Origin of the sequence: Nostoc commune NIES-4072 (assembly GCF_003113895.1) — a bacterium.
Lineage (GTDB): Bacteria > Cyanobacteriota > Cyanobacteriia > Cyanobacteriales > Nostocaceae > Nostoc > Nostoc commune.
The window spans coordinates 3,129,765-3,187,435 of sequence record NZ_BDUD01000001.1 but is presented as its reverse complement, the minus strand read 5'-3'; the positions used below and the strand labels follow the sequence as shown (position 1 = coordinate 3,187,435).

Sequence of the window (57,671 nt, the reverse complement as noted above, 5' to 3'; positions counted from 1 at the left end):
GGGCTGCAAGCGGTTAAAAAATGTTCCAAGCTGATGATTTTGGGTAAACCAGGAGCAGGTAAAACCACATTTTTGAAGTATTTGGCGATTAAGTGTATAGAAGGTGAGTTTCAGGCTGGAAGTGTACCTATTTTTGTCACTCTCAAAAACTTTGCGGAAGCTGCAAACCAACCAGGATTATTGCAATACATCAATGAAGAGAATGGAGAGGAGATAAATCCTATCTCTTCTATCCAAGATGTACTAACAAATGGCAAGGTATTATTTTTACTTGATGGGTTGAATGAAGTTAAAGAAGAGGATAGTAACCGTGTATTACGAGAAATTCGTGAGTTTTGCGATCGTTTCTCAAAAAATCAGTTTGTCATGACCTGCCGGATTGCAGCACAGGAGTATACCTTTGAGAAGTTCACAGAGGTAGAAGTTGCTGATTTTGACGATGAACAAATTTTAGAGTTTACCAATAAATGGTTGAAGGATAAAACTGTAAAATCAGAAACTTTTATCGAACGTCTCAAAGAAAATAAACGTATCAAAGAACTTGCCGCTAGTCCACTAATGCTGACCTTACTTTGTTTAGCATTTGAACAGTCAGGGGATTTTCCTGCAAATCGTTCTGACTTATATAAAGAAGGAATAGATACGTTATTGAAAAAATGGGATGCCAAGGGGGGAATTGAACGCGATGGAATTTACAAAAAGCTATCAGTCCAACGCAAAGAAGATTTACTCAGCAAAATGGCGTTGACTACCTTTGAGAAAGGTCAATATTTCTTCAGGCAAAAAGCAGCAGAGCAATACATTACAGAATACATCTATAATTTACGTGATGCTAATACTGACAAAGCAGTATTGCAATTTGATAGTGAGCAAGTTTTACGTTCAATTGAGCATCATCATGGGCTAGTTGTCACAAGAGCGAAAAGGATTTACTCATTTTCTCATCTGACATTTCATGAATATTTCACAGCTAGAGAATTTGTGGTTGTGAGACAGTCATCAGAGGAAGCGCTGCAAGATCTTGTTAGCCATATTACTGAGAAACGCTGGCGAGAGGTCTTTTTGCTGGCGGTTGGGATGTCTCCAAGTGCAGATCGGTTATTGCTGTTGATGAAAGAGAAAATTGATTTTATAGTGGCTGATGATCAGAGGTTACAGGAGTTTCTTCTGTGGGTAAAAGAAAAATCTCTTTCCGTTAATTTTTCTCACAAACCAGCAGCACTTAGGGCTTTCTACCTCTCCCTGTCCCTCTCCCGAAATTTTTCCCTGTCCCTCTCCCGATATTTTTCCCTGTCCTTCTCCCGATACCTCTGCCTTGATCGAACCCTCTCCCGAACCCTCTACCGATACCTCTCTCTTTCCCTATCCCGATCTGTCTCTCTGTCCCGATCCCTCGACCTCTCCCTCGACGACCTGTCCCTTGACCTGTCCCTCGACTTGTCCCTCTCCCTGTCCCTCTCCCTGTCCCTCTCCCTCTGCCGATCCCCTGACCTATCTCGATCCCTTGACCTATCCCGATCCCTTGATCTATCCCGATCCCTAGACCTATCCCTCTCACTTCCCCTCGACCCAGAACTCAAGAATTTGCTGCAAAAACTTCGAGAGCAACTACCCAGCAAACAAGACTCGGAAGAATCTCAGAAATGGTGGTTAGCTAATGGGAAGGTTTGGTGTGACGAATTAAGAGAAGTAATAATTAAATATCGTAATATCGGTCATGATTGGCACTTCAGTAACGAGCAAAAGGAATTGCTTCAGCAGTATTATGATGCCAATAAATTATTGGGAGATTGCCTAAATAGTGATTGTGATGTTAGCCGTGAAGTGCGACAGCAAATAGAAGATACTTTGCTATTACCGATCGCAGATATTAAACAGCGCCAACAGTAATCTTAAATACCCCTATAGCAGATCGTTTATCTTTCAGCCCCACAGGTAAATCATTTTGGGGGTGATTTGCGATCGCATGGTTTTATTTAAGTGAGGCATTAGAAAATCTCAATCGTGAATTAGACGCGCTAGGTGCTTGTCGCAATGCCCGTGAACTATTTCAGGCGATGGGACTTGATGCTAAAGTGCAGGATTGCAACAATGCAATTGAGCGTCTTTCTCAACCAAAAACGCCTGTAGTCTCCCGTCGTGGGTTTTGGGTGTGGTTGCGTCGGTTCTGGCGTTGGGTTCGCTCTTGGTTCCGGCGGTCAAAAAGAGATACGCTATAGTCACTCACAAGATTTCATAGAATTAACTATGACACCTCCATTGCTACCAAACCTTCAAAGTCTACCCGCTACCTTTCCTTTAGAAGGTGCAATCAGTATCGAGTTGCAAGAGGGAATACCTGTATTTAAAGCTTCTAACATTGTCCGAAATCGTATTGCAGCTTTACTAGCCAAACAACAAATTTCTCCACTCCACCCACAAGAAGAACAAGAGCTAGATAGCTATGAAGAAATTGACGATTACCTAAGTTTTCTCAATCGTCTAGCTAGAAATATTTTACAAAATCCCAATAATCAGACTGTGTAAAAGTGGCTAGTCGTAAAATTCCCGATGCAATTCAGCAACAAGTACGTCAGCGAGCCTCTGAATTGTGTGAATATTGCCACGCTTCAGAAAAGTGGCAGTATGTATTATTCACAGTAGATCATGTTATTCCCTTAAGTCAAAACGGCAAAGATACTATAGATAATTTGGCTTTAGCTTGTTTCCATTGTAACCGCAGAAAATCAGCCAAAACCAAAGCCATAGATCCTGAATCTGGTTTAGAGTTTCCTTTATTTAATCCAAGAGAAAGTCTCTGGAGTGAACATTTTATTTGGTCTGCTGATAAACTTAAAATTAATGGGCTAACACAAACTGGCAAAGCAACAATAGCTGCACTAAATTTAAATCGAGAAAGAATTGTAAATATTCGTGCTGCTGACAAAGTAGTTAACCGTCATCCTCCACCAGAAGATCGCATTGAGGATATAAGTTAATCATCAACATGATTGGAAATATAGCGGTTCTCGCTTGGGTGCAGTACAGTTTTGACCTCTCTCCAAACCTCTCTCCTAAAAGGAGAGAGGCTTTGAATCTTACTCCCCTTCCCTCGTAGGGAAGGGGCTGGGGGTTAGGTCTGTATTGCACTCAACAGAGAAGCGCTATAGTGCGATCGCAAGTTCAACAACCCATCATATACTCGACATTTTCGGAATTATGAGGCTTACCGCTCATTTGAGCCGTTATTATCTCAAGAGCAATTTTGAGAATAGCTATAAAACTATGCGATCGCTCTTGTCGATTCCCATCACTGACCCAAAAGCGATCGCAAGTGTTTTCTATTTTAACTGGTATTGACTTCCCCACATTACGAATGAGGTTCTCCCAACAATACAATTGAACACTTCAATTCCCGAATTAACTGCGTTGTCACTTCGCTAACAGCTAATCCACCTGCTGTGCGATAACGAACAGAACGTAACACCGCTAAATCAAATGACTGAGCTTCCCGAATTATGGTTCTAGCAATATCATCACCTCTGATTGTTTGGATATTCGTATTCACCTGTAATTGACTTTTAGAAGTAATATCAGATAATTGAGATACAAAGTTTTCTACTCGATTAGGCGGTGTTTTGCGCTCGGATACGTGTAACAGCACTACTTCTGCCTGATTAACATCAGCTAAAATCTGGGCAAACCTTAAAGCACCGATAGTTTGCCGCGTTAAGTCTCCAACTGGTACAAGAATTCTTTGAATTGTCTTAGGACTACTTAACAGGCGTGTTACTGCTACTGGACAGTGAGAAGACCAGAAAACGCTATCAATTACACTACCAAATAAACGGGCACGCAAACCTGTTGTCTGCGACCAACCCATGACTACTAAACTAGCGTTTTGTTCTCGACTGGTGCGGCTAATTCCCAAAGCTGCATCATCATCAATCCGAATTGCTGGTAATACTTCCACCTCAAATTCTTGACTGATTTCTTTAGCTAAATTCAATCTTTCTCGGCTTTGAGCGAGTGCTGTTACTAATTGCGGATCATCCATCTGAATATGTGCTCTAGTAATAGCTAACGGCACAATCTTTCCAGATTCATGACTAGCCAGTAGTGCTGCCATTTCTATTAGATAACGCTGGGTTTGGGGGTTGTATATTGGCACTAATACAGTAAATGGATATTGGTTTTTCTCTACTTCCTGATCTTCATTACCTTGCCACCAAGTTGTTAAACTATCTGTTTCAAAATCTGACTGAGCAAGCTGTAATGAAGAAGCAAATCGTGATGTGATCACTGGCCCCAAAATTGCAGTCACCAGCATCAGGACAATCACACTATTTAAAACACCTTCACTGATTAAGCGTTCACCAGCAGGATTTACTGTTTGATATGCAACTAAGGCTGCTGCTAGTGTGGCTGCTACCTGTGGTAGTGACAATGACCACATCGTTAGCAATTCCGCCGTGTTGTAGCGATACAATAATTTGGCTAAGAATGCTGCTATAAATTTGCTGCCAATCAAAGCTACTACAATTACTAGAGTCAGCCAAATTGAACTGAGGGTTTTGATAAATGCAGGAATATTAATCAATAATCCCATGTCCACAAAGAAACAAGGGATAAATAAAACACTACCAATAAACTCGATTTTTTCTCTAACTGGGCTACGTCCTAGAACATCGTTGACAGCTAAACCTGCTAAAAAAGCACCAACAATTTTTTCAACTCCAATTACCTGCGCTCCAACAGATGCCAAAAATAATGCTAATAATATAAACAAAAACTGGTTACTTTGTTCATCCCCAGAGCGACGAAAAAACTCTTTTCCTGCCCAGTCAAAGCCAAACAGGACAACAGCAGTATAAATTGCTAATCCACCTAATAAAATTGCTAAACTCATGGCGGAGAATTCTCCTCCATGAATTCCAACACAAATCGCTAATACTAGCAAAGCACCTGTGTCAGTAAAAATTGTGGCACCAATCGTGACGGTTACAGCTTCATTTCCTACCACTCCCAAACGACTCACAATTGGATATGCTAAGAGGGTATGAGAGGCTAGTAAAGAACCAATTAGGACAGAGGAATTCCAACCAAAATTGAATAATCGCCCTGTAGCAATGCCAGCAATCATTGGAACTAAAAATGTTAAGGTGCCAAACCCCATTGAGCGATTTCTAGTCTTACGAAACTGCTCTAAGTCAATTTCTAAACCTGCCACGAACATCAAATAAAGTTTACCGATATCCGAGAGCAGATTGATAGTTTCAGAATCAGGGTTTAATAACTTTAATCCATTTTGCCCTAGTAATATACCTGCCACCAACAACCCCACTAACCCAGGTAGCCTTAATCGCTCAAATATAGGAGGTACAGTAAAGATTACTGTTAGGAGAATTGTAAATGCAACAATAGGACTTTCTGTTAGCGAGTTCAGTGCCATGTTTAATAATTAAACCTAAATATGAAATTTACTTACATAAGAAATTTTACTTAAAATTTCTGGTTACTTTAGTTCTATAGGAATCCGGTTTGATTTGGAGAAAATATCTGTAGGATGTGTTAGCACAGAGAGTACGGCATCAAACCCTTGATAATAGTGCGTTACGAACTCCGTTCTAACACACTCTACAATACCTAATTCCATTCAAAAATCAAATAGTAATCCTATATTAGTTACAAACAATTAAATCTTTAACAGCATAAATGTTGCGATGCCTACGGCGAGCGAAGCTATCGCAATTACGATACCACCTTAAGAAGGGGTTGTCTACATCTACAGGTTGAAATAAGAATGGGGTTTATAGTAACGAAAAGAATGGATGAATAAATAAATAGTAGAAAATGGCTCATACCACTTATCATTTAAATGATTAAATGTGCAAAGATGTGCTAACTGACTTCTGTGCGCCATATCTATAAAAATCTGGAAGACCGTTCTTATGGGTTCCTATCAATGATAATTTTAAGCATTGGGAACCCCTAAAAATCAAAGTTTATGAACGCAGCCGACGATAAAACGATTGTTCGCGAGTATTTCAATTCCACAGGGTTTGACCGTTGGAAGCGAATCTACGGCGATGGCGAAGTCAACAAAGTCCAACTAGACATTCGCAATGGACACCAGCAAACCGTGGATACAGTTCTCGGCTGGCTGAAGGCTGATAACAATTTACCAGAGCTATCAATCTGCGATGCTGGGTGTGGTGTCGGTAGTCTCAGCATCCCTCTAGCGGTAGATGGTGCTAAAGTCTATGCCGCCGATATTTCTGAAAAAATGGTGGAAGAAGGTAAGGATAGAGCCAAGCAAACTTTGGAAAATGCTGAAAATCCCACTTTTGCTGTGCAAGATTTGGAATCGTTAAGTGGTAGTTACCATACCGTTATTTGCTTAGATGTTCTCATCCACTACCCCCAAGAAAAAGCAGATGAGATGATTTCTCACCTCTGTTCTTTGGCACAGTCGCGGATAATTCTCAGTTTTGCGCCGAAGACTTGCGCCTTAAGTATACTCAAGAAAATTGGCAGTTTCTTTCCTGGGCCAAGTAAAGCAACTCGTGCATATTTGCATCGTGAGGCTGATGTAGTGAAAATTTTGGAAAGTAATGGCTTTTCATTGCAACGAAAAGCGATGACAAAGACTCGTTTCTATTTTTCCCGCCTACTTGAAGCTACACGCAACTAAGTTTAGAATCGCAGCAAGATAAATATTATACCTCTGCTGCGATTTTAAAATCTTAAGCTTAACACTGGTAAGTATTTTAGTTGGCGCTAAGTTCTACTTTTAATTTTGGCGATTGCTCTGATCGGGAGCATGAACAATTAATTATTATAGCGATCGCACACCCTTACTTAAGTAACAAAGGCAGAATTTATACTATATTTTTGACATTTAATCTGATCGCTTTCCTCCGTGACAAATAAACAGTGGGAGAACCGTAAGCGCCTAGATGGTATCGAGAAAGGACTCAATAAGATAGAAGAAGCGCTGACAAACCTATCGTCAGGAATAGATTGATATATTGGAACCTTTGCGAAAGTCAGGTTAAAATCGCTAGCAAAGTGTAAATCTAAAGCGGAACTATGAAAACTGCTGAAAAATTGGCCGCAGCTTGGCTACTGACAATGGGATTCATGTTTGTAACTCTATCAGCAGCAGAGGTATTTAATAAAACGACTACAGAAAAATCAATCACGCTACCTTTAACTTGGGATGGTTCGATTGAGTTCTCAGAAACAAATACCCCTGTAATTGATGATACTACGGTAGAACGTTTAATTTTTGGCATTCCTAGTCTAACACTAGGGGCATGGTTAGCATTGGGATTATACCGTCAAAGCCGACAGGAGAAAAAAGCTCTTAATCAACAAGTTAGCGATCGCCTGCAATCAATTTTTTATAAAATGCTACAAGAAAATCATGGGCGTATAACTGTATTAGGTTTTGCCATGCAGTCACAATTACCCGCAGCCCATGCTAGGCAATATTTAGATGAAAAAGCTAAAGACTTCAATGCAAACTTTAAGGTAAATGAAGAAGGCGCCGTATCATATCATTTTGATGTCTAATTGTCATTTGTCATTTGTCCTTTGTTATTAACTAATGACCAATGACCAATGACTAATAACTAATAATTAACTTACGGCTAGGTCTAATGACGCAGATTTTTTTAAGCGTAGCTGCCATTTTAGGCGGTTTGTCAGTTGCTGCTGGTGCTTTTGCTTCCCATGCCTTGCGGGAAAAAATTAGTGAAAGTTTCCATTGCGTTGCAGCAAAACCAAGATAGTGATAACTATGGTGACGGGTAAAGCAATTTTTAGCAATAAATTTTAATTCTTCGTGTTCGGTTGAAGTGGTTAATATTAAAGGTGAATACAGTTGTTCTAATACGTAACCATTCTTTTTAAGTAGCATCAAAAAGAATTTTTTTACATCGTGAGTTACTAAATCAATTTCTAAAGATTCCTGAACTTATGAAACTTCAATAGTTTCATTCCCAGTCTTTAATCCCACCACTTCCCTAACTGGTAAAATATGCACACCACGCAAGTCATAATCAGAATCAGGTGACGGGAAACCATATAAGTGGGAACCACTAATGATGGCGAATAAAAGCGGGTAAGGCTGTTGCCGAATAATTGTGTCAAGTGAAGTTGGAATATTCATATATATACAGTTTACTCGCTTACCTCCGTGCGCCTGTTTCTTTAGAACATCTTGTTTTTTAAGCCTTCGACAAAACTAAACGTAAACGTCACCCTTGAGATTGACGCTTACACTTAACAAATTTGGGCTTTATCTTCTTAAGTTGACACCAATGCAATGCTGTGGGCTTACATCGTTGTGCCCCTTGAGAAAAATCACACATCGCGCTAGTCTTCATTGACGTAACTGCACAATGTAACATTAAGCGATGACAAATCAACTTTCTGTGAAAATTCCCTCTTGCACTTGGAGCCGTCCTATCGGCTTAGGGTGGGATAAACCTTATACCGTTCGCTACGCAAGTAATATCGATGATGGGCCTTGGCATGGTATGCCTTTGGGCGGCTTTGGTGCAGGTTGCATCGGTCGTTCTTCACGGGGAGATTTTAATCTGTGGCACATCGATGGTGGTGAACATACCTTCAAAAACGTTCCCGCTTGTCAATTCAGCGTGTTTGAGTCTAATAGCACATCTTCCCAAGCCTACGCTTTATCTACGCAAGCGCCTGATGATGGTACTCTCAAAGCTTGGCAATGGTATCCGACAACTTCCACCACAGAGGGGACAGGTAATTATCACGCGCTATATCCACGTAGCTGGTTTATGTATGAAAATGTATTTCAAGCACAGTTGACTTGTGAACAATTTTCCCCAATTTGGGCAGGTAATTATCAAGAAACTAGCTACCCTGTGGCAATATTCCTCTGGAATGCCCACAACCCTACAAATGCACCCATTACTCTCAGTATTATGCTCACTTGGCAAAATATGGTGGGCTGGTTTACAAACGCTCTAAAATCTCCTGAAGTGCGGGTGCGCGATGATGGTAGTCCGGTTTACGAATACCAACCGCGCTGGGGCGAAAGTCAAGGAAACTATAATCAAATAGTTGAAAATACACAACAGTTTGGCTGTGTTTTAGGTCATGTTGGTAGTGAGGCTTTGCAAGAAGGTGACGGAACTTGGTGTATTGCGACGCTGAAGCATCCCCAGGTGGAAGTATTTCACCACACCCAATGGAATCCTGAAGGAACTGGTAATGAGGTGTGGCAAAGCTTTGCTAAAGATGGTTCTTTGCCTAATTATTTAGATACGACAGCAACAGAGAATACACAATTAGGGGCTGCAATCGCACTCCGTTTCACTCTCCAACCAGGCGAAACTCTTGAAATCCCCTTTGTCCTCGCTTGGGATTTGCCGATCACAGAATTTGCCGCCGGAGTCAACTATTATCGCAGATATACAGACTTTTTTGGTAAAAGCGGAAACAACGCTTGGGCGATCGCATCCACTGCACTACAAGAATACCAAAGCTGGCGATCGCAAATTCAAACTTGGCAAAAACCGATTCTCGACCGTGAAGATTTACCCAACTGGTTTAAAATGGCTCTATTTAATGAGCTTTACGACCTCACTAGCGGCGGTACTCTCTGGAGTGCAGCATCAGAACTTGACCCCATCGGTCAGTTTGCGGTGCTAGAGTGCCTAGACTACCGTTGGTATGAAAGTCTCGATGTGCGATTATACGGCTCTTTTGCCCTGCTGATGTTGTTTCCAGAACTAGAAAAGTCGGTAATCAGGGCATTTGCACGGGCGATTCCTCAAGGTGATGATACACCCAGGATAATTGGCTATTACATGACAATTAAGGCAGAAAGCCCGATCGCAGTTCGCAAAGTTGCAGGTGCAACACCCCACGATTTAGGCGCACCCAATGAACATGTTTGGGAGAAAACCAACTACACCAGCTATCAAGACTGCAATTTGTGGAAAGATTTGGGTAGTGATTTTGTCTTGCAAGTATACCGTGATTTCTTGCTCACGGGTGCTGACGATGTAGAATTCTTAGCAGATTGCTGGGATGCGATCGTTCAAACCCTTGACTACCTAAAAACCTTTGACATTGATGGCGATGGGATTCCCGAAAATTCTGGTGCGCCTGACCAAACCTTTGATGATTGGCGGTTACAGGGTGTCAGCGCCTATTGTGGTGGGTTATGGTTAGCGGCGCTAGAGGCTGCGATCGCAATTAGCGATATTCTATTAACTCATAACCTTGGCGATCTTGGCGTCTTGGCGGTTCAAAAATCCACTTATGAAACTTGGTTACAACAATCTCTTCCTATCTACCAAGAAAAACTCTGGAATGGCCAATATTACAAACTTGATAGTAAAAGTGGTTCCGATGTAGTGATGGCAGATCAATTGTGCGGACAATTTTATGCTCGTCTGCTGGACTTACCAGATATTGTACCGAGCGATCGCGCTCTCTCTGCCTTAAAAACTGTTTATGATGCGTGCTTTTTGAAATTCTGCAATGGTGAGTTTGGTGCTGCTAATGGTGTTCGTCCTGACGGTTCACCAGAAAACCCCAAAGCTACTCATCCCCTAGAAGTATGGACAGGGATAAACTTTGGACTGGCGGCTTTTCTTGTGCAAATGGGAATGAAAGATGAAGCATTTAAGTTGACGCAAGCTGTGGTGCAGCAAATTTATGACAATGGTCTGCAATTTCGCACCCCTGAAGCTATCACCGCAGCTGGTACTTTCCGCGCTAGCACCTACTTACGAGCAATGGCAATTTGGGGCATTTACTTAGTTATTAATTAATTTACCATCAAAGCGATTCTTGTTTTGATCCAACAAACGTAAACACACACAGCTATCATGCGTGTCAACTCAACGTGAAAGCCAATCTAAAACAAGCTTTCATTGCAATACGCTTGGGTTAAGCATTTTCTCATTCTCTCTGTGTACTCTGCGCCTCTGCGGTTAGTTAAAAAAATTGACTTTCACAAAGAGTTTTAACCTTAACCCAAGTATATTGGTCTTTATCTGATAAAGCAGAATCTAAATTTGTGACTGTATTTTCCAAGTGTTTCCGGAAGCGAAGGAAAATTTCAGTAATGGTAAGAGTTGAAGCATTGAGAATTCGAGACTACTTTATGCCGACTATATCTTTGTTTTAGACCGAAGTATTCTTGTTGAGCAAGGCACTCATTGCGAACTTATAAAAATTGGTAGTTTTTACTAGTATTTAACCTAACTACTACAGCATCCGTAATCTCAGCTTTATAAAAGTTTTAAAGATTAAGACACATATAGGACTCCGGTTTTCTTTTTGAAATCTACGTAGGGTGTATTAGCGATAATGCAACTCACCAAAATCTTAGAATAATGGTGCAGTGCATTAAGCTCTGTTAAGACACCCTATAAGACTACTCATTGTTCAAAAACAATTTATTTATAATTCCTATAAAATTTACTGTTGAATAAACTTAACAGTCTTATGTGTTAGTTAACTTTATCTCTCCCACTAATTTTCTTAATATTCTACCTACTTAATCTGCCATATATTTTTAGTAAAAGCATCTAGCTATAGGTATTTTGCTTGATTTAAATTGATTAGTAATTTTATTTATATAAGCTGAAGCTGTATTTCTTGTAAATCAAGAAACATCAGCATAAAAATATAATTATCTCATTGAACTTATTAATAAAAATATGTTCAATGCTGTAGCTACGAACGTTTTCTACTATTTAAACTTTCTTGTTTTTAGAAGTTGTTTTACATCATAGTTAATGGTAGTATTTTCTAGCGACTCGACAATAATAAATGGTTTAAATTGAGATTGTATGGGGGGTCACACCCCTCATGAATTAGCAAAGGAGGACAAAATTAAAAGTTGCACAAGACGCAAGTACGTATCTAAATACATTCAGTAAATTTAGCTTAAAATCTACTAAATTAGTAGATGACATTAACCAAAAAAAATAGTATAAAGACGAATGGCATTATTAAAGTTCAAAGATAAATAAATTTTTCCCACTACTCAAAAAAATATGGAAAATTGCCGGAAAATGCTTAATTAAGCAGTAGTAAGAAATACAGGCATTTTAACAGAGAAAGTTTATTGAACTAGGAGTTGAGAAAGTTTCAAAGAACAAAACTGCATCTACTAAGAGCTACGCCGAGACTTTTGTCCTACCAATCAGATGAGAAGACAAAAGATAAATTTTTACCTTTCACTTACTAAGAAACTATAAGCACAGTTTCCTCAATTCATCGGAGGGAATCTGGATAGTTAGGACTGAGCAGCCAACAAACTTGATTAAAAACAATTAAGTTTTTAATCAAACGTTAGTTCATGAAAAAAATCATCAGATCAAATGCAGTCGAAACCTCAAGCTAAGGGGACAGTTCAGGAATGAATCTATATAATTTGTATCCTTACTACGAGCTAGCTCTTGCCAAAACTAGTTTACTAGGGGAGTTATCAGCCAAAATTACTAAAATGCTCAATAGCGCCAAGGTAAAGCTTAAACATGTATTTTTACCATTCAAAGCTACGAGAGTCAATCAGAGTTTAGGAAAATTATGTTCGCCTTTGTTGATTGATAGATTTTTATCCTTCGTCAACATCCAACACTGGTAAATTGCTGATAATTACCTGAAAGCGATTTAACAGCTACAAAAAGTTAGTGCGTTTGTAACCCTCAATTGAAACACTAACAATCGCAGAATTTTAACTAGTTTACTTCATTCAAGATAACTAAACACTATGATGAATCAAGACATTGCTGGTATTAGTAGTAACTTAGATACAACAGTCAAGGCTCAACAATTTGACAAAGTAGTTGAAGCAATTATTGCTGGAAAGTACTCTTGGGCATGTGTTTTAATGCTACGTTTTGCTGGTTATAATCCTCTCCATTACATTCCATACCGTACCTACAATCGCTTGCTCAAAGAAAATTCTCAAACCAATAGAACAAAACAACAGCAAAGTGAAAATATAAAAATGCTGAAAGATTCAAGACCTAATTATCTTGAGGTAGTTGGAAAGCAAAAACCAGAAAGCAGCCAAGATATTTCCTTGAAGCGCTGTGGAGTGAATTAAAAACAATTTGGAATCCACAGATTCTGCCCTAGAGTTGATTGATTGTCTGAGAACCTACTATGCTAATTTAAGATTTTTAGCATGGTAGGTTTTCTATAGTAGTAATTAAATTAATATTTTTTTGCAGAAATGTGCCAAAATGGCAAATATATACTGAGGATATTGGTAAACTAATAACAACTAAAACTTAAATTAAAATAGAGGTGATTAGCGGCAAACAGGTTAATTTTAATAAATAAAATCAATGATTAGTTCTGACTATGAAATCAATCAAATTTATTACAAAAGTAGTCAGCATTTCATGGAGTGAATAACTCCTATACCAAGACCAACGATATAACCGTTGCTACTGGTGGTTCTTTTTCTGAGGAAGTCTCAGCAAAGAGAATTTGGGGAGGTGGATTCCCCCAATCCAAATTTTACACAGCTTTCATCGACTGCAGACGATGGGAGTAATGCTAATAAAACTTTCTATCCTGTGGTTGGTGTTGCTTTAGTTAAATAAAGCAAACGCTTAACACCAATAACAGGAACGGAAACAGAAAAGTTACGGTAAAATCGTTGTCGTGGCTGGTAAAACTAGTAGGTCTATATGCTTCTCTTTCGACTATTGTAATCCTAGTCCTCCCAACCTGGATTATCTCTGGTTTCTAAATTTTCAATTTATATAACAACTACTGGAAGTTCAAAACTTGAATAGCTTCCAGTTTTTTATGTCTAAATAAAAATAGGGTGAGCAATTTGCCCACCCTATTTTTTGTAGAGAATGGTTAATCCAAAAATGAATTAAACCTTGGCTAATTCTGGAGTAGGACGCTTGCTGTTGCGAATTGATGTAATAGCCTCAGCATAATCTTTAGCATTAAATACAGCTGAACCAGCGACAATTGCATTAGCTCCCGCTTCTAAAACTTGCCAGGTATTATTTGCCTTGAGTCCTCCATCCACTTCAATCCAAGGGTCAAGACCGCGTTCATCACACATTTGACGCAGCTTGCGGATTTTGGGTAATACACCAGGGATAAAGCTTTGACCACCAAAACCAGGGTTGACGCTCATAATCAGTACTAAATCGCACAAATCTAGAACGTATTCAATTAGCTCTAGAGGGCTACCAGGATTAAGTACAACTCCAGCTTTCTTACCAAGCTCTTTAATTTGTCCCAAGGTGCGGTGCAGGTGTGGCGAAGCATTATGCTCGCAGTGTACAGAGATAATATCAGCACCCGCCTTAGCAAATCCTTCTACATACTTTTCTGGCTCCACAATCATCAAGTGGACATCCAGTGTCTTGGTCGTAACCGGACGAATCGCCTCCACAATCAGAGGGCCTATTGTAATATTAGGTACAAAACGACCGTCCATGACATCAACATGAATCCAATCGGCTCCAGCCGCGTCTACGGCGCGAATTTCATCACCCAGACGACTAAAATCGGCTGATAGGATAGATGGAGAAATGACAATGGGTTTTTGAGATAGGTTTTGGGTCATGGCTAGTGGGTTTTTAAGCGTCCTCGTCTGTAAGCATTGTAACAAAACATTGAGCAAGACTTATAATTTTGATCCCCGATTTTTTGGGAGTAGGGAGTGGAGAGTAGGGAGTCGGGAAGATGAGGGAGAATAATAACTTCTAACTCTTGACCAATGACTAATGACTAATGACCAATGACTAAATAACAAATGACTAAAAAACTAACCTGGATAATTTGGGGATTAAGTGCTTCTTGTCTGAGTGCGCCGGTAATTGCTTCGGCTTTAGAATCTGCTCTAGGAACTAATGGCATTGACGCTCTGAGGCTACACCAAGCTCCTTATAATTTAATCGGTCGTAAGATTGCTATTGGTCAAGTGGAAATTGGCCGGCCTGGAATGTTTGGGTGGGATAAGGCGGTGTCTAAAAATCGCGCCATTTCTTTAGCCGCCGTGTTCTTACGCAATGGCCCAGCTAAATCAAATAGTGGTGTTGACCCCCACGCTTACAATGTTGCTGGGATGATGGTGAGTCAAGACAAAGCTTTGCCGGGAGTTGCTCCGGGAGCGCGACTGTATTCGTCTGCGGTGGGTTCCACTAAAAGTATGGGTCAGCCAGAAGAGTGCTTATCAGCCCAGCACATAGCCTTACAAAATGGTGGCGATGTCCGGGCAATTAACTTTAGCTTTGGTGAACCTCTGACCCGCGATCCTCGACCGGAGGCTACTTTAGACGGCAATGCTTTACTCACTTTATGTGTTGACTGGTCTAGTCGCGTTCATGATGTTTTGTATGCGATCGCAGGCAATCAAGGTAAGGGCGGTATTCCTATTCCTACAGATAATTTTAACGGAATAAACGTGGCTTTTTCATCTCGCCGAGGAGGAGTTTTTAACAAAGTAGATGTGGCTAATCTGGCGGGTGCTAACCAAGGAGTGAGCGGAAGGCTAGCTGGAAAGGAATTTAATCTTGATGACCGTCGTGCTATCGGTTTAGTTGCTCCGGGGAATAACATTCCTTTGCTCAATCCAGATGGCAAAGCAAACAAGGTTACAGGTACTAGTTTTGCAGCGCCTCAAGTTACGGCTAGTGTTGCTCTGTTGCAAGAATTTGCTGACCGACAGATACGAACAAAACAACCACACTGGAGCATTGATGCTCGCCATCATCAAGTAATGAAAGCTGTATTGCTGAATTCAGCAGACAAAATCCAAGATAGCGGTGATGGCTTGCTGTTAGGAATGAGCCGGACACTAATTGATAAAAAAAATCAAAGTTGGCTAGATTCTGATGCTTATAAAGATCCAAAAATTCCCTTGGATGCCCAAATGGGAGCGGGCCATTTAAATGTATTTCGCGCTTATCAGCAACTTAGTAGTGGTCAATGGCAGCCATCAACAACTGTACCTGCCATTGGTTGGGATTATCGCACAGTCAATGCTGGAACGTCTGTTGACTATATATTAGCAAAACCGTTAAAACAGGGGAGTTTTGTTGCTGTTACTCTGAGTTGGGATCGATTGGTAGAACTCAACGATAAAAATAAAAACCAGCAATATGACGTAGGTGAAAATTTCCGCGATCGCGGTTTGAATAATCTCGACCTATACTTAGTAAAAGCTAATGCTCAAAATTCAGATGCTGGTGCTGTTTGCTCCTCAATCAGCCAAATCGATAGTATAGAACATATTTTCTGCCCCGTTGCTGCTGCTGGCAATTACAAAATCCGCGTCCAGTTTCGTCAAAAGTTAAATGAAGTGACTCAACCCTATGGTTTAGCTTGGTGGAGTGTACCGATCAATTGAAACAAGGTAACACAACTTTTATCTGTGTAAATTTAGAGCGTTTTTCATTTATTTAAATAACACTTCCCTGTAGGGTAGCACAGCCGTGCGTCCCTACAAAAATTTGGTATTTTGTGAACTAAAAAGCCTGATTTTATCTTTAAAAATCAAGAGCGCTGGTTATTTCGTAATTAAGTAGTCTACAATACTTTTATAGATAAATAGGAAAATTCCTAAGAATCGAGATTTTTTATAATTCGTCTGTATTGCCGCCTCAATTAGGAATTAGCAACTCTAATAAGTTGTGTTCAATTCCTCTGAGCTAATAACTTGCTGTTACAGTTTCTGTAACAGTCCCATTTTTCTATTGGAGCAAATGCAATAGTTAATCATTGACACAGTGTCTGCGTCACCCATGATCACAGTTCGGGAATCTTTCGCAAGTGAGGTGGTAAAATGAATCCGCAGAAATATAGTAGTATGAGAGAAAATTTCATGCAAAGACGTTACGGTGTTAGCCTGGGCAGACGCTATGCTATGGCAGCCGCAAGTGTTGTTTTATGCAGTGTATTAGGGTATTCTCAAGTCGATAGTAATAAAGGTGTCCTTGCCCAATCTGGTTTACCTCAACCAGAAACTCCATTGCAAAAAAAAACACTCAAGACTGATACTAAACTTGTTGAGTCTAGCAATAAGTTTGGCTTCAAACTCTTTTCAGAAGTTCTGAAAAAGGATCGGGATCAGAAGAATGTTTTTATCTCACCTTCTAGTGTTGCGATCGCTTTAGCTATGACCTACAACGGCGCTAGCGGCACGACTCAACTAGCGATCGCAAAAACTCTGGAATTACAAGGGCTGAATCTATCAGAAATCAACTCTTCTTACGCGGCGGCATTAAAGCAGCTTTTAAACAATTCTGACCCGAAAGTACAACTGAATATTGCTAACTCACTTTGGGCAAATAAAAATTTTAGCTTTCAGCCAGACTTTCTCCAAAGAATACAGTATTTCTATAAAGCTAAGGTCAGCAATTTAAATTTTCAAGATCCAGCCGCACCTAATATTATCAATAACTGGGTAAAAGATAATACTAATGGTAAAATCGATAGGATAATTGAAATAATTGAGCCAAGTCAGGTGTTATTTTTAATTAATGCCATCTATTTTAAAGGAAAATGGAGCCAAGAATTTGATAAAAGTCAAACTGCTCAATACCCTTTTTATACCATATCTGGCAAACCAAAACAACACCCAATGATGTCACAAGATGGTGACTATAGATATTATGAAAGCAAACAGTTTCAAGCGGTAAGTTTACCTTATGGCAAAGATGGTAAATTTAGCTTTTATATTTTCCTGCCGAAACAAAACTCTAACCTGAAAGCCTTTTATCAAAACTTGAATGTTGAAAACTGGGATAAATGGATGACTCAGTTCAGCAAACAAAAAGGGTTTATTCGCTTACCCCGCTTTAAAAGTGAATATGATGTTACTCTCAATGATGCTTTAAAAGCTCTAGGTATGGAGGAGGCTTTCAGCAACAAAGCCAATTTTTCCGGCATGGGTAAAAATTTTGCCATTAGCGAAGTTAAGCATAAAACTTTTGTCGAGGTGAACGAAGAAGGCACCGAAGCGGCTGCGGCTACTTCAGTGGCAATAGTCGCAACAGCTTTCAGAGAAGAACCAGAACCATTCCGAATGATTGTTGATCGTCCTTTCTTCTGTGCCATTAGGGATAATCAGACGGGAAGGGTTTTGTTTACGGGTTCCATCATTGACCCACAATGAGGAAACATGAAGAAAGGTACAAACCAAGCCGAATTGTAGGTAAAAAGTTAGAAACATTCTTTTCGAGATTCACTGCACGACAAAAGATACGTCAGCTCAAACCTCTACCATGAAGGGAAGAGGTTTTCTGCTGCCTCCTTCTCTTCGATAGGTTTCAAGGAATCCTGGTGTCAACTATTCAACAAATGAAGTCTTGAATCCCTTCTGATACCATTTCACGGAAAATTTGATGCAGATGTAAACCCTGAAAACCTTGCTGCATCTAAGTTTTTTAATTGTGTTAGCGCAGCGTAAAGCCAACTCTTAGAGAGGCTGCGCCTTAAGCGTAGCTATGCCGCAGGCTTTACGGCATGGTTTCGCGCGACGTAGGAGCGTCATTGCGTTAGCGTAGCGAAGCGTTCGCTTTTAGCGTCTCTAAGAGTTGCCCATTGCGTAGCTTGCTTCTCGCCTTTGGCGAGTATTGTGAATTGGTATGACTTTGACTTCTGCCTCCTTAAGGTAATGTCGCTTCAGAAATACTCAATGTGTTGTTAGCGTCAGCTTTCGAGGATTGGTTTGCTGCAATGGATGCAGTTATCTCGCCTGTGGTGCTGTCGTCTGTCTCGCTGCTTAAGCTCCCAAGACGCAGGGCATTTAAAGTAGTCTTAATCACAACAGCTGTAGGTACTGCCACAATTACACCCAAGAGTCCGCCAATTCTTGCCCCTGTCAAGACTGAAATTAAAATCCACACTGGATTTAAACCAGTAAAGCTGCCTAAAATTCGGGGGGCAATTAAGTTTTCGAGAATTTGCTGTACAATTACTGCTGCTATCAAGACTCTCACACCCATTGAGAAATCTTGCAGTGCTACCAATAGTGTAGTCAGAGCGATACCTACAGAACCGCCAAAGGGGACAAGAGCCATCAAACCAATAGTTAGGCCAAATAGGAGACCAAATGGCACTTTTAGCCACAAAAATGTAGGAATCAGGGCTGATGCCATACAGGTAGATAAAATTAGCTGGGTAATAAAGAAATTTTGAAAGCTTAGGCGGACTGTTTTGGAAAAAGGATCGCGAAATTTAGTGGGTAACCATTCTACTAAACTTTCCCAGAGTTCACCCCCATGCTGTAAAAGGTAGAAAGTCAAAACCATCGTCAAGAGTATATCTAGCAGGCTAGTGACTGTAACAACTGCCAGATTTAAAACTTGTCCAGCGATCGCTTGCAATTGTCCCTTGACGCGATCGTTGATTTGCACTACCAGAGCATCGAGGTTAATCGGTAAACCATAAGTCTCAGCTTTTCCGTTTAATATCATTAACTGAGAGCGTCCAGAGTCGATCAACTCTGGTAAACGAGCCACCAGTTGTTGAGCTTGGGTAAGGGCCAATGGAAAAAGTGTCACACCCAAGGCTAATAAAATCGACAAAGCCAAGAGAAATACTAAAATAGCGACTTGCTCTCGCCTAGCACCATGATGCTCCATCCAGCTCACGGGGTAGTTGAGCAGAAATGCTAGCACTGAGGCTCCAACTAAAATGACTATGAGAGAATGGAAATAATTAAAAAATACCGAAAGTGCCCAACCATTAAGAACTAGTAGCGGCAGGAATAACGCGATCGCGCCGATTCGCGCTATTGGTGTAAATGTTTGCCACCAGTCGAGTAGCTTGCGTGTCTGCATTTTAAGCTGATTGCTGGATAGAACTAAATAAAATCTTTCTTTACAGATTATTATCTCTAACTATATGAGTCTTATTCATCCTTCTAGTTTAGGAGTTAGACTAACCCAAATGAAAAATTTTGAACCGAAAGAGAATGGGGAGTGGGGAGTGGGGAGTGGGGAGTGGGGGGATGAGGGGGATGAGGGGACAAGGGGACAAGGAGACAAGGGAACAAGAATAACCCATGCCCAATGCCCAATGCCCAATGCCCAATGCCCAATGCCCAAAACACAGTTACTTTTACATTTGATTCCAATTATCGGCTTTTTTCCGTCCTTGTGGACTCTCTATCGGGGTCAAGGGAGTCGGGAACAACTTGCTGTTAGTCGTCTGTCTATTACTTTGGCGCTTACTTGGCTGTTGGGATATCTATTATTAGCTACCGGAGCAGCAACTTCAGATTTTTTTTCGCTACGTCTTTTTATCCTGAATAGCTTTCTGACATCGGGTTACTTTTTAGTAAGTGTCTGGTTGATTTTGCGCCTGATGCAGGGCAAATCTGGTCGTTTACCAGGGTTTACTACTTTAGCCGAACGAGTACTAGGAAAGTACTTATCTTAATTTTTTAAGGTGATAATTTTTCAGTAGTTTTACCTATTTCCTAAAAAATTACTGTTGATTTATCTATATATCTAGTCAAATCCAGTTTATTATTGCCATACTTCAGTAAAACATCTCTAAGTTTGCCCAAAAGAAAGAAAAATGCTGCTATAAGTGTTGTGGTTGACACTACATTAAAAAAATTAGCACTGATAATTAAGAGTTAGTTATTATGGGTTGATTTGTTTAGATGTTTTTAGTTTGCAAATTTACCGAATTTGATTATTGAGTAAGTGTGAGGAAGTCTGTGACCATTCAAAGAAGTTCGGCGGAAGAAAACCAGTCGGGAAAAGCCTCAAAGTCTAGTAAAAGAATTCCCCTTGCCCATAACTCGAAATCCGGGCGTTGGCTGTGGTTTTGGGTAGGTATGAGTGGGATTGCAATGGTGTCAGCAACAGCAGGGGCGCTTTTGGCGGTGTCTTTGACTAGTACACCTTTGCAACAAGCCCAGCTAAGTCCACAGGATGAGGCGGTGTTTGATAGCGATCGCATTTCTGGAGGTGTGCTGCGATTTTCAGAATTAACCCGCCCGGTTAATCTCTTGGTTATGGGCATGAGCGTACTTCCCCCGGATATCCAAAATCCTCCCGAAGAAACCAAAAACCTCAAATACCTGCCCCAGGTAAACTCCTTTGATGGTCTTTCCGATGTCATGCTCTTGCTCAAATTTGATCCAGAGACGAAAAAAATAATTATGCTCTCTATCCCCAGAGATACCCGCACAGAAATCGAGGGGTATGGGGTGAAAAAAATTAATGCTGCCAATGTTGACGGTGGGCCAGCTTTAACTGCCAGAACCGTCAGTAATCTCTTAGGTGGCGCGGGAATTGATCGCTATATCCGAATTAACGTTTTGGGAGTTGCCAAGCTAATCGATGCTTTGGGTGGTGTGACTGTTTATGTCCCCAAAGATATGAAGTACCAAGATGATTCTCAACATTTGTACATCAATTTGAAGGCAGGTAAGCAGCATCTCAATGGCAATCAGGCACTGCAATTGCTGCGTTTTCGCCATGACGAACTCGGAGATATTGGTCGGATTCAACGGCAGCAAATGGTCATCCGTGCTTTGATGGATCAAACGCTCAACCCAGCGACTGTAACTCAATTACCTAAAGTTCTTGATGTAGTTAAAGACCACATTGATACCAACTTGACGGTTGAAGAATTAGTGGCGCTAATGGGTTTTGGGGTGCGAACAAATCGCTCTAATATGCAAATGTTAATGCTGCCAGGTCGCTTTAGCGAGAAAGGCGAGTTTGATGCTAGCTATTGGTTGCCTAACAAAAATGGTATTGCCAGACTCATGGCTCAACACTTTGGTTTGGAGTCAGAACAGGAACAACAAGGGACTGCGACTGACCCACACTCTTTGCGTGTAGCAATTCAAGATAGTACAGGTGGCGATCGCTCTAACCTGCGACCATTGATTAGAGCCTTGGAAAAATCTGGATATCGCAATATTTATATAGCCAAGGCATGGGGTGAACCTCTAGAGGTGACTCATATTGTCGCCCAGCAAGGAGATGGTGAAAGTGCCGAATTAATTCGTGACACTTTGGGGTTTGGTGAAGTACGTGTGGAAAGCACTGGCAACCTTGGTTCAGATATCAGTATTCAAGTAGGTCAGGATTGGTTGCAACAAAAATCTATTTTAGAGAAGTCGCTGACACCCTAAAGTGATGAAATTCATATTTTTAACTGAACTGTTTACACTGGCTGAAATACTTCTGCCGAGAGTGAATTTACTATCTTAGGACTTACGCACACTCTACGAATTCTCGGCGCTCTTGGCGTCTTGGCGGTTCGAGAAATTAAGCTTTTTAGCAATTTTTGCGTAAGTCCTATATCTGACTGATTTCTTGGAGTTTAGCTGCTACTGCACCATTGGTTAATAATTCTTCTGCCTTAGCTAAACCCTCTGGCATATTTGGACAAATACCACTCCGCCATAGGTAAAATCCACCATTCCACAAGGCTGTTTGCATTAGTTCGCCTGGTTCACCTGCCAAAACCTTTTGCATATTCGCCACCAGTTCTTCAGTAGTTCCAAGAGGTACGTTCTTGGTAGTAAAGCCGTAATCACGCGGTACGAGGTGCAATCTTTCTACCTCTTGGGATGCTACGGATGAAGATAAGCTGATAATCGCAGTGCGATCGCGCGGTAAATCACAACTACCTTCCAATCCTTTCACTAATGTAAATTTTGTTATTCCCCGCAACCCCAAAGCTATTTGAAACATCCCTTCTGTCGGCGGATGCACAAACCCAGCAATTACATGAGCATCCCCGGCATAAGGACACCAGATTAGCTCCATTGTCGCCAATGGCGGACGTTTGCCAAGTTGGTCGCGGTATTCCCAAATACTGTTAGTTAAGGGAAAATGCTGAGGTAGATAAATAAAGCCGATTCCCGTTTGCTCAAACACTTGCTGGGTTTTTGCTAGTGGTAAGCTAGTCCAATCGACTCCTAAACCCTGCCAAATATCTATTAGAGGTAAGCCGTACTTAGTTGGGAGGCGATCGCCACCGTGCATTACCACTGGTTGTCCAACTGCGGCGAGTAGCAAAGCTGTTACCGGACTAATTGGTGCTGTGCGTGTTCTGCCATCATAAGGTATACCAAGAGCGATCGCTGGTCGCCGAGAGAGAATTGGTTGCAGTTTTGGCCCCAGTTCATAATACGCATCCAACATTCCCGCTAACTCTTCCCCCGTAGGACGTTTGATTCGATGAGCAATCAAAAACGCTCCGATTTGAGCTGGTGTAGCTTCACCCAGTAGCATCATTTTAATGGCCGTGGCTGCTTCGGCGCGAGTTAAATTCTCGCCTGTGTGGTTTCCGCTACCTACTTTTTGCAGTAATTCCCGAAATATATTGCTCATTTATGCCTTGTCCTTTGTCATTTGTCCAAAGTCCAATTGTCATTTGTCATTTGTTCTTTGTAAATAACCGAAAATCACTAATGACCAATGACTAATGACTAATGACTAATAACGTTTAAGAAGCCGATCGCTCTTGGTCAATTTGTGATGGGATATTTTCGCGCACTAGTTGCCAAAAGTGTTTGATGGGAGGAATTTGAAGCCGATCTTGAGTTGTTACCATAACTACCCGACGCGTCAAACTGGAACTATCTGCTAAACCACTAGTATTATTGCTAGCTAAGGAACGAATCGCTAGGGTAGGGTCAAGACGAGCTTCCATTAATGCTGATTGAGGTAGCAAAGCTATCAATTCTCCTTGGCGCACCACTCCTCGGAAGGCATCTAGGGTATTTACCTCTAAAGCTGCTTGGAGTGTAGCTTCCATTCGCTCAAATCTATCTTGTATTAAACGTTGCATCCCATAACCATCTTTAAAAACCACTTGGGGATAACGAATTAGCTCCGACCAAGGGACTACTTCATATTGGGCTAGTGGATGATTGGCTGCGGTTAGAACTTCTATAGGTTCATCATAAAGTACTTCTACCAGCATTTCTCTACCAGTGGTTAAGAAGCGATTATTCATCACAATTGCTAAATCCACCAATCCATCTTTGAGGACTTTCAGAGCGCGATCGCTTCCTAATGAAGTCACCCGCAATTGCACATCTGGATAATCATGACAAAATTTTTGTAACACTGGGGGTAAGTAAGAACCGCATATTGAGTGAATCGCGGCAATGCAAAGTTCTGGCTGCTTTCCGGCGATTAAATCGGCTAATTCTTCTGTAGCTGTCTGCCATTCTTGGCAAATTTTCCGGGCACGGGGTAGTAAACATTCACCTCCCAGTGTTAATTTTGCATGATTAGTTCTGTGAAACAGTTCTATACCCAAATCTGCTTCTAATGCTTGGATTTGACGACTAATTGTCGATTGGGTAACACCAGATGTTCGCGCTGCTTGTTGAAAGCTGCCGGTTTGTGCGATCGCCAGAAAGGCTTGCAACTGCTCTAGGCGCATTTTTATGTAGCCTGAATTACATTTATAGCTTTCATTAAGTTAACGGTTTTTTTTCCACAATTTAGTATAGTTTGTTACAGCAATTTTTATCTGATTTACATTTATGTAAAACAGGTTTGACTGCCTTAATCGTCAATTATCCGCTTTAAACGGGTTTTTTCGGAAAATATTGCCAAAAAAGAATTGACTATATTGTGCTGAAATATATGAATTTTTAGATAAGACTTTTAAAATATGCGAGGGATTATGAGGTTTGAGCAACACAAGTAAGTTTCTGTGTAACCTCAAGCAAATAGCTGTGCAATTTGCGGATACGCCTGCGATGCCTACGGCGGGCTACACCTACGCGTCATACTTGCATTTACTAATTACGAATTATGTTGATTATTTCTATTCTGTCTGCTGCACCGCAGTGTTAGCCTGCTGGCGTTGAGCAACTTGAATTAACAACCTCAATGCGTCATTCACCGTTTTATTATTAGGAAAGGCTTGGGCAACATCGGGATCTAAAAGTACTAAATTTGTTCCCTGATGATACTGCTCAATATACTTGCCTCTGATGCCTCCCTCCATTTGAGCAAAATCGTACTCAGAACGTAATTCGTCTTCCATTTCATTCTCAATTTCTTTCTTCATAAAACCTTTTCTCCTTACGGGTGGCTTTTCGAGCGCTGATAATTCGTACTTTTTCTCCTCGATCAGTGTGTGCAACGACTAAGAGTTGTCCAAACCTAGATACACCAATGATAATATAACGACTTTCTCCAATAGAGTGGTCAGGATCGGGAAAGGTGACAGATAGGGGGTCGTTAAACACTGTTGCGGCTTCGGGAAAGGAAATACCATGTTTCTCAAGGTTTAACGCCGCTTTGTCTGGGTTCCATTCAAATTCCATGTCAAATGCTCTTGCCGTCTACTTAACTTCACTAGAACGGTTTAGCATACTAAATAACCTGTGACAGTTCTTTTGCTTTTTTTAGAAGCAATTCAGCCCTTGAAGTTAAAAAGCTTTCATAATCGTCTATAAACACATTAATTGGGCAAAAATGCGTTGCCAATATTTGGTCAAGAATCTGATCATCAGTAGGCATTTCAGAACGATACTTACTAGGGGATTGATCTTTAATTTTGTTGTTATCGGTTCTGGAAAGCACCGAGAAGTTGGCCAGACAATTGATTTGTTCATCCTTATATTGATTTTCCAACCTTTGTAGATGGGCTTTAGGAAAGATATGATGAAACTCTTTTCGATTACCTTGAGATAAAACATCCTGTAAAGATATATTTGTACCCTGAATAAAGTTTAAGGGTTTAGCCTGTGCTAGAAGGAGAATGAAAGTATTAGTTGCCACTGAAGACATTCTGAAGACATTTTTTGTGAAAAAATCAGTGTCTAAAGATACGTCAAAATCACCGAGATTATGATCTTTGCCAGCCTTAAGTTTCTGAACTTCTAGCATTAATAAAGTAATAAGTGTCAGCCATAAAAAACGGACTCGCATTTAGCTGGTAGTTTTCTATAATAAAAAGACAAGAATATCTTGTCTTCATCAAATGTACTCGATTTGATGGCATATTGTCGCTCAAAAAGCCATAAGTCCTTGATTGTAAGGATAATATTTATCAGAGGGTGTTTATAGTAAAATCCTTATAGGGTTTGATACATTTGCTGATACAAATCAGTCTTGTTGCCATTTGACAGAAATTACCACTCAGCCAAAGCGATCGCTATTCCTTGTTGTAAATCTGGTGTAAGTGCGGTATTTTTTGCTAACTGCTGCAATTGTTGATATATGGCTTCCCCATCCAAATTTTTCAGTGCTGCGATCGCATGTAGTCTCACCGATGCATCAGAATCAGCTAGCAGCGAAATTAATGGTTCAATAGCTTGTATTTCGCCTAACTGTCCTAAAGATAAAGCGATCGCACTTTTGACACTGACAATTTCTGTGGCTGGATGTTGCAATCGCAGGATTTGCAATAATACTTCTACGGCTAGTGTAGTTTGCGGCTTTTGCACTCGCCCCAAAACTGTAACAATTTCTTGCCAAAGTGTCTCTGAAGTGATTTGATTAAACGCTGTTTGCAAATATTCCAAACTAGATAACGTCCCCAGCCAACTTAAAGCGCGGATGGTTTCTAATTGCAGTGGTAGCGGTGTATGGGGTGATATTAGCAGCTTAAATAATTGCTGGGCTGCGTCATCACAACCCATTCGGGAAAGGGAAACTGCGGCTGCACAACAAACATCTAGATTAAAGTCGTAAAGCCTAGGTTGCAATCTCGTCACCAAATCTAATGCTTCGCGTAAGTCGGGGCGAAAACCTAAACCAAGGACTGCTGCACGCCTGACTGTAGCAGCGATATCATCCAAAGCGTTTAACAAGATTGGTGGTACACGTTCGTCATGAAAACTGCTGAGGGCTTCAATTGCGGCGGTGCGGATTGTTGCTTGTGAATCTTGTACTATACTCAATAGCGGTGTGATGGTTTCTATTTGTGGAATGCAGGAAAGCGATCGCACTGCTAAAAGCCGTGTATCTTCATCTGCTAGAAGTTCAGTTAGTGAAGTAATTGCAACAGTACCCATTTGTCCGAGTGCTGTAGCTGCGATCGCTTTGAGTTCTTCATCCTCATCGGTTTTCAACAATTCAACTAAGGGTGCGATCACTTCTGGCTGCTGAAATTCACCCAAAGTTCGTGCTGCATACCAGCGTAATTCTTCCTCTGCATCTTCGTCTTCTAATATCTCAATGAGTGGCGGGATCGCAATATTTCCCAAGTTAGTCAAAACTTTGGTGATTTCCCAGCGTTGTTGAAAATCTCCCATCTCTAACATTGAAATTGCTAATGTCAGCAGATGTTGTCGATTTTTAACTACCTCTGGATGTTGTAAGTCTGACCCTAAAATTAATTGTTGTAAATATTCAATTAGTGATGACCAATCAGCTGCATCGTATGCTGTCTGGGCTTGCACCAAAAGCTGGTTGATATTACTCACCATACCCCGAATTATATTGTTTAACTAGGCTTGACTACAACTGAATTACCTTCAATTTTAGCGGCATAAGTTTTAAGCGCTTCTGTAGCTGGGCCTTTTAGCACCTTACCATCAACTCCATATTCTGAACCATGACAAGGACAGGCGAATTTTTTTGCCTCAGCTTTCCATCCCACTGTGCAACCTGCGTGAGTACAGGTAGGGTTAACTGCTGTCAGATTTGCGCCTTTAGATGTACCGACTACTAATACAGGCCCAGCAGGTGAGTTTTTCGCTAGCAATTGACCAGTTTTATCTAATTCTGCCGATGTACCGACTGTTTGCCAATCCCTAGATACTGGAGTTGTTTGAGAAGAACAGGCTGCGATCGCTACAGGTAGAGAACTCGCTATCAAACCCAAACCTACCCAATTAATAAAATCACGACGTTTCATAGCTGCTGAAATAATATCTAAGTTTTGGCTAACATCTGCCACTCAATTTTGGATTCAGGATTGATTTAAGGCAATCCAAAATTCCTCCGATCGTTTTAAATACTGATCGTTAAAGGGTTTGCTTGACACTAGTAAACTCAACGAGGTTGTCACCAACCCCGTTGGTCTTCAAAACCGGACGTGAGACTTTCACCTCATCCGGCTCCTCAATGAATCGGCGCTTATCATGCGTACTTCACAACTGAACCATCTACAGTTGTCTTTTCATCGTGGCAGTGTCTGTGTAATATCTGGAGATTTTTATAATCGTCTTTACCTCCCAAACTTTTGGGGATTTTGTGGTCAATCTCCAGTACATCTTCCTCTCGAAAGTACATTCGGCAGTGGGTACACTTCCCTTTTTGTTTCTTTAAGAGTGTTGCTACTCTCGTAGTCGTTTCTGGGTGTTCTCCCATTCTTGAACTCCAGTAAATTAGGTTGCCATCATAAGGACTAGCTTCGCCTTTAACTTTCACATGCCGAATAATTTTTGTTTCCGCGTGTGACCGTAACCGCAACGGGTTTTTACCCTCTTGCCTGGTTGCGAATACCCAATTATCACCACCTATGGTTTGCCAATATTTCTTTGTTACCCATCCCCTGGATTTCTTGGGGTGGCGGTGTTGCGCCCAAGCCTTTAGCTTTGGATACATGAGATTATCTAGGTCAGCAAAGATAACCTTGCTTACTGATGTTGAATAGTAGTTAGACCATCCTGTTATTACCGGATTTAGTCGGCTGATTAACGCCATTTGTGGCGCTGCTTTATGGTCATCGATGATACTTGCTATTCGGTCGTAATGTATCTTTTGCTTTTCCTTGCTTGGGGTGATGATTGTCTTGAAGCCTTGTTTTGAGTGGTATTTACCCACTTTCCACTGTCTTATGTTAAAACCAAGGAAGTTAAAACCTGGTTTTTCTGACCCATACTTATTTAAAGTGTGGGTTAGACGTGTTTTAGAAAGCTTCAATTCCAGACCCATGTCTATTAACCATTCAGAGATTATCTCCCTGCATCTTTGGACAACGGTTATGTCTTTGTGGAGAATCACAAAGTCATCGGCATATCGGATAACTTGAGGGCTTCTGAACTTTGTACCTTTTTTGTGATACCAAGTTTCCCTCATGGTTTGAGACATTTCTGGGAATGCCTTATTTATCCGTTCTTCCATCCCGTGAAGGGCGATGTTAGCTAGTAGCGGAGAGATTACCCCACCCTGTGGCGTACCCTCAGATGTTGGAAACAACTGCTTACCATCCATTACCCCCGCTTTTAACCATGCTCGAATTTGTCGGCGGATGGTGGGAGATGTATTTAATTTTCTTAGCAGTGCTTCATGGTCGATGCGGTCGAAGCATTTTGCAATGTCGGCATCAAGCACAAATTTACTTTTCTGCACAATTGCTTGGAATATTGCCTCTCTTGCATCATGACATGAGCGCCCAGGTCTGAACCCGTATGAGTTAGGCTCAAATCGTGCTTCCCATTCCGGCTCTAATGCCAGTTTGAACAGCGCTTGCAAGGCTCGGTCGTTCATTACGGGAATACCCAAAGGTCGTTTCTCATCCGTTCCTGGTTTGGGAATCCAAACCCGTCGTGTCGGTTTCACCTTTGACTTAGGTTTTATTTTTGTAACCAGTATCAAACGAGCTTCTGGGGATAGTGATTTAACACCGTCCACCCCTGCTGTCTTTTTGCCCTGGTTATCTTGTGTAACCCGACGAACCGATAGACACTTTGCTGCCCAGGAATTCATCAACGTCCTCTGGAGTCTGCGAAATGCTTTGACATCACCACGACGAGATGCTTTGTAAATTCGTTTTTGCAACTTAAAAACACGTCTTTCCAACTTACGCCAGTTGATGTGTTTCCATTCCACCATCGATTCATTACTCAAAACCGTTCTAATTGGGTTAGTCTTCAGGGGAAGAAAACCGTTTTTGTTAGGTTTAGGAGCAATTTGTCGTGTATTAGACTTTTGCATTGCTACTCATAACTTTACACTCCAAATCACCGTAAGTCCGTCAGCATATCTCTGTCATTACAACAGAGCGTTCGCTTCTGACTAAATCTTTACTCTCGTTGCATACGGTTAGCACCTACTCGGTTATCGACCTTACTGAGAGCAAACGAAAGGTTACTTCGTTCCGAATAACCATTGTTAGAACCTTTAGAATGATGCTATCCACCGGGTTTATTAGGAGTGCAACTGGTCAGGCGAGGAACTGCCAGCCCTTTATCCCTTACCTTTTGGCTCCAACGCATTAAGCCTTATTTCGCTGGTTCTTTATTACGATGGTTCGGCGCATCTTTGCTTTTGCTATTCATGGGTTCATGCTCGAAAGGGAACCAGCTTAGGCTGCCAGTTGTTCCTCCTTTTCATCCCGCTTTACGGATTGATGGCTAGTCGCTACCGTAGGGATGATGCTGTTACCGTTGCACCTACGGAGAGGGACTTCTCCTTAATTTCTTTTGGAGTCACCCTCATGGTTATTCAGTTATCATCTGAGAGAGATTAAAGTGCGAACTCAACCCAATGGGGTTATCTCTCAAATGTCACTCATCCCTGAATATTTCTATTCATTTCGAGTGAACGAATCGCACCCCTGCTCTAAAGAGACAGGGCTTTCAAACTTCCCAGTTTTTCTTGTAAGATATTGGTTGGCTTTGATGCAAAAAATGCATATTTCTTATCCGTTTTAAGCAATTTTACTAAAAAACCGTAGCTATTTATACGATTTTAACAGAAAGATGCCTTTAAGTTATAGGTATCGAAATTGTTACATGAACATTATCTAAACCTGCTTGACAAATTTCCAAGATGTAAATAGTGACAAGTTTTCCTTAACTAATCACGGGTTTGGAGTTTCGCTTTGAATGCTCTGAAGTAAAAATAATCAACTGTAAGCAAATATTAAGTTTTTAATTCCTAATCCTCGTAGATACAACACCTAATGAAACTACGGGTTGATTGATATTGGGCAATTATCACCATATTCAGTAATTTAGACGAGAGTCAGATTATGACAGACACAGCAACTACCACTACTAGCCTCAACAAGTTCGAGAAATTCAAGGCTCAAAAAGATGGACTCGCTATCAGGGATGAGATAGAGAAATTTGCCGCCTTAGGGTGGGAAGCAATGGACGAAACCGATCGCGATCATCGACTCAAATGGGTAGGCGTGTTTTTTCGCCCAGTCACTCCAGGTAAGTTTATGATGCGGCTGCGGATGCCTAACGGTATTCTCAGCAGTAGTCAGATGCGTGTTTTAGCCGAAGTGGTGCAGCGTTACGGAGATGATGGCTGCGCTGATATTACTACGAGACAGAATATCCAATTACGGGGAATCAGAATTGAAGATTTACCAGATATCTTTAATAGATTTCACGCAGTTGGTTTAACCAGTGTCCAGTCAGGGATGGATAACGTTCGCAACATCACAGGCGATCCCGTGGCGGGGTTGGATGCAGATGAGTTGTACGACACACGAGAGTTGGTACAGCAAATTCAAGACATGCTCACCAACAAAGGCGAAGGGAACCCAGAGTTTAGCAACTTACCACGGAAGTTTAATATTGCGATCGCAGGTGGACGAGACAATTCAGTTCATGCTGAAATTAACGATTTAGCTTTTGTTCCAGCATTTAAGGAAGCGAGTAGGGACTGGGTACTTGGTACTGGGGAAAAATCTTCCCAATCCCCAATCCCCAATCCCCATTACCCCTTATCCCCAGAGGGGGCCCCACCTTCCCCAATATTCGGCTTTAATATCCTTGTGGGTGGCTTTTTCTCAGCTAAACGTTGTGAGGCGGCGATTCCTTTAAATGCTTGGGTACTTCCCGAAGATGTAGTCGCTGTATGCAGAGCAGTTTTGGAGGTATTTCGTGACCACGGGTCGCGTGCTAATCGGCAAAAATCCCGCTTGATGTGGCTAATTGATGAATGGGGTGTAGAAAAGTTTCGCGCAGAAGTAGAAAGCCGTTTGGGTAAATTATTATTACCCGCAGCCGCAAAAGACGAGATCAACTGGGAAAAACGTGACCATATTGGAGTATATAAACAAAAACAACCAGGATTAAATTACGCAGGTTTGAACATTCCCGTCGGGCGGCTGTATGCCGAAGATATGTTTGAAATTGCCCGTATGGCAGAAGTTTATGGCAGTGGCGAAATCCGGTTTACAGTTGAGCAAAACATCGTTATCCCCAACATTTCTGACTCGCGTTTAGCAACATTTTTAACAGAGCCTTTGCTGGAGAGGTTTTCTATTGCTCCAGGTTTGCTGACGCGATCGCTAGTATCCTGCACAGGCGCACAATTTTGCAACTTTGCCCTCATCGAAACCAAAAACCGCGCCTTGGCAATGATTAAAGCCTTAGAAGAAGACTTAACCTTCACCAATCCAGTCCGAATTCACTGGACAGGTTGCCCCAACTCATGCGGACAGCCCCAAGTTGCAGACATCGGCTTGATGGGAACTAAGACTCGCAAAAATGGCAAAACCTTAGAAGGCGTTGACATATATATGGGTGGCAAAGTCGGCAAAGATGCTCATTTAGGAACTTGCGTCACCAAAGGCATACCATGCGAAGACTTGCAGCCAGTATTACAAGACTTACTCATCAAAAACTTCGGGGCAAAACTCAAGCAAGAAGCCTTACTAGTTAGGAACTGATTGGGCATTGGGCATTGGGCATTGGGGATTTGGGCATTGGGCAAAACTCATATTTCAACCTTAAAGGCTCAACTTCCGAGATAAAAGGTGCAACTTCCGAGATAAAAGGTGCAACTTCCGAGTAAAAAGGCTCAACTTCCGAGATAAAAGGTGCAACTTCCGAGTAAAAAGGCTCAACTTCCGAGATAAAAGGTGCAACTTCCGAGTAAAAAGGCTCATCTTCCGAGTTCAGAGGTGCAACTTCCGAGTAAAAAGGCTCATCTTCTCCGTATTTTATTCAATTAGAAAGATTAGAATGCTTAAAAACTTATTTTCATTTAGCGATCGCTACCGCATCTTACATCAAACTTGGTTTGCTTTCTTTCTCACCTTTGTTTGTTGGTTTAACTTTGCTCCCTTCGCTACAACCATTGGCAGAGAACTACATCTTGCACCAGAGCAAATTAAAACTTTAGGCATCTGTAACCTCGCCCTCACAATTCCCGCACGGCTAATAATTGGGATGCTTCTGGATCGTTTTGGCCCTAGAATCACCTACTCAATGCTGCTGATGTTTACGGTTATTCCTTGTTTAGCAACAGCGCTAGCGCAAGATTTTAATCAACTAGTCATCAGTCGCTTGTTGATGGGAATTGTCGGATCTGGGTTTGTTGTCGGTATTCGCATGGTAGGAGAATGGTTCCAGCCAAAGGAAATGGGAATTGCTCAAGGCATTTATGGCGGTTGGGGCAACTTTGGGGCTTTTGGCGCAGAGTTTGCCTTGCCAATGATTGCAGTTTCTACTAGCTTTTTCGCTGGTGGTGCTTCTAACTGGCGATTTGCGATCGCATTTACAGGGATAATTGCAGCCATCTACGGCGTAATTTATTACAACAGCGTTCAAGATACACCCACTGGCAAAGTTTACAAGAAACCTAAGAAAAATGGTTCTTTAGAAGTGACCAGTATTAAAAGCTTCTGGGCGATGATTGTCTCAAATTTTGGTTTGATTTTCGCCTTGGGTTTATTAGCTTGGCGCTTAGAACAAAAGAACATTCACTTCCTAACTTTGAGCCAAATGTATCTGGCTTGGTTGCTATTAGCAGGATTGTTTGCTTACCAAAGTTACAAAGCTTGGCAGGTAAACCGAGAACTTCTAACTGGCAAGAAAACTTATGCTCCATCTGAACGCTTCCAATTTGGTCAAGTAGCCTTACTCGAATTCACTTACATAACTAATTTTGGCAGTGAACTAGCAGTTGTTTCCATGCTCCCAGCATTCTTTGAAAAAACTTTTGCTTTAGAGCATGTTGTAGCTGGGATGATTGCTGCTAGCTATCCATTCTTAAATTTGGTTTCTCGTCCCAGTGGTGGCTTAATTTCTGATAAATTTAGCTCCCGAAAGTGGACAATGACAATTATCAGTGCTGGCATTGGTGTTAGTTATTTGATGGCACATTTTATTAGTAGTAACTGGCCGATTCCGCTAGCGATCGCAGTTACAATGTTTGCCGCCTACTTTGCTCAAGCTGGCTGCGGTGCAACCTACAGCATCGTACCCCTAATTAAAAAAGAAGCCACTGGACAAATTGCTGGAAATGTGGGAGCTTACGGTAATTTTGGCGGCGTAGTTTACCTAACAATTTTTAGCTTAACCGACGCTCCAACGCTATTTTCCACAATGGGTATAGCTGCTTTAATCTGTGCTTTCATGTGCGCCTTCTTCCTTAAAGAACCAAAAGGTTCCTTTGCTGCTGCTTATGAAGGTGAATTACCAGAAACCGCAACGAAAAACCCTATCTTCTTAACTGAAGAATAATCAACTCAAGGATGAAGTAAAAAATTCACTATCAAATCTGAACTAGAGAACTTTACACTTCATCCTTATCCTTCTATAGCAGTCTTAATTCATAAAAATCTCTTTTTATTTTCTCTGCGCTCTTGGCGTCTTGGCGGTTCGTTAAAAAAATTTATGAAAAACGAACCGCCAAGACGCCAAGGACGCAAAGGAATAAGAATTTCAAAGAGTTTTTGCACAACACATAAATTCCTTAAACTGCCGCTACATCTAAGTTTGCAGAATCAAAATAACAAAATGGTACAACTGCCATGAGTGAATTTACCAAAACCCTTTGTCCCTACTGTGGTGTTGGCTGTGGTTTAGAAGTTTCACCTCCAGCCCAACATAACAAAGCAACTAATCGAGATAGCCAAGGAAATCCAATTTGGCGAGTGCGCGGTGATAAAGCCCATCCATCCAGCCAAGGAATGGTTTGTGTCAAAGGCGCGACAATCGCAGAATCTTTAGATAAAAATAGATTACATTACCCAATGGTGCGAGACTCTTTAGATCAAGAGTTTCGCCGCGTTAGTTGGGATGAAGCTTTTAATATAATCACGCAGCGCATTCAAACTATCCGCTTCACCCAAGGGCCAGAAGCCTTATGTATGTATGGTTCCGGCCAGTTTCAAACTGAGGATTATTACATAGCCCAGAAACTAATGAAAGGCTGTCTGAGTACTAATAATTTTGATGCCAACTCTCGCTTATGTATGTCTAGTGCGGTGTCTGGCTACATTCAAAGCTTTGGCTCAGATGGGCCTCCATGCTGTTACGAAGACCTAGAATTAACTGACTGTGCATTTTTAATTGGTACTAATACAGCCGAATGTCACCCCATCGTTTTTAATCGACTGGAAAAATATCACAAAAAGAACCGCAAAGTCAAAATGATTGTGGTTGATCCCCGTCGCACACCAACCGCAGAAGCTGCTGACTTGCATTTAGCAATTCGTCCCGGTACAGATATCGACTTATTAAACGGCATAGCTCACTTGTTGATGCGCTGGAACTACATTGATACCATGTTCATGGACGACTGTACCAGTAACTTTCCGGCTTATGCTGAGGTGATTCGCCACTATCCGCCAGAAGTTGTGGCTCGTCAATGTGGAATCAGCATTGAAGATTTAGAAACAGCAGCTCGTTATTGGGGTGAATCACAGAGAGTACTATCTTTGTGGTCAATGGGTGTAAATCAATCTTCAGAAGGGACGGCTAAGGTAAGAACTATCATTAACCTGCACCTGATGACTGGACAGATTGGCAAACCTGGGGCTGGCCCTTTTTCCCTCACTGGTCAACCGAACGCAATGGGAGGACGAGAAGCCGGAGGTTTAGCGCATTTATTACCAGGTTATCGGGTGGTAAAAAATCCCCAGCACCGAGCAGAAGTTGAGAAGTTTTGGGGACTTAAGCCAGGACAGATTTCACCCAATCCCGGTTTGACTGCTTGGGATATGATTACTGGCTTAGAAAATGGCGCTGTAGAGTTACTGTGGATTGCAGCTACCAATCCAGCTGTGAGTATGCCAGATTTAGAGCGCACGAAGAAGGCATTATTGCGATCGCCTTTTACTATTTACCAAGACGCATATTATCCTACAGAAACCTCTGCTTATGCTCATGTTTTGCTACCAGCTGCCCAGTGGGGTGAAAAAACTGGTGTAATGACAAACTCAGAACGGGTGGTAACTCTATGTAAAGCATTTCACCAACCGCCAAGAGAAGCTAAAGCAGATTGGGAAATTTTTGCAGAAGTTGGACGTAGATTAGGTTTTGAGAAAGAGTTTGCCTTCGCTAACTCCGCCGAAGTTTATGCTGAGTTTGTCAAACTAACTAAAACTCGCCCCTGCGATATGACGGGTATCAGTCACGCACAATTACAAGCAGAAGGGCCGACTCAATGGCCTCATCCACAAGAGGGGAGTGGGGAATGGGGAGTGGGGAGTGGTGAATCCCCTACTCCCCACTCACTACTCCCTACTCACTCCAAAAGACTTTACACCAATCTCCGCTTCCACACCCCTGATGGACGCGCTCGATTTGGAGCATATTACTCAAAGGGATTGGCAGAACCACCAAACCCAGATTATCCTTTTGTGCTAACTAACGGGCGACTTTACGGACACTGGCATACCCAGACACGCACCGGGCGAATTGAAAAAATTTGTAAAATGCATCCCGAACCGTTTATTGAAATTCATCCCCGTGATGCTGCTCGGTTAGGTATATTAGATACCATGTATGTAGAAGTGCGATCGCGTCGGGGTAAAGCCAAGTTTCCTGCTAAAGTAACAAAAGCGATCGCGCCTGGTACAGTTTTTGTCCCCATGCATTGGGGTTCGCTGTGGGCAGATAATGCCGAAGCCAACGCCCTAACCCATCCAGAATCTTGCCCCGATTCGCTGCAACCAGAATTAAAAGCCTGTGCTGTGCAGCTGATACCAATCTCTGTGGAAGTTACAATCAAAGACTATCAACTCCAGTCCTCACAATGGTAAGCTCCTAATTGTACGCTCAAGAGGTAATTAATAATCACCAATGGGCAATTTAGTCAATAATCAATAGCCAATAGTTATTATCATTTTTTATGGCTCTCTACTCTTGACTAATACCAATTACCATATCTAAAGAGACTAAATTTCTAGTAAGACAGAGGTTTTGCTAGCATCGATTTCAGCTATGGGAAAGAATAAAAATCAGATAGTATTAGAAATCATCTTATTTTAATCCTCTAGATTTATCTATGGGATTTTATTTTATTTAAGAATTGGGTGCAGCAGATGAAAAAGTTACTGAGAGAAATTCTAGGAGCTACCAGAGATGAGAACTTCATGCACATTATTGAAAACATAGAAGTGATAGTTTCTAAAGTTCTATCTATTTTTATGGTGGTTGTAATTTTGGTAGCGATCGGAGATTTAGGAGTATTTATTCTTAAAGAGTTATTTACAGCGCCTTATGCAAAGTTTAACACAACATTATATAAAATTTTTGGACTATTTTTAAATATTTTAATTGCTTTAGAAATCTTAGAAAACATCACAGCTTATTTACGAAAACACGTTTTTCAGGTTGAATTAGTTATTGTCACATCTTTAATTGCTGTTGCCAGAAAAATTATTATTCTTGACTTAGAAAAAGTGAGAGGTATTGATATAATTGGTTTAGGGATTGCTATTCTCGCCCTGTCAATTAGTTATTTAATAATTCGTCTCAGTAATTCCAAAAATACCCACTAAAGATATCTGGCATATAATAATTTAGTTAAATATATAGCAATCCGATTTGATTATTGAAAAAATATAAGTATATGTAGGGTGTGAAAGCGTTACTTAACCGCCCATTGATGGTTAAAAAACCTTAATTTTGAATACTTTCTTATGACAGATTTCTTTGAATTTGAAGCAGACTTTGTTGATTCCCTGCGCTGTATCCCGATGCAGGTGCGTTGTAAATTAGATACTTGTGGCATTAAACTAAAATTATCTAATTGGAATCAAATGACTACAGCCGAGCGTCAAGCTTTAGTCGAATTACCTTGCACTACAGAAACAGAAATTCAGTCTTACCGCGAGCATATTCAGCAATTAATTTTACAACGCACGGGTATACCAGCTACAAAATTGCCCATCGAGCCTCATCCGGCATGGCTAGACTCTGCTAGTGTACCACCTAGCCTCCAGGAAAAAGCTCAAGAAATAGGTGTAACCCTGACACAGCAACATTGGGCAGATTTAACGCCCTTACAGCGTTTTGCCTTGATTAAACTCAGCCGCCCAGGACATGAAAATCAAAATTTTAAGAGAGCGATCGCAGAATTCCATCTGCTTTAATTAGTCAATAGTCATTCACAGAACAACTTTGTTAACTTGCTGCCCCGAAATGGTACATTACAGCACAGTTAATGCTCTAATGTATCAGAAATTTACGTATAGCTTAACGTAGCTAACTCTAAATTAATATTTACTTAATAAAGCACTATTAACTATTGACTAGTAAGTGAGGGTAAGAAAAATATGGCTGCAAAGAAACTTTTGATGCTGGTTGGGGACTACGTAGAAGACTATGAAGTGATGGTTCCTTTCCAGGCGTTGCAAATGGTGGGGCACACAGTCCATGCAGTTTGCCCAGACAAAAAAGCTGGCGACACTGTGCGGACAGCAGTTCACGACTTTGAAGGAGATCAGACTTATAGCGAAAAACCCGGTCACAACTTCACTTTAAATGCCACCTTTGCATTCGTAGAAGCTGCAACCTACGATGCCTTAGTGATTCCCGGAGGACGCGCACCAGAATATATCCGCCTGAATCAGCAGGTACTAGAAATCACCCGTCACTTTGCCCAAACGAATAAACCGATAGCTGCCATCTGCCACGGCTTGCAGTTATTGGCGGCTGCTAATGTACTGCAAGGCAAAAGATGTACTGGTTACCCTGCTTGTAGCCCAGATGTCAAGAGTGCTGGAGGGATTTATGTCGATATCCCTGTTGATCAGGCAATAGTTGATGGTAACTTGGTGACAGCACCAGCTTGGCCTGCTCACCCCCATTGGTTGGCAGAATTCCTCACAGTACTTGGAACTAAGATTGAACATCCAGAACTGGCTATAGTTGTTTGAGACAAGATACCGGAAATCTTTTGGTTCGATCTTCGGGGCAGGTTAAGAGGCATAAAGTAAGTGGCGTGGAAACCCCCTTCTTTACGAGACGCTTTATATAAAAGCCTTTAACAGAGAAGGCGCTAGCCTCCCCCTTTATCAAAACACCGTACTGGCTCACAACAGACCACTGAAAATTATATATTTTTGGAATAGAACAAAATGCAGTAAAAAATACTATTTTTTGATAAATTGCCGTGGGTTTAATTTGCAGTTAGGATGTCTTGAGTACACCATCCATAAAATCTGATTTATCCTTCTAACAAGCCAGTTTTAGGATAAATTCTCAGCAAAGGGAATACTTATTTACGTTAGGTAAAACAATTTGAAATTTTGCGTCTATAAATTTAAATTTCTTAGCAGGAAGTGAAGCTATAGTGGATTTAGCAATGCTGCTGTTAATGTGGCTAAGGTTAGTCCTGCTGCCAAATTATGTGAAGAATTAGTTTAGAAACGCACTTCTTATCGATGACAGGCAAACACGCAAGACATAATGCATTTCTGCGGCTAGTGTCTGGTAACGGGGCAGCTTTTGGGCCAGAATCTCGCTATTCCCTGCCCCCCAGTAAAGAGATGGTAATTGGACGCGACCCTAGCTGCCAAATTGTCTTGGATGCCATGATGTACCGAATGGTATCTCGTCGTCATGCAGTGGTTCGTCCCCTCTCTGTATCGCCAGATAGCAAATTCAGCTGGGTGCTTTGTGATTTAAATAGTGCAAATGGCACTTATTTAAATGGACAACGCTTGTATGAATGTCAGGAATTGCACCCAGGCGATTGCATTTCTCTAGGTGCTGATGGGCCACAATACGTTTTTGAGTATGAGTATACATTAATCACCCCAGCCACGACAGTTAACCAAGTTACACCATTACCTTCGGCGACAAATTACCACAGCCACACGCAATTAAAGCAGCCAGATTCTGTTAGCTTCACTCAGCTTTTTCCGATTATTTCCACTGGTAAAGATTTAACCCGTAAAGCTTACCTCGTACCGGGAATACTGACTGTAATCTTTGTAGTATTAATGTTTGCTACAGTCGGTCAGCCCCAAGCGAATCAAGTGATTGTAGCTACTTACATCGCCTTTGCTGCCTACTATTTTGTTTACCAACTTTGCGGTAAACAGAAGCCTTGGTGGGTGCTAATGGCTTCGGCGCTGGGTACAATGCTGATTTTGCTTAGTCCGTTGTTGGATTTATTTATCTTCGTCTTTCGCACCGTCTTGCCTGGAAACTTACCCTCATCCCAAGAATCTATCACCTTTACAGAGTTGCTGGTGCGGATGTTTTTTGGCGCTGGCTTGATGGAGGAATTACTCAAGGCATTGCCTGTACTAGGGGCGTTTGCCATCGGCAGAATCTTATCTTCACCTTGGCGGGAACGCATAGGTATCTGGGAACCTTTAGATGGTATTCTCCTGGGAACAGCTTCTGCTGTGGGCTTCACTCTCTTGGAAACTCTCGGACAATATGTGCCAGATATTACTCAGAATGTCACGCAACAGGTAGGTATAGGTGCTGCTGGTCAACTTGCGGGTTTGCAACTGCTAATTCCGCGAATTTTAGGCTCCGTAGCCGGACACATGGCTTATAGTGGCTATCTGGGCTATTTTATTGGGTTGGCTGTCCTCAAACCCAGTAGAAGTTGGCAAATTCTCTCTATTGGTTATCTTAGTGCTGCTGCGCTTCATGCTTTGTGGAATGCTACAGGATCAATCAATGCCTTGCTGTTGGTAGTTGTTGGGGTGTTATCTTACGCCTTTTTGATGGCAGCAATTCTTAAGGCACGGGCGCTATCACCGACGCGATCGCAAAATTTTGCTACCCGATTTCTTGGGCCAAAATAAGGGATGGGGCAGGGGAAGTAGGGGGAGATCAGGGAGCAAGAGACAAGAATTAATAACCAATGCCCAATGCCCAATTACTTTTAAATATTTATATCTTCCGATAGATGGTATAATGTTTTAATCAGCTTGCTGTGAGGTTACTTTAGGCTCACTACACAAGAATACTAAGAAGTAGTGGATACTTAAAATGGCAGTACAAGTGTTATAGCAGATAAATCTGGCTGCATCGAAAATTTATGTAGAAAAAAGAGAAAGTTCATTCAAGTTATGATTCATACTCAGACTTGTTGAGTTCATTGAAAGCATAAGAAGCGATCGCTAAAGTAAGTTTTGCTTTCTCTACTTCTGATAAAGCAGTCCAGGGGCTATTTTGAAGATTATTGAGTGCAGATGCCGCGTTTTGCGCTTCGTTGCTTCGCATAGCGTAAGCAAAAGGACGAGCCAAAACTAAGAGATCCTCTGTTCCCCAATTTGGTAGTACTGTCTGAACACACTCAACCAGTTGTTCACCGATTGATTGCTGGGCAGCAAGAATTTCAGCAGCTTTGGTGGCGATGGCGTTGAGTAATGCTTGGGGGACACAGGCGGCAAAAGTACTAGATAATCTTTCTTGAAGATTAAGTACTTGTGCTTGTTGGGGATTGTGATTATTTCCTGACTCCAGAGAGATACCAGACCAAAGTGTATCTAGATGACTATAAAAATCTTGCGATCGCGTTGTCAGTTCTTCCTCAAGCAAATCTTGCATTCCGAAGTGTTGTTCTAATTCGTCAAAATAAGCTTGTGATTCTTCATCACCTGGATTCCAGGGATAGGTAGCATCGTCTGGTTCCAGTAATGCTTCTAATAATTCTAAATCTACATTATATGGCAAAGAAGAGGAAGTGTCTGAGCCTTTAATTTTATTAGCCATTTTTCATTGCCTCACATATTATTTGGTGGTATTTACAGCTACAATTCCTCAAAATAGATTTCCGCAAAAACAGTTGAATTTTTCTACAGTTCTACAGTAAAAACAGATTTTAAAGATTGATGCTAAAGACTAAAATTTATTTCTGTAATAGCTATGCTACGAGTCTTCAATAATAAACTCCCAAGTTTCAGACCTAGCACTTCCAAACTTTAACTGCATTCCAGATTTCAATGGGACTTCCTCTCGGAGGATTTGTTGCCAACCATTAGGCCCTAAAAACCAAGTTGTCCCGTAGGTAGAAAAATCTTGCAAGTAATAACTTCGCACCAATGTAGCATCAGTAAGAGTATTGCGGCAGAAAATTTCGGCGTGGCGTTTCGATACAGATGGTTCAGGGATGACAATATCATTGTCTTTCGTGCGACCAATGCGGGTGACTCCATAACGCAGTAACCAGGTTTTACCTTTGGGAGCAAGCGATCGCAACGAAGCAGTCGGAAGCGAAAAACCGATATCTGGAATGGCTGTATCTGGTAGTTCGGTAATACCTTCATCCAGATTCTTAATGAGTTCGCCATTAAAATCTGGATGCAGGTAGAGAACAGGCAAAGTCCAAGCAGGTTGATTAAATTTATACAATGTTAATAATTCTTGCCTAGCCTGGGCTACGGCTTCATCAATTGGTTTGTGCGATCGCAAAGCTTCGGTAAAAGCTTGAATAAAACTGTGGCTTTCATGGTCAGCGATTTCATCGCGCATCCCCAAAACCGCAGGCACACCATGACGAATCAACACTTCTGCTAAACTGCTGGCAGGGATAGCTTGATGATTGATAGCAGCTGGTTGTGCGCCCCAACAGGCGTTAAAAACTGCTAATTTCACACCTGTATGAGTCAATACTTGCGCCAATTCTATCCCATTTAGGGGCATATCTGGTCGCAAAAACAGTAACCCCCCGTCTGGGCCTGGCAAACCATGTCCGGCGTAAAAGAAAACATTGTATGCTCTGGTTTCTAATTCTTGAATCAACTCCTGGGGAGTTGGTTGTAAGAGTTGAGTCACTATACAAGGAGCATATCTTTGAGAATTATCACCTACAGATGTATCTGCAAGAGTTTGCTGTAAAATAGCAGCTTCTTGTTCTAGTTGCAGCTTGTCATCATGACCTAAAACCAGCAGAATACTTAAAGCTTGGTCAGTTCGCAAATACGGTAAGGGGTCAACTTCGCTGCTGGTGCGACTAAATAGCAAATCTTGGGATAGAGACATAGCTGATTGACCAGGTTCACGCTGCATAATTTCCCAAGGGAGAGCGATCAGATCCGGGTCGCGGATTTCTAGCCGAAAGCGCAAACGTGTATGCTCACCCATAGCAATACCGCGACTGCGTTCTAGACTACCAAGAATTTGCCCATCAAATACCCAACGCCATAAATTCATTCCCAAGTTTTGCATCAAACGACTGCTGTAGGGGCCAGTGGTTTGACCTGAAGGAGGTGAAATCGAATCTAGGGGGAATGGGTTGGATTTTTGAGATGTTGAGTTTGGGGAAATATCTAAGTGACTATGACCAGCAAACAGTTGCTGCCATTCTTGCCAGACGTGATTGAGTTCATCAGGCCATACACAGTCACGTAAAACGTAGCCACTGGGATAGGGAGCTTTGACCACCCAAATAGCGAAGTTGTCAGTTCCAGTGTTACGGAGACGGGCGATCGCCAAATTCAGGGATGGCATGGATTCATTAAAATAAAAACTAAAATAAATAATTTCAAATAAGAATTCTCCAAGGTGAAAACTTTCTACTTTTTTACCTTGTAAGTTTTTACTTTGATGTTACCTGTTATTATTCCAGGTTTCTACCAGTTTATCGATTATTTGACTAAGTTGGACTGCTCTCGTCAGATGGTTGAGTAACTGGTGGTTGTGTAACAGGTGTACATGGATTTGGTGCATCTTCTGGTAAAATAGAGACACCAAAGCGTTTTAATTGAGAGAAGTCCAGCAATACTGTTTCCGGCAAAGGTTTTGAATTTGATGGAACTGAGGAAGTTACTGCTGGATTACTAGTGTTAGCTGGAGTTTGTGTGCTTTTATTAGCACAGACTCGCATAGACACTGAAAAATTTCCCGAAGCAGGTTTAGGATTTGGTTTTGTGTTAATAACTTGTAAAAAAGCTCCACGTGGAAGTGATTGGTTGTTTCCTAAGGTGATTTGATTGTTAATTTTAATTACCCAGCCAGGAGAAAGGTTGGCTAGCGATCGCTCTATGGGTGTTGCTTCGATGGTAGGATTTGAAGTTGGTATGGGTGTGGATGAAATCAAGGGGACTGATGGCGATCGCAGTTGCAGTTGCTTCACGAACAATCCTAAAGTACCTGCTGCTACCACAAGTATTAATGGAACAATCCACTGTAGCGGTATGCGCCTTTTGGCAGGCTCAGTGTCTGGAATCACCTGAGTTTTATGGTTTGGGCTACTTAAAAGTGTCGGATCTGTCGCCCTGGATGAAAAATCGATAGTTTTGGCAGAATAACTCTCTGGAATGAAGGCTTTAATCGTGATTTCCGGTTCCCAGTATTGGACTTGATAATGGACTAAAGCGATGGTGACATTATCGTGTCCATTCTTAGTGTTAGCAATTTCAACTAATCTATCCGCAACATTTGCTAAGGGGACTTCCCCAACTAGAATCGGCAAGATTTCTGTTTCCCAGTACTCCTCTACTCGATCAAAATCACTCAAACCATCGGATGTGAGCAGAAAAACAGCATCTTCATCGAGCATAAACCGTGCCGATGTGGGATGCAATGAAGTGCTAGATCCCATGCCCAAAGCTTGGACGAGAGAGCCAGCAGAACTTTGTTGTACAGCCTCGCGGTAAATGGCATAGCCTAGCCGCACCTCGCGGGAGGCAACATCATCGTCCAGGGTAACTTGATAACAACCGTGGCGGGTAATCCAGTAAGCACGACTATCACCCACGTGGGTAATGTACATTTCATGAGCAACAGGCAATGCCATGACTAAAGTCGTGCCCATCCTCTGCCGCCCTTGGCGATTTTCACTGTCATTGCGCTGACTAATTTTGTCATTAGCAATTGCCACTGCCTTTTCTAGGTCATTAAGTAGCAGTGAGGGGTCTATGTGGTCGTAGGGAACTTTTGTTAGTTGCTGTACCTGCTGCTGGATCGTTTCGATGGCTAAATTTGATGCGACATTGCCACCCTCGTGCCCACCAATGCCATCACAGACAATTGCTAAGGCTGTTGGCTGGGGTGGTTTACTTACTAGAGTTCCACTGGGTGGGCTACAGGCATCTTCATTACGTTGGCGACTTGGCCCAGTATCGGTTTTGGTGATAATTTTGATTGTGGGTGTTTGCGATCGCCCTAACCCAGCCAGTCCGCGATCTAAAACTCCGATTAATTGATCGGTTGAATTAATCTTTCCCTGAATTAAGGAAAGGCTAACCTCATTCACAAATTCAGTTATAGCTGGTTTAGCACCACTAACCAACTGCTGCCAAAATTGACCTAATTGGGGCAATTCTGGTAATGTTGCGGCATCGAAACGCAATTCTAACAAGCGGACTAATGATCCTTCTACCCGTAATACATTTGAGTCAAGCAAGCTAGAAACGACACCTTCACTTGCAAGAGGTTGCCACAGATGAGCTATTTGCCATAACCAATTGAGTTGGCGCATCGATGTTGCATCACGCCAAGCGGTGGTTAACTCACTGGCCAACTGCACTTGTTGGATTTTGTCATCTACTAATAATGGAGGTTTTTCTAAAAGTAATATTTCTCGATGAGAAGGCCCGTCACCGAGAAAAAGCACTCCATATACCTGCGGTACGTGTAAACGGTAGGGAATCAGTCTGAGGTAAGCTTTTAGAGGCTGTAAATTATCTAACTCAGACGTTAGCGCTAATAAACCAGGTTTTGTATCTAAAAGAATAAATTTATCAAGAACTAAATAGCGATCGGCTAATATTTCTCCAGGGCTACCCACACTGGGGCCATCTACCACAGCCCAGAGGTAATTTTTGGTTAGGGGCGTGGAACATCGCAGGCAAAACTTGTGGGTCAGGGGGTTGGCAGCCTGACAACTTTCATTTGTACAGTAGAGCGTTGCCGCGTCATTTTCCATAGTTTTCGCACCGGGAAGCGATTGGCAATTTCTTTAACAGCATTATTAGGGACAATCTAGACCGCTCATGTTTCTTAAACTTGACATAACCAGACTTTAGATGATGATTTTAGCTGGTGGATATCAGCAGGTGCTAATATTTACTTATCCAAAGAATATGCTCCTAAGTCAACCCTACAGCCTCATCATAGCTTTTATTGCTCTGTGACTCTCCATCGCCAAAGCAACTAACTCCAACCCTGTTACCAAAGCATAACCCAAGCATAACTGCGCCCCAAGCTTTTGCTGTACCTCATCATCAAGAGGCAGATAATCTTGGTATTTATTTAGTTTATAAGTAGGATAGCAACAATTAACTTTAATTAAGAATTAAGATAAGTCAGAAACCCCACGCCTAAAGGCGGGGGCTTGAAAAAAGCCCTAATCTGACCAGTCTAAGTTCAAAACTCGAACTACGTTTAAGGCAAGAGTTTAAAGACCTACCAGGGGATGCTTTCGCTAGTCCCCTGCTCTAGAAATTGAGGATTAAACATCTGTACAAGGGTTAAGGAAGTGTCCTCAATATAGTTACCGACCTTAAACATTGACGAAGCTAACCTTACCCGAAAGGAGGGACTTATGTCCAAAGTATTTGTTATCGACCAAAACAAGCGACCATTAGACCCAATCCATTCAGCACAAGCAAGGCAGTTATTACGAAACAAAAAAGCAGCAGTATTTAGACAGTTTCCGTTCACAATTATTTTAAAAGAATCACGTCTTGATTCTCCTATATCGGCACTCAGATTAAAAATCGATCCAGGTGCAAAACACACCGGAATTGCATTAGTCAACGGTGCTACTGGAGAGGTTGTATTTGCTGCTGAGTTAAAACATAGAGGTTTTGCAATTAGAAACGCTCTTACCTCAAGGAGACAATTAAGGCGTGGTAGACGCGTAAGAAAAACTCGTTACAGAAAACCAAGATTTTTAAACAGAACCCGTCCACCAGGATGGTTAGCACCAAGTTTACATCGGGTTGAAAATATCGAAACTTGGGTTAAAAAGCTTCGCCAGTTTGCGCCAATCACCGCTATTAGTCAAGAGCTAGTGCGGTTTGATATGCAGTTGATGCGGAATCCACATATTCAAGGGAGCGAGTATCAACAGGGTACGCTTCAAGGTTTTGAGACTCGTGAATACTTGCTTGAAAAATGGAACAGGGAATGTGCTTATTGTGGGATTAAAGATATTCCACTTCAGGTTGAACATATTTAGGACTTACGCAAAAATTGCTAAAAAGCTTAATTTCTCGAACCGCCAAGACGCCAAGAGCGCCGAGAATTCGTAGAGTGTGCGTAAGTCCTAATATTCACCCAAGTTGGTTTTCAAACTGGAGACATCATTAAAGCTGTCGTCACTAATGGTAAGAAATTAGGCGAATATGTTGGGCGGGTATTATGTCGGGCTACGGGTAGTTTTGATATTGCTACCAAGACGGGAAGAATATCGGGTATTAGCCACAAATATTGTTCACCAATTCATAAAAAGGATGGATACAGCTATGGTTTTTGAAACCAACTTGACGGCGAAAGCGTTGCGGTAGCGAGTCATCGAGCGTCTTAAAATCGCCTACGCCTTACCCCCATGCTTTCAAGCAGGGGCTTCCACGGCGAGAGGTGTTTGTTCAGGAGTGCTGAGTGCTGAGTGCTGAGTGCTGAGTAGCCCCATAGATAAATCTAGGGGATTGAAGTAAGGACGCATTATTTCTCGTGCTACGCATCTCGAAATAAATCTTTTTTTGTTTTTCCATACCGCATGCTGGGGCTTCAAACCTTTTGTGCTGAGTGCGCTTATTACTTTTTTTACTCAGCACTCGTTACTCAGCACTCAGCACTGTTTCGGTGAACTACTCAAAGTAGCTGACTAATGAAGAGGCTTTAAAAATCTGGTAATCCCGTTTCTGGGTTCTTTTTGGCGAGGTCGCAAAGCTTACAAATTAATTTTCCCCCTTCCCGTGTTGGGGAAGGAGGTTAGAGGGTTAGATTTTTCGTGGATTCCAGATGGATCTGAATTGTCAGAAAAGTTCAGCCAGATCGCTACCAACTCATTTGCTTATTGTTTGTCGTCAATTGCGACTTGGGGGACTCCCATGCTGTAGTTGGTAACGCGAGCAGATAGATTGTAGCTGATTTCGCCAAGTTGTAGGAGCGATCGCAGATAATGCTCTAAATCTGACCCAACACGGCGCAAGTTATAGTCTGTAAGGTCTGCGCCACTAGATGCTTCTACTAGTTCATCAAATTTTCGATAAACTTTTTGCAGCGCATCTTCATTCCAGTTAAATTCGTTATCTGGGTCAATATCTAACGTTAAGACTTGTTCACTGGGAATAAGTTCGCCATCCCGGTCTATTTCGCCTGCAAAAATGCGGACATGCCGGGTTGTGGACTTGAGCAGCATCGGGTTATCCATAAAAGGGTGTAAGATTTGGGTGGATTACACTGAAATTATTGTAAACGGTATATTCAAGCTTGAATGCTCTCAATTTACAAGCTTTGAACTCAGTTTCAAAAGGGTATATTGAATGGGCATAAGTAAAAATATCACCTGTACTGATTAACTTACTACTTCTGTTAGGAGTTGAAGACACAATTAGTAGCTAGTACTGACAGTAGTCCAATTATTTTTTTGTAAAAATTACTGGTGAGAGTGTTTTTATTTGGCGTATACAAACAAGTCAAAGTGGTGTGCTAATCTTACCTACTGCTAAGATTTTCGTACTCATGAAGCCTAAAAGCCAGTAGAGTCAAGCACTCACCAGGAATAATTTGATCTGTGTACATTTTTTTATGGAGAACAAAAGTTTTTACCTTAATTATTCTGCTCATCAATTTTTGCGAAATTGTCTATTGCAAAAAACGTACATCAAGTAATTTTACTGAATAGTGCTACATCGACCTCTGGCTTTACTAATTTCAAAAAAATTAAGCGATTTTACTTACGTATAAACACCAAAATTCAAGTAACAAGTCAAACTGTTCTTGACGTTCACATAAAGTTGATGTAAAAAGCTTTAAAAAGACCGGACAACTTCTTACAGAAACTTTATTGTGTAGAATCTTAAAAACTGAATAATAGTTATGGCTTACCATAAGCTATATCTGGCACAGTCACATCAAAATCTAGCTTGAAAATAAAACACAGGAGACTGAAATGGAATACAAAGGTGATTGATGAAGAAAAATTCTTAATTCAAGCACTTTGGATTCAAAGAAGATATAAAGAATTTTGCTGGGCATCTACCTCCTTACCCTCATGACCACCAAGTAAAGGAATCTCAATAGTTATGAACTCCAAAGCATTACCACGCCAGATAAATAATCTCGAAGTAGGTGTTTATGAGTGCGAAATCCATCTCAAATTCCGGTTGATTGAGGAAAAGAGTCTATTGGGCGATCGCGAACAACTGTTACAGGTATTACTTGATGCCTTAACCGAGGGTTCTGACGACTTTCTAGAGACACTGCAAGCGTCTGTTAAAGCGCAGGAAGTGTCTGAGTTTAAAGCCTCACCTCAAATGCGACGCCAGTTGATGCGCTTGCGTAATGCTGCTGAAAATCCCCAGTCTTAAAGGTGTAATTTAAGTAGCGAAAAAACATTAATTGGGCATCAAATCAAATGTTGATCATATAGCCCCGTTGCAATAAAAACTAAGCAGTAAGTAGAATTCATAAAATATTGTGATTTCTCCTTTGTGAAAGTCTTTAGCAGCACAGAGTCCCAGGAACAGTTTCTCTATTAAAAACTTTGTAGCAAAGGGTACTGGTAGAATCTAAGAGCAAATTCAGCCGGGTGCATTTTACCGAGTTTTTATAAAAACATTACAGGAACAAGAAAATTCTGTGTCTTTACAGATGGGGAATTGGACAACAGGCGCAAATTCAGTGAAAACCTAAAAGGCCAAAGTGAAAATAAATAACTTTCCTTTTAGCTTTTTACTTTAACTAAGTGCCTGATTTGCTGAAATACTTATGTTTTATCTATTACTGGTAATAGGTTATGGTTTAGCAGCCAGTTACCTATTGCCAATTACCCACAAGAGGCAGGGGAAGCAGGGGAGCAGGGGAGCAGGGAGATGAGGTAAGAAAGAATAACTAATGCCCCATGCCCCATGCCCAATGCCCAATGCCCAATCCCCAATCCCCAATCCCCAATTCCCAATTCAAAAACTCTCTATTTAGCAAGACCGTGTTCTAGGGCGAAACGAACTAACTCAGTACGGCTATTGGTGCCAGTTTTACTGAATAAACGGCTGACGTATTTTTCTACATTGCGGACGCTGGTTTCTAAGCGACGGGCGATTTCTTTGTTCATCAACCCTTCAGCAACTAAGTTCAAAACACTTTGTTCTCTAGGAGTCAAATCAATTTTGAAGGGCGCTGGAGATTGGGAAATGGCATTTCTTTGAGTTAACAATGCTTTAATTTGGGCAATCTGATTGGCTAATTCAGCAAGATCAGGGGTTTCAACGTCATCTCCAGTAGTTGAAGCCTTAGCGGCCCGGCGGGCTAGCAAATTTTCGACTATAGCCACTAACTCATCTGGATCGAAGGGTTTGGGTAGATAGGCATCCACACCAGCATGATACCCTTGGATGCGATCGCCTGTCATACCTTTAGCAGTTAAAAATACTACCGGCAGCGCTTGGAAGCGGGGGTCTTCTCGCAGTTGCTTCAGGAACTGATAGCCATCCACCTGAGGCATCATGACATCAGAAATCACTAAGTCAGGTGTATTCATCTGCATCAATTCCCAACCTTCAAGGGCGTTACTGGCGACTTGAACGCTGAAACCGCTCTCTTGCAAATAGTCTTTGACGGCTTCCCGTATTCCTGGTTCATCATCCACCAGTAACAATTGTGCTGACATTTAAAATTCCCTTAAGTTTACCTTTTTCCAATTTAGCGAAAGTTGAGAGTCATTGAACAAAAGGGATAAAGGAAAAACGAGAGAGCTTGTTAACACGATGGCTGGTACTATGGTAACGAAGGCAATGACCAATTTTATGAGCTAGTTCACTTCCCCTTTCCTGCAAAGACGCACTCGCATTCGCCTATCAAGTGGCTTTATTTCAGCTAAAGTCTCTTTTACAAAACTAGATTACAACAAATCCCCGCTTTGGTTTGGCGCTATATACCGATTTAAAATACGAATAACGAATTACTTTTAAATAACCCTTACCACCGAGGATTTGTCATAATTAATGCTTCTGCTGCTGAACTATTTAATGGAACAGAGAAAAAATTTCCCTGAGCATATTCACAGTTCAACTTTCTTAGAAGTGCTAATTGCTCTTTTGTCTCTACTCCTTCGGCTAGCACATCCACACCAAGTTTGTGTGCCACTGTGATAATTATCTCAATAATTTCTAAATCTTTACTATTGACGCTCATCAAGCTGATGAAAGAAGGGTCAATCTTCAACACACTAATCGGAAAGTTATAAAGACGACCTAATGAAGAGTAGCCCGTACCAAAGTCATCAATTGATAACTCAATGCCCATCTCTCGAAGTTGTAAAAGTGCAGCAGTTGTCTTATCGCTATTTTCCACAATTACGCTTTCAGTAATCTCTAGCACTAAAGTAGCAGCATCAAGACCAGTTGAGTGCAAAACTTGCCCAATCTGCTCAATTAAATTTGGCTGGGAAAATTGCTTGAGGGAGAGATTGACACTGATTTTCTCTAACAAGTTAGAATGATGGCACATCCGCCAAGCTTGCATTTGGCGACAGGCTTCATCCAACACCCAGCTACCAATAGAGAAAATTAGTCCAGTTTCTTCTGCAAGGGGAATAAAATCTGCTGGATTAAGTAAACCACGCTCTGGATGCTGCCAGCGCAACAAAGCCTCAAAACCTAAAATAGAGCCTTTGGTGAGTGAAACAATCGGTTGGTAAAAAACTCGAAACTCAAGGTGTTCAATTGCTCGGCGTAACTCGGTCTCTAACTGCAATTTTGCCAAAACCTTAGCATACATATCTGAGTTGAATAGCTCATAACGCGCTCTGCCCAGCACCTTAGCTCGGTACATTGCCGTATCAGCATCCCTCAACAGTTCTTCTGGCTGTTCATAGTCAACTGTCGAACTCAAGGCAATACCAATACTTGCTGTTGTGAACATTTCTTGTCCCTCAAGCTCAAAGGGTAACGCTAGTTCCTGTTGAATCCGCTCAACCGCTTTGATGGCGTCTGACACATCTTGGATTCCTTCAAGCAGGATTGTAAATTCGTCTCCCCCAAGGCGTGCAACTGTATCTATGGAGCGTATACATATTTCTAGCTTATTTGCAATCGCAAGCAGAAATTGGTCTCCTTTTATGTGTCCTAAACTGTCATTGATCAGCTTAAAGCGATCTAGGTCGATAAATAGTACAGCAAATAAATAGTCTGAATGCCTTTTTGCATAATCGATTGCACGTCTTAGGCGGTTCATAAATGCAGCACGGTTCGGCAAACCCGTCAGTGCATCGTGAAACGCAAGGTATAGCAGTTGTGATTCGACTCGTTTACGCTCTGTAATTTCAGTTAGCAATTTCTGATTTGCTTTTACCAGTTCTGCTGTCCGTTCTGCTACTCTTATTTCTAACTCCTCGTAAGCTTGGTGCAACATTTTTTCAACTTGTTTGCGCTCAGTGATGTTACACAGTAGCCAATGCCAGCCAATCTGCTTCTTCTGTAAGTCGTACACCGCAGACGCCTTAATCATCGCAGGGAAAGGCTCTCCTCCCCGTGGTTGTAAGTTAATTTCCCAGTTCAGTAGCTCCTGAAAATTCTTCAACTGAAGACTAAACGACTGGCGGTCTTGTTGAGCAATAAAGACAATTAATGGTTTACCTACTAGATACTTTTGGTGGACACCGAGCAAGGTTGCTGCTGCATGGTTAGCCTCTTGGATTGTGCCTACAGCATTAGTTACCAAATAACCATCTGGAGCGAACTCAAACAAATCTTGGTAACGCTGGCGCTCTTTCTCTAATGCCGTTCGTGTTACCTTTAACTCCTGGGAGGCTGTCAATAGTTGTTCCATTGCAGTGTGGAGTTCCTCAAAAGCCTCTGTTATTATCTCTTCTTGGGAGTTTGCCTTAATTTCATTGCATTGTAATAACGCCTGTATCTTCGAGTACAATTTCTCTATATGCTGGCTAAATGCATCCACGTTCATGTTGCTTAACTCACATAACTATGAAGCGTAGCTGTGAAGGAAAAAACAAGGGGAAGCATACCCCATGCCTTTCTGAAGCCTTCAGGTTCTATTAAGCAGGGAAGTACCGGGTTAATTGCAAAAGTAGACACGTTGTAAATTAACTATTGCAGAACTTGTTTTCTTGATTTACTAGTTTATCTATCAATGATGAGAGAGCAATTAAATTTTTCCATTAATGACCAAAGTACAAAGTTAGAACAAGCCCAACCTGCTGAGATTTTTATTTTATTAAAGACAATTTATCAAAGTTAAAATTATCTCATGTCTCATAACAGTATATTTGCTGGGTTTATTTATTTACATGCTTCTTAAGATATATTCACTTTTGATACGAACCTATATTTCGGGAAGCTTTGCAACATTGTGCCTCTGCGGTTAGTTACAAGAAAAACTGGGAAGTTTGAAAGCCCTGTCTCTTTAGAGCAGGGGTGCGATTCGTTCACTCGAAATGAATAGAAATATTCAGGGATGAGTGACATTTGAGAGATAACCCCATTGGGTTGAGTTCGCACTTTAATCTCTCTCAGATGATAACTGAATAACCATGAGGGTGACTCCAAAAGAAATTAAGGAGAAGTCCCTCTCCGTAGGTGCAACGGTAACAGCATCATCCCTACGGTAGCGACTAGCCATCAATCCGTAAAGCGGGATGAAAAGGAGGAACAACTGGCAGCCTAAGCTGGTTCCCTTTCGAGCATGAACCCATGAATAGCAAAAGCAAAGATGCGCCGAACCATCGTAATAAAGAACCAGCGAAATAAGGCTTAATGCGTTGGAGCCAAAAGGTAAGGGATAAAGGGCTGGCAGTTCCTCGCCTGACCAGTTGCACTCCTAATAAACCCGGTGGATAGCATCATTCTAAAGGTTCTAACAATGGTTATTCGGAACGAAGTAACCTTTCGTTTGCTCTCAGTAAGGTCGATAACCGAGTAGGTGCTAACCGTATGCAACGAGAGTAAAGATTTAGTCAGAAGCGAACGCTCTGTTGTAATGACAGAGATATGCTGACGGACTTACGGTGATTTGGAGTGTAAAGTTATGAGTAGCAATGCAAAAGTCTAATACACGACAAATTGCTCCTAAACCTAACAAAAACGGTTTTCTTCCCCTGAAGACTAACCCAATTAGAACGGTTTTGAGTAATGAATCGATGGTGGAATGGAAACACATCAACTGGCGTAAGTTGGAAAGACGTGTTTTTAAGTTGCAAAAACGAATTTACAAAGCATCTCGTCGTGGTGATGTCAAAGCATTTCGCAGACTCCAGAGGACGTTGATGAATTCCTGGGCAGCAAAGTGTCTATCGGTTCGTCGGGTTACACAAGATAACCAGGGCAAAAAGACAGCAGGGGTGGACGGTGTTAAATCACTATCCCCAGAAGCTCGTTTGATACTGGTTACAAAAATAAAACCTAAGTCAAAGGTGAAACCGACACGACGGGTTTGGATTCCCAAACCAGGAACGGATGAGAAACGACCTTTGGGTATTCCCGTAATGAACGACCGAGCCTTGCAAGCGCTGTTCAAACTGGCATTAGAGCCGGAATGGGAAGCACGATTTGAGCCTAACTCATACGGGTTCAGACCTGGGCGCTCATGTCATGATGCAAGAGAGGCAATATTCCAAGCAATTGTGCAGAAAAGTAAATTTGTGCTTGATGCCGACATTGCAAAATGCTTCGACCGCATCGACCATGAAGCACTGCTAAGAAAATTAAATACATCTCCCACCATCCGCCGACAAATTCGAGCATGGTTAAAAGCGGGGGTAATGGATGGTAAGCAGTTGTTTCCAACATCTGAGGGTACGCCACAGGGTGGGGTAATCTCTCCGCTACTAGCTAACATCGCCCTTCACGGGATGGAAGAACGGATAAATAAGGCATTCCCAGAAATGTCTCAAACCATGAGGGAAACTTGGTATCACAAAAAAGGTACAAAGTTCAGAAGCCCTCAAGTTATCCGATATGCCGATGACTTTGTGATTCTCCACAAAGACATAACCGTTGTCCAAAGATGCAGGGAGATAATCTCTGAATGGTTAATAGACATGGGTCTGGAATTGAAGCTTTCTAAAACACGTCTAACCCACACTTTAAATAAGTATGGGTCAGAAAAACCAGGTTTTAACTTCCTTGGTTTTAACATAAGACAGTGGAAAGTGGGTAAATACCACTCAAAACAAGGCTTCAAGACAATCATCACCCCAAGCAAGGAAAAGCAAAAGATACATTACGACCGAATAGCAAGTATCATCGATGACCATAAAGCAGCGCCACAAATGGCGTTAATCAGCCGACTAAATCCGGTAATAACAGGATGGTCTAACTACTATTCAACATCAGTAAGCAAGGTTATCTTTGCTGACCTAGATAATCTCATGTATCCAAAGCTAAAGGCTTGGGCGCAACACCGCCACCCCAAGAAATCCAGGGGATGGGTAACAAAGAAATATTGGCAAACCATAGGTGGTGATAATTGGGTATTCGCAACCAGGCAAGAGGGTAAAAACCCGTTGCGGTTACGGTCACACGCGGAAACAAAAATTATTCGGCATGTGAAAGTTAAAGGCGAAGCTAGTCCTTATGATGGCAACCTAATTTACTGGAGTTCAAGAATGGGAGAACACCCAGAAACGACTACGAGAGTAGCAACACTCTTAAAGAAACAAAAAGGGAAGTGTACCCACTGCCGAATGTACTTTCGAGAGGAAGATGTACTGGAGATTGACCACAAAATCCCCAAAAGTTTGGGAGGTAAAGACGATTATAAAAATCTCCAGATATTACACAGACACTGCCACGATGAAAAGACAACTGTAGATGGTTCAGTTGTGAAGTACGCATGATAAGCGCCGATTCATTGAGGAGCCGGATGAGGTGAAAGTCTCACGTCCGGTTTTGAAGACCAACGGGGTTGGTGACAACCTCGTTGAGTTTACTAGTGTCAAATAATCCAGCAAACTTAGCTTGACGCAGTAAGTAGTACTAAGGAAAAACTGTTTGTACCAGTAACGATACAATAGCATTCATTGTCTTGCTGTCAACCTTTTTCGTCCTATGCTGCCAGTCATCTATTCCGACGAATTTTTAGATCACAAGACCGGAAAATACCATCCTGAAAAACCAGAACGTTTAAGTGCGATCGCTACTGCCCTAAAAGCAGCTACATTTGCAGATAAAATTGACTGGCGATCGCCTACACCAGCATCAGAACAGCCATCACTGATGTCTATGTTAGTTAAGGCCCATAGCCCAGCCTACATCAAAAAACTTTGGCAAATCGCTTCTAGTGGCGGCGGCCCTTTGGATGGAGATACGCCAGTTTCCCCGCGTAGTTATGATGTGGCATTGTTGGCAGTCAGTGCATGGTTGGATGGTGTTGAGGCTGTGTTAAAGTCGGCGAATCCAGCTTTTGTACTAGCACGTCCCCCAGGACATCATGCAGAAAGTGATGCGGGGATGGGCTTTTGCCTATTTTCTAATGCGGCGATCGCAGCTTTATTTGCCCTTGAGCAACCCGGAATTAACCGCGTCGCTATCCTCGATTGGGATGTACATCACGGTAATGGTACTCAGGCGATCGTTGAAACCCAAGCAAGCATTGCCTACTGTTCCCTACATCAGTATCCCTGCTATCCCGGTACTGGAAGAGCGACAGAACGCGGCTTTCATAATAATGTATTAAATTTACCTGTACCCCCTGGTAGTGATATTGCATCATATCAGCCGCTATTTGAAAGACAAGTTGTACCCTTTTTGGCTAACTTTCAGGCGGATTTGCTGATTGTGAGTGCTGGTTATGATGCCAATGCCGCAGATCCTTTGGCAAGTATGAATTTGCAGCCAAAAGACTACGCTTTATTTACTGACTATTGTCTAGGGATAACTCGTAAAATTCTATTTGGCTTAGAAGGTGGTTACGACTTTGGTTCTCTTTCTGAATCAGTTGTAGCAACGATTGAACATTGTTTACTTTAGAGACTTTCTTTTTTTAAGTAAAACCTCGGAATTTGTAATTGAGTGACTTTAGTATATGCACTGAGATCATAATAATCCTATTAATTCGTGGCTCAGATTCCCGATTTCTCTTATGAACTGGGAATCTTTTTGTGTGTATCCTTTGGATTTCACAACATAGTCTGCAAAAATAGGCAATTTGTGCATACTTCTTGTCATGATTATTTGTGAGTTAGTTGACTAATTTAACAGCTATTTTACGTAAAAGTAGGGTGAAACAACTTTTGCTCTAAACTCAACCTAAGTAATTTCTTTTACCAAGGCTTTCTAAAATTCATCAAATCTTCAGAAATAAAAAGTTTGAATGTTGTTCTGAAACAGCTAAAGTTTTGTTAAGATGCAATTGCTAGCAGTTTCTCGGCGAAATTCACCCATCGGTGTGTGGAGAAATAAAAAGTACTAGCAGCACAAATTTCAAAAGGTGAAGCAATGACCACCTATATTTTCTT

The 57,671-nt window shown here is 41.6% G+C and carries 41 protein-coding genes and 3 pseudogenes (2 of these 44 cut by a window edge); 25 read left to right on the top strand and 19 right to left on the bottom strand.

Translation table 11 applies throughout. From position 1 onward, the window contains the following. The 3 genes from CDC33_RS40435 to CDC33_RS14145 form a co-directional block, all read left to right on the top strand. Positions 1-1,890 carry the 3' portion of an NACHT domain-containing protein gene (locus CDC33_RS40435; RefSeq protein WP_109008991.1) on the top strand. The gene continues 537 nt to the left of window position 1, outside the view, so only the last 1,890 of its 2,427 coding nucleotides appear in the window; the start codon falls outside the window, past its left edge; it ends in the stop codon at positions 1,888-1,890. A gap of 249 nt (positions 1,891-2,139) precedes the next feature. Then, on the top strand, positions 2,140-2,526 hold the full coding sequence (locus CDC33_RS14150) for a hypothetical protein (RefSeq protein WP_369694298.1): 387 nt from the start codon (positions 2,140-2,142) through the stop codon (positions 2,524-2,526). 2 nt (positions 2,527-2,528) lie between these two features. Next, a complete protein-coding gene (locus CDC33_RS14145) occupies positions 2,529-2,978 on the top strand; it encodes an HNH endonuclease (protein WP_109008989.1) in 450 nt (149 codons plus the stop codon). Between the two features lie 184 nt (positions 2,979-3,162). Here CDC33_RS14145 and CDC33_RS14140 read toward each other — a convergent pair whose 3' ends face one another. Together CDC33_RS14140 and CDC33_RS14135 are read right to left on the bottom strand one after the other, a co-directional pair. Further along, a complete protein-coding gene (locus tag CDC33_RS14140) occupies positions 3,163-3,348 on the bottom strand; it encodes a hypothetical protein (RefSeq protein WP_109008988.1) in 186 nt (61 codons plus the stop codon). Between the two features lies 1 nt (position 3,349). Continuing rightward, entirely contained in the window at positions 3,350-5,431 is a 2,082-nt protein-coding gene (locus CDC33_RS14135) for a cation:proton antiporter domain-containing protein (protein ID WP_109008987.1), read from the bottom strand. Between the two features lie 555 nt (positions 5,432-5,986). Here CDC33_RS14135 and bchM point away from each other — a divergent pair. From bchM to CDC33_RS40430, 3 genes and pseudogenes are all read left to right on the top strand, one after another. Then, positions 5,987-6,673, top strand: coding sequence for a magnesium protoporphyrin IX methyltransferase (gene bchM / locus CDC33_RS14130; RefSeq protein WP_109008986.1), 687 nt, complete (start codon positions 5,987-5,989; stop codon positions 6,671-6,673). A 398-nt stretch (positions 6,674-7,071) separates the two neighbouring features. Next, positions 7,072-7,557: a hypothetical protein gene (locus CDC33_RS14125; protein WP_109008985.1), complete on the top strand. Its 486-nt coding sequence runs from the start codon at positions 7,072-7,074 to the stop codon at positions 7,555-7,557. A gap of 86 nt (positions 7,558-7,643) precedes the next feature. Next, positions 7,644-7,742 (top strand): annotated as a pseudogene (locus CDC33_RS40430) (DUF423 domain-containing protein); the annotation flags it as partial. Positions 7,743-7,801: 59 nt separating this feature from the next. Here CDC33_RS40430 and CDC33_RS14115 read toward each other — a convergent pair. Further along, a pseudogene (locus CDC33_RS14115) lies at positions 7,802-8,155 on the bottom strand (nucleotidyltransferase domain-containing protein); the annotation flags it as partial. A gap of 247 nt (positions 8,156-8,402) precedes the next feature. Here CDC33_RS14115 and CDC33_RS14110 point away from each other — a divergent pair. From CDC33_RS14110 to CDC33_RS14100, 3 genes are all read left to right on the top strand, one after another. Beyond that, a complete protein-coding gene (locus CDC33_RS14110) occupies positions 8,403-10,805 on the top strand; it encodes a GH116 family glycosyl hydrolase (RefSeq protein WP_109008984.1) in 2,403 nt (800 codons plus the stop codon). A gap of 1,598 nt (positions 10,806-12,403) precedes the next feature. Next, positions 12,404-12,631, top strand: a complete 228-nt coding sequence (locus CDC33_RS14105; RefSeq protein ID WP_109008983.1) for a hypothetical protein — start codon at positions 12,404-12,406, stop codon at positions 12,629-12,631. 129 nt (positions 12,632-12,760) lie between these two features. Beyond that, positions 12,761-13,096: a HetP family heterocyst commitment protein gene (locus CDC33_RS14100; RefSeq protein ID WP_109008982.1), complete on the top strand. Its 336-nt coding sequence runs from the start codon at positions 12,761-12,763 to the stop codon at positions 13,094-13,096. A 786-nt stretch (positions 13,097-13,882) separates the two neighbouring features. On the opposite strand, the gene rpe is transcribed toward CDC33_RS14100, so the two are convergent. Beyond that, positions 13,883-14,590: a ribulose-phosphate 3-epimerase gene (gene rpe / locus CDC33_RS14095; RefSeq protein ID WP_109008981.1), complete on the bottom strand. Its 708-nt coding sequence runs from the start codon at positions 14,588-14,590 to the stop codon at positions 13,883-13,885. A 189-nt stretch (positions 14,591-14,779) separates the two neighbouring features. Here rpe and CDC33_RS14090 point away from each other — a divergent pair, with 189 nt between their 5' ends. Further along, positions 14,780-16,375, top strand: coding sequence for a S8 family serine peptidase (locus CDC33_RS14090; RefSeq protein WP_109008980.1), 1,596 nt, complete (start codon positions 14,780-14,782; stop codon positions 16,373-16,375). Between the two features lie 435 nt (positions 16,376-16,810). Further along, a complete protein-coding gene (locus CDC33_RS14085) occupies positions 16,811-18,142 on the top strand; it encodes a serpin family protein (RefSeq protein ID WP_109008979.1) in 1,332 nt (443 codons plus the stop codon). A gap of 493 nt (positions 18,143-18,635) precedes the next feature. On the opposite strand, the gene CDC33_RS14080 is transcribed toward CDC33_RS14085, so the two are convergent. After that, complete coding sequence (locus tag CDC33_RS14080; protein ID WP_109008978.1) at positions 18,636-19,811, bottom strand: AI-2E family transporter; 1,176 nt, start codon at positions 19,809-19,811, stop codon at positions 18,636-18,638. A 238-nt stretch (positions 19,812-20,049) separates the two neighbouring features. Here CDC33_RS14080 and CDC33_RS14070 point away from each other — a divergent pair, with 238 nt between their 5' ends. Both CDC33_RS14070 and CDC33_RS14065 read left to right on the top strand, forming a co-directional pair. After that, positions 20,050-20,412, top strand: coding sequence for a hypothetical protein (locus tag CDC33_RS14070; RefSeq protein ID WP_109012572.1), 363 nt, complete (start codon positions 20,050-20,052; stop codon positions 20,410-20,412). 286 nt (positions 20,413-20,698) lie between these two features. After that, positions 20,699-22,129, top strand: a complete 1,431-nt coding sequence (locus CDC33_RS14065; protein WP_109008977.1) for an LCP family protein — start codon at positions 20,699-20,701, stop codon at positions 22,127-22,129. Between the two features lie 166 nt (positions 22,130-22,295). On the opposite strand, the gene CDC33_RS14060 is transcribed toward CDC33_RS14065, so the two are convergent. From CDC33_RS14060 to ltrA (CDC33_RS14025), 8 genes are all read right to left on the bottom strand, one after another. Continuing rightward, complete coding sequence (locus CDC33_RS14060; RefSeq protein ID WP_109008976.1) at positions 22,296-23,336, bottom strand: anthranilate phosphoribosyltransferase family protein; 1,041 nt, start codon at positions 23,334-23,336, stop codon at positions 22,296-22,298. 115 nt (positions 23,337-23,451) lie between these two features. Next, on the bottom strand, positions 23,452-24,399 hold the full coding sequence (locus CDC33_RS14055) for a LysR family transcriptional regulator (RefSeq protein WP_109008975.1): 948 nt from the start codon (positions 24,397-24,399) through the stop codon (positions 23,452-23,454). 390 nt (positions 24,400-24,789) lie between these two features. Continuing rightward, positions 24,790-25,035: a hypothetical protein gene (locus CDC33_RS14050; RefSeq protein WP_109008974.1), complete on the bottom strand. Its 246-nt coding sequence runs from the start codon at positions 25,033-25,035 to the stop codon at positions 24,790-24,792. Continuing rightward, positions 25,019-25,294, bottom strand: coding sequence for a BrnT family toxin (locus tag CDC33_RS14045; RefSeq protein ID WP_109008973.1), 276 nt, complete (start codon positions 25,292-25,294; stop codon positions 25,019-25,021). Before CDC33_RS14045 ends, CDC33_RS14050 begins: the two co-directional genes overlap by 17 nt. 49 nt (positions 25,295-25,343) lie before the next feature. Beyond that, complete coding sequence (locus tag CDC33_RS14040) at positions 25,344-25,901, bottom strand: hypothetical protein (RefSeq protein ID WP_109008972.1); 558 nt, start codon at positions 25,899-25,901, stop codon at positions 25,344-25,346. A 203-nt stretch (positions 25,902-26,104) separates the two neighbouring features. Continuing rightward, positions 26,105-27,403 carry a HEAT repeat domain-containing protein gene (locus CDC33_RS14035; protein ID WP_109008971.1) on the bottom strand — a complete coding sequence of 433 codons (1,299 nt, stop codon included), beginning with the start codon at positions 27,401-27,403 and terminating at the stop codon, positions 26,105-26,107. A gap of 17 nt (positions 27,404-27,420) precedes the next feature. Further along, positions 27,421-27,834 carry a QcrA and Rieske domain-containing protein gene (locus tag CDC33_RS14030; protein WP_109012571.1) on the bottom strand — a complete coding sequence of 138 codons (414 nt, stop codon included), beginning with the start codon at positions 27,832-27,834 and terminating at the stop codon, positions 27,421-27,423. Positions 27,835-28,058: 224 nt separating this feature from the next. Beyond that, entirely contained in the window at positions 28,059-29,858 is a 1,800-nt protein-coding gene (gene ltrA / locus CDC33_RS14025) for a group II intron reverse transcriptase/maturase (protein WP_219930000.1), read from the bottom strand. Between the two features lie 1,039 nt (positions 29,859-30,897). Between ltrA (CDC33_RS14025) and CDC33_RS14020 the strand changes: the two genes are divergently transcribed. From CDC33_RS14020 to CDC33_RS13990, 7 genes are all read left to right on the top strand, one after another. After that, positions 30,898-32,553 carry a ferredoxin--nitrite reductase gene (locus tag CDC33_RS14020; protein ID WP_109008970.1) on the top strand — a complete coding sequence of 552 codons (1,656 nt, stop codon included), beginning with the start codon at positions 30,898-30,900 and terminating at the stop codon, positions 32,551-32,553. A gap of 295 nt (positions 32,554-32,848) precedes the next feature. Then, positions 32,849-34,351 carry a NarK family nitrate/nitrite MFS transporter gene (locus tag CDC33_RS14015; RefSeq protein WP_109008969.1) on the top strand — a complete coding sequence of 501 codons (1,503 nt, stop codon included), beginning with the start codon at positions 32,849-32,851 and terminating at the stop codon, positions 34,349-34,351. Positions 34,352-34,641: 290 nt separating this feature from the next. After that, entirely contained in the window at positions 34,642-36,876 is a 2,235-nt protein-coding gene (locus CDC33_RS14010; RefSeq protein WP_109008968.1) for a molybdopterin oxidoreductase family protein, read from the top strand. A gap of 282 nt (positions 36,877-37,158) precedes the next feature. Beyond that, positions 37,159-37,617 carry a phosphate-starvation-inducible PsiE family protein gene (locus tag CDC33_RS14005; RefSeq protein WP_109008967.1) on the top strand — a complete coding sequence of 153 codons (459 nt, stop codon included), beginning with the start codon at positions 37,159-37,161 and terminating at the stop codon, positions 37,615-37,617. 141 nt (positions 37,618-37,758) lie between these two features. After that, positions 37,759-38,211, top strand: coding sequence for a nitrate reductase associated protein (locus CDC33_RS14000; protein ID WP_109008966.1), 453 nt, complete (start codon positions 37,759-37,761; stop codon positions 38,209-38,211). Between the two features lie 183 nt (positions 38,212-38,394). Further along, complete coding sequence (locus CDC33_RS13995; protein WP_109008965.1) at positions 38,395-38,997, top strand: DJ-1/PfpI family protein; 603 nt, start codon at positions 38,395-38,397, stop codon at positions 38,995-38,997. A 507-nt stretch (positions 38,998-39,504) separates the two neighbouring features. Beyond that, positions 39,505-40,887: a PrsW family glutamic-type intramembrane protease gene (locus CDC33_RS13990; RefSeq protein ID WP_109008964.1), complete on the top strand. Its 1,383-nt coding sequence runs from the start codon at positions 39,505-39,507 to the stop codon at positions 40,885-40,887. Positions 40,888-41,152: 265 nt separating this feature from the next. Here the strand turns inward: CDC33_RS13990 and CDC33_RS13985 are convergent, their stop codons facing one another. The 3 genes from CDC33_RS13985 to CDC33_RS13975 all read right to left on the bottom strand — a co-directional run bounded on the left by CDC33_RS13985 (position 41,153) and on the right by CDC33_RS13975 (position 45,956). Beyond that, a complete protein-coding gene (locus CDC33_RS13985) occupies positions 41,153-41,800 on the bottom strand; it encodes a hypothetical protein (RefSeq protein ID WP_109008963.1) in 648 nt (215 codons plus the stop codon). 156 nt (positions 41,801-41,956) lie between these two features. Then, the gene (locus CDC33_RS13980) at positions 41,957-43,537 is read right to left on the bottom strand and encodes a CHAT domain-containing protein (protein ID WP_109008962.1); all 1,581 of its coding nucleotides are present in this window, start codon (positions 43,535-43,537) and stop codon (positions 41,957-41,959) included. A 145-nt stretch (positions 43,538-43,682) separates the two neighbouring features. Then, on the bottom strand, positions 43,683-45,956 hold the full coding sequence (locus CDC33_RS13975) for a PP2C family protein-serine/threonine phosphatase (RefSeq protein ID WP_109008961.1): 2,274 nt from the start codon (positions 45,954-45,956) through the stop codon (positions 43,683-43,685). A 618-nt stretch (positions 45,957-46,574) separates the two neighbouring features. Between CDC33_RS13975 and iscB the strand changes: the two are divergent. Next, positions 46,575-47,510, top strand: a pseudogene (gene iscB, locus CDC33_RS13970) (RNA-guided endonuclease IscB). A gap of 540 nt (positions 47,511-48,050) precedes the next feature. Here the strand turns inward: iscB and CDC33_RS13960 are convergent. Further along, entirely contained in the window at positions 48,051-48,410 is a 360-nt protein-coding gene (locus CDC33_RS13960) for an NAD(P)H-quinone oxidoreductase subunit M (RefSeq protein ID WP_100900765.1), read from the bottom strand. A gap of 874 nt (positions 48,411-49,284) precedes the next feature. On the opposite strand from CDC33_RS13960, the gene CDC33_RS13955 reads away from it, so the two are divergent. Beyond that, positions 49,285-49,569, top strand: a complete 285-nt coding sequence (locus CDC33_RS13955; protein ID WP_100900764.1) for an Npun_R1517 family heterocyst differentiation transcriptional regulator — start codon at positions 49,285-49,287, stop codon at positions 49,567-49,569. A 602-nt stretch (positions 49,570-50,171) separates the two neighbouring features. Here the strand turns inward: CDC33_RS13955 and CDC33_RS13950 are convergent. Beyond that, positions 50,172-50,867: a response regulator transcription factor gene (locus CDC33_RS13950; protein ID WP_109008959.1), complete on the bottom strand. Its 696-nt coding sequence runs from the start codon at positions 50,865-50,867 to the stop codon at positions 50,172-50,174. A 308-nt stretch (positions 50,868-51,175) separates the two neighbouring features. After that, positions 51,176-53,161, bottom strand: coding sequence for a sensor domain-containing protein (locus CDC33_RS13945; protein WP_109008958.1), 1,986 nt, complete (start codon positions 53,159-53,161; stop codon positions 51,176-51,178). 1,090 nt (positions 53,162-54,251) lie between these two features. On the opposite strand from CDC33_RS13945, the gene ltrA (CDC33_RS13940) reads away from it, so the two are divergent. From ltrA (CDC33_RS13940) to CDC33_RS38710, 3 genes are all read left to right on the top strand, one after another. Next, positions 54,252-56,051, top strand: coding sequence for a group II intron reverse transcriptase/maturase (ltrA, locus tag CDC33_RS13940; protein WP_219930000.1), 1,800 nt, complete (start codon positions 54,252-54,254; stop codon positions 56,049-56,051). Between the two features lie 211 nt (positions 56,052-56,262). Then, a complete protein-coding gene (locus CDC33_RS13935) occupies positions 56,263-57,183 on the top strand; it encodes a histone deacetylase family protein (protein WP_109008957.1) in 921 nt (306 codons plus the stop codon). A 468-nt stretch (positions 57,184-57,651) separates the two neighbouring features. After that, positions 57,652-57,671, top strand: partial view of a hypothetical protein gene (locus tag CDC33_RS38710; protein ID WP_181374005.1) — the start only. Its footprint extends 118 nt past the window's final position; only the first 20 of its 138 coding nucleotides appear in the window; it begins with the start codon at positions 57,652-57,654; its stop codon lies off the right edge, out of view.

Bases quoted from the DNA above. Each gene is read 5' to 3' on its own strand.
- CDC33_RS14090 (WP_109008980.1), top strand. From the start codon at position 14,780: ATGACTAAAAAACTAACCTGGATAATTTGGGGATTAAGTGCTTCTTGT.
- CDC33_RS13975 (WP_109008961.1), bottom strand. From the start codon at position 45,956: ATGGAAAATGACGCGGCAACGCTCTACTGTACAAATGAAAGTTGTCAG.
- bchM (WP_109008986.1), top strand. From the start codon at position 5,987: ATGAACGCAGCCGACGATAAAACGATTGTTCGCGAGTATTTCAATTCC.
- CDC33_RS14035 (WP_109008971.1), bottom strand. From the start codon at position 27,403: ATGGTGAGTAATATCAACCAGCTTTTGGTGCAAGCCCAGACAGCATAC.
- CDC33_RS14005 (WP_109008967.1), top strand. From the start codon at position 37,159: ATGAAAAAGTTACTGAGAGAAATTCTAGGAGCTACCAGAGATGAGAAC.
- CDC33_RS13980 (WP_109008962.1), bottom strand. From the start codon at position 43,537: ATGCCATCCCTGAATTTGGCGATCGCCCGTCTCCGTAACACTGGAACT.
- CDC33_RS14040 (WP_109008972.1), bottom strand. From the start codon at position 25,901: ATGCGAGTCCGTTTTTTATGGCTGACACTTATTACTTTATTAATGCTA.
- CDC33_RS14105 (WP_109008983.1), top strand. From the start codon at position 12,404: ATGAATCTATATAATTTGTATCCTTACTACGAGCTAGCTCTTGCCAAA.
- ltrA (WP_219930000.1), bottom strand. From the start codon at position 29,858: ATGCAAAAGTCTAATACACGACAAATTGCTCCTAAACCTAACAAAAAC.
- CDC33_RS13935 (WP_109008957.1), top strand. From the start codon at position 56,263: ATGCTGCCAGTCATCTATTCCGACGAATTTTTAGATCACAAGACCGGA.
- CDC33_RS13955 (WP_100900764.1), top strand. From the start codon at position 49,285: ATGAACTCCAAAGCATTACCACGCCAGATAAATAATCTCGAAGTAGGT.
- CDC33_RS14015 (WP_109008969.1), top strand. From the start codon at position 32,849: ATGCTTAAAAACTTATTTTCATTTAGCGATCGCTACCGCATCTTACAT.
- CDC33_RS14135 (WP_109008987.1), bottom strand. From the start codon at position 5,431: ATGGCACTGAACTCGCTAACAGAAAGTCCTATTGTTGCATTTACAATT.
- CDC33_RS13995 (WP_109008965.1), top strand. From the start codon at position 38,395: ATGGCTGCAAAGAAACTTTTGATGCTGGTTGGGGACTACGTAGAAGAC.
- CDC33_RS14020 (WP_109008970.1), top strand. From the start codon at position 30,898: ATGACAGACACAGCAACTACCACTACTAGCCTCAACAAGTTCGAGAAA.
- CDC33_RS14030 (WP_109012571.1), bottom strand. From the start codon at position 27,834: ATGAAACGTCGTGATTTTATTAATTGGGTAGGTTTGGGTTTGATAGCG.
- CDC33_RS14125 (WP_109008985.1), top strand. From the start codon at position 7,072: ATGAAAACTGCTGAAAAATTGGCCGCAGCTTGGCTACTGACAATGGGA.
- CDC33_RS13945 (WP_109008958.1), bottom strand. From the start codon at position 53,161: ATGAACGTGGATGCATTTAGCCAGCATATAGAGAAATTGTACTCGAAG.
- CDC33_RS14085 (WP_109008979.1), top strand. From the start codon at position 16,811: ATGAATCCGCAGAAATATAGTAGTATGAGAGAAAATTTCATGCAAAGA.
- CDC33_RS14070 (WP_109012572.1), top strand. From the start codon at position 20,050: ATGCCCAATGCCCAATGCCCAATGCCCAAAACACAGTTACTTTTACAT.
- CDC33_RS13990 (WP_109008964.1), top strand. From the start codon at position 39,505: ATGACAGGCAAACACGCAAGACATAATGCATTTCTGCGGCTAGTGTCT.
- CDC33_RS14110 (WP_109008984.1), top strand. From the start codon at position 8,403: ATGACAAATCAACTTTCTGTGAAAATTCCCTCTTGCACTTGGAGCCGT.
- CDC33_RS14080 (WP_109008978.1), bottom strand. From the start codon at position 19,811: ATGCAGACACGCAAGCTACTCGACTGGTGGCAAACATTTACACCAATA.
- CDC33_RS13950 (WP_109008959.1), bottom strand. From the start codon at position 50,867: ATGTCAGCACAATTGTTACTGGTGGATGATGAACCAGGAATACGGGAA.
- CDC33_RS14010 (WP_109008968.1), top strand. From the start codon at position 34,642: ATGAGTGAATTTACCAAAACCCTTTGTCCCTACTGTGGTGTTGGCTGT.
- CDC33_RS14100 (WP_109008982.1), top strand. From the start codon at position 12,761: ATGAATCAAGACATTGCTGGTATTAGTAGTAACTTAGATACAACAGTC.
- CDC33_RS14055 (WP_109008975.1), bottom strand. From the start codon at position 24,399: ATGCGCCTAGAGCAGTTGCAAGCCTTTCTGGCGATCGCACAAACCGGC.
- CDC33_RS13985 (WP_109008963.1), bottom strand. From the start codon at position 41,800: ATGGCTAATAAAATTAAAGGCTCAGACACTTCCTCTTCTTTGCCATAT.
- ltrA (WP_219930000.1), top strand. From the start codon at position 54,252: ATGCAAAAGTCTAATACACGACAAATTGCTCCTAAACCTAACAAAAAC.
- CDC33_RS14060 (WP_109008976.1), bottom strand. From the start codon at position 23,336: ATGAGCAATATATTTCGGGAATTACTGCAAAAAGTAGGTAGCGGAAAC.
- CDC33_RS14045 (WP_109008973.1), bottom strand. From the start codon at position 25,294: ATGGAATTTGAATGGAACCCAGACAAAGCGGCGTTAAACCTTGAGAAA.
- CDC33_RS13960 (WP_100900765.1), bottom strand. From the start codon at position 48,410: ATGGATAACCCGATGCTGCTCAAGTCCACAACCCGGCATGTCCGCATT.
- CDC33_RS14000 (WP_109008966.1), top strand. From the start codon at position 37,759: ATGACAGATTTCTTTGAATTTGAAGCAGACTTTGTTGATTCCCTGCGC.
- CDC33_RS14050 (WP_109008974.1), bottom strand. From the start codon at position 25,035: ATGAAGAAAGAAATTGAGAATGAAATGGAAGACGAATTACGTTCTGAG.
- rpe (WP_109008981.1), bottom strand. From the start codon at position 14,590: ATGACCCAAAACCTATCTCAAAAACCCATTGTCATTTCTCCATCTATC.